The sequence below is a fragment of the Fodinibius salipaludis genome (assembly GCF_002287075.1).
In the GTDB taxonomy this organism is placed as follows: Bacteria; Bacteroidota; Rhodothermia; order Balneolales; family Balneolaceae; genus Fodinibius; species Fodinibius salipaludis.
This window is the reverse complement of record NZ_NSKE01000014.1, coordinates 1-56,617: the sequence shown is the minus strand read 5'-3', so window position 1 is coordinate 56,617 and position 56,617 is coordinate 1. Positions and strand designations below refer to the sequence as shown.

Genomic DNA, 56,617 nt, shown 5'->3' with positions numbered 1-56,617 from the left:
TGTGGAACCGCCATTGTCTACATTACGTTTAAGTTCCCGACTGATTGTAGAGCGATGTACACCGATAGTTCGGGCAATTTCACTCTGATTATGGCCTGCTTTAAGCAGAGCCTTGATCTGATGACGATTTTCTAGGCTGAGTTGGGTGTATTTTTGCATGACAACATGAATATAACCCGCTTGGCGGAAGACCTCAGGGGTTTTTCCCTGAGGTCTTGCTTCATGTTGCACTTACTACTTGAACTCACATTTCAGTTTAAACAGAAGAATATAGCCGAAATTCTCTGTCCGCTGTATTTAAATAATTTCAAGACGATATATAACCGCTAAACTTATTTTGCGCTACACTCCATAACGTAGTTATCTGTCTTCGACACGGTAGCTGTATTCGTCGAAAAATTGTCGGCCAAACATGTCGGTAACACGAATGGTAATAGTGTGTTTGCCCTCGGGAAGGTCTTTAGGCACACGTGTTTTCCACAAATGTGTTGAAGCAACAGCGTTATTGGGACGTTTCCCTTCAATGAGTTCTTCTGATTTGTCCCATTTATTACGCAGAGAGGTGATATAGGGATCGCCAAGTTCAACTTTGTTCATCTGCCGCCACTTTTCTTTCCCCTGAACCCGGTATTCAACGGTAGTGGAATCACTGCCCAGAAAGTAATTTACGTACATATCTGCATTGAACCACTCGCGCTGCGGAACGACTTTAGGTCCCCATATATTCATTTTCTTTTCCTCATCAACACCGGCCACCTTATAGTTAAGCTTAAAATCATTGCCTTCAAACTGAATACTCGCATAGCCGTTGGGCGTTCCATCTCTCATAATTGTTGGCGGGATACCATCTTCACCAGGTTCGCCTGACCACCAGTCTCCGTTGGTCGTACCTACGTTGTAATGCAGATGGGGATTTTCTCCCTTCCATCCCTGCTCCTCATCTAAAAATTGCAGTCGTTGCACATGAGTATGAGCAGAAAGAGAGAGGGTATGCGGATAATCCGAAAGCAGATCAAAAAGCTTTTGGCGATCTTCCATTCTAAAGTATTTATCTCCCTCTCTCCAACGAGGTAGCGTTATCGGGATATGCAAAGCAAGAACAATTAAGTGATCTGAGGGGACATGTTTGAGATCGTTTTCAATAAATGTAAGCTGCTTATCAGTTAATCCCCCTATATAGCCAGACTCCCCATCTTTTCGGGGATATACTACATCGTCGAGCATAATAAAGTGTACGTCACCCTTATTGAACGCATAAGTCGGCGGACCGAAAGTTGCTTCAAAAGTCTCATCAGCAAGCGAGTCATGCTCCACATCAAAGTTCATATCGTGATTACCATATACGTTGAACCATGGCAGACCGATGCGGGCAACCGACTTGGAATAAGGCTCAAAGAGATCCAGATCGTTACCGACAATATCACCGAGCGTAATACCAAATTCATAACCCTCAACATCTGCAAGTTCATCTACAATATCCCTGTCAAAATAATCCAACTCCTCCATGCTATAGGGTTGGGGATCTCCAAAGACAAGCATCTCAAAATTATTGGTCTTATCGCCTTCAATTAGCCCGAAGTTCACCGAATTGGGAAGCGGTCCGGTAGGGGATACGCCACTGTATTTCAGGTCTGGGGAACCCTCTGGTTTATGGATATAGTAAAATTCTGGACGCTGTTTATCATCAACCGGCAGTTTATAACCATCTGGTTTTATGACAAAGATGATCGTATCGTCACCAGTGGAGAGTTTATAGCGTCCCTGCTTGTCGGTCAACACAACATCCTCTCCGTTAGATACAGCGACATCCTCCAGCCTTTGTTCTGAGGAATCGAGTTTTCCGTTTCCGTTTGCATCATGATAAACGATACCAGTAGCGGTGTTTTGCGCCAGGGCCAAACTAACCCAAAACAGTAACATTGCAGTAACTAATGTTGAAAATCTTATATACACTTTCATATGGATGTTATTCTAATAATTTCTTATTGCAGATTTTGATAAACCCCGTGCCATGCTGAACCTTATACAATCCACATGACACAGAATTGAATTCATTTTTACCAGCCAGGGTTCTGTTCTAAATTATCGTTCAATTCTAAATCTTCACGAGGTATTGGGTAATAATAATCCCTGCGCTCATCAAATGAACCTCCGTCGAACAATTGCAAGTTTCCGGATGTGCCATTTGTCAGGGGCCGCTCATTAGTATTTATGGTTGAGGTTACTTCTTCAGGTGCTCCAGAGGCATCGCCATCATGCACATATACATCGGCATCACCATCGTTATTAAAATCATGCGCACCCAATCCTGAGAAATATATCCCGTTTATAGGGTCCTCAAATATTTGCCCTTCTTTCCATCTCATGATGTCATCCCAGCGGAACCCTTCATTTACCAGCTCAATTCTTCGTTCACGACGAATCTCCAGAATGACCCCTTTATTTGCACCTTGTACATTTTCGTACATAGCTTCCTGATAGGAATCAGGATTAGCATTGGCCTCTGCCATATTCAAGTGCGGCATACCAACGCGATCACGCAATTTATTAATCGACATATCCAAATCTCCCTGGCTAAGCGTTCCCAATTCTGCTTTTGCTTCAGCATATATCAAAAGAGCCTCAGCATAACGGAAAAGGATAACATCGTTATATGATCCTCCCGAACCCCATTGGGGCCCTTTGGGAGGCAGTCCTTTTATTATTCTGTATCCTGTTCGGGTTATATCTAAGTTTACGGGCTCACGTTGATCTGAACCATAGGTCGTAAAATCAGGTCCGGCGGTGGTTTGAGTCAATCTGGGATCGCGATTTTGCATTTCCTCATAGAAACCCATCGTTTTATATCCATTCTGTTCAGTAAATGGAGTTCCATCTTCCATGAGGTAACTATTGACAAGATCTTTGGCAAGGCCCCATCTCCCCAGTGTTGGAGCCGTCATCCGATAGGCTAAATCATGCGTTCTTTTTCCAAATTCATAATCCACCGCTAAAATGGTCTCCGTCATATCTTGATTGTTTCTCGCAAAAAGATCCAGATAAGCTTGGTCTGGCCCTCCATCGGTATATAAGGCATAAACTCCGGAATTTATTAATTCCCCAGAAGCAGCAACCGCCTCTTCCAAGAATTTCTCATGACCCTCTATATCGTGATATTTTCTAAAGGTCCCTTCATGCAAACTAATGCGAGCCTTTAAAATAAGTGCCGTATACTTTGTAATCCGGTTTAGTTGCTTTTCGGCTGGAATATTGTCGATGGCATAATTTATATCAGCAAGAACCGAATCCATTACTAATGTTCGTGGATCCCGCTCTTTGTTTAACAACTCTTCATCATTCGCATCCAACACTTCATTATACCAGGGCACATCCCCAAACCGTTTCACTTTCTCAAAATAGAAATAAGCTCTGAAAAATCTTGCTATCCCAGAATATTTGGCCTTAGCATCCGCATCATCAACCCTGTTATAGTTTTCGAGGAAGTAATTTATTTTTCGGAGATTCTCCCAAGACCATCCCCCACTCCCCCTATCTGTTGGTACAGTCCGTGTCCCTTTTAGTCTGTCAGAAGCACTTACCCCCAAAATATTATCGGAACTGGCGTCGTCTATGTAGACCGATTTCGCAGGTAAGACATCATATAAATCATTGGTATAAACTTCTAAATCGTTACCCGTGTTGAAGAACTCCTCTGAGGTCACCGCATCATCAGGGGGCTGATTCAGTAAATCCTGACAACTTGTAAATGTTAGTGTCAACAGTATTATTGTTCCTACTTTTATTATCCTACTCATTGTTATAGATATTTTTTTTCATTGTTGATTAAAGACTATGCCGGTGAATCTTCCCCAAAGCTCAAAAGAAGATTACAGGCTAATTTCCACCCCTACTGAATACGTCTTGCCCATGGGATACAATTGCGTATCTCGGGGAGCTTTTGCACGAACACCGTTGGGATTTGAAAAACTTACATGTGCACCTACCTCTTCCGGATCCAGGTATTCCGTTAACCCTCCAAATCTCCATGTAAATAAATTCTCCCCGCTAACAAATACTCTTAAGTTCTTGAGGTTAACTTTTTGCGTAAGGCTTGAAGGCAGGGTATAGCCAACCGTCAGATTTTTTATTCTAAGATATCCTATATTGGTTAAATGATAGTCATTTACGTTAGCCGACATCCGTCCTTCACTTAGGGCATTATACGCTCGTTGTCGCTGCGGATAGACTCTATCAGGATCATTCGGATGGTCTGGATGCCATACCTTATCTAACATATCTTTTCTGAGAAACGATACATATGGCCGGTGAAACGTTCCCCAGTACAATGGACCTGATGGGTACCAATGCTGCTTTGCAACGCCCTGTCCAACAACAGAAAGATCAATATTTTTCCATCCGACATTGATGTTAAAACCAAAGGGAAACTGTGGCATCGCATTTCCGATTCGTTGCAAATCTCCGGGATCTTCCAAGGTGTTATTCCCATTGTTAATTTCACCATCGCCATCCACATCTACGTATTTAAGATCTCCTCCTCTCAGGTAATTCCAGTCACTATTTGATCCCCAATCAAGAATTCCTCGGTAAACTTCAACCAAATTTTCTCGACCAAATTTTTCCTGGAACGCAGCCGCTTCTTCATCTGATTGAAATTGCCCGTCAATGCGATATCCCCAAATTTCACCAAGTTCCTGTCCTTCAAAGAACGTACTTAACAACCCATTTGGGTTATCAAATTTCGTAATTTCACCTTTATTTTGCGATACATTAGCTTGGATATTTAATGAAAGCTTATCACCCATGACCTCAAATTGGTCATTATAACCAACGGTTAATTCCAAACCTCTGTTTCGCATTTCAGCATAATTTCTTCTTGGCTCCGAAGCACCAAATACTGCAGGAAGAGGTCTTCCGGGCAGATACATGTCATTGGTATTGCGTTCATACAGATCAAGCGAAGTCGTCAACCGATCATCAAGAAAGCCCATTTCAACGCCGATGTTCGTGGACGTGATGGTTTCCCATCCAATATTTGCCGGAAGAGGTTCGGGCGCTCGGGCATAGTTAACTTCTGATCCATCAACTAACCAGGATTTCTTACCCATTCCTATAAGTTGCCGGAAGGTATTCACGCCCACCTCTTGATTTCCCAGCTTTCCGTATGAAACCCTCAGCTTTAATGAGGACATTATATCCTCGACAGAAGGAGTCCAGAAGTTTTCATTGCTTACTTGCCAGCCAACCCCTACTGACGGAAATAATCCCCATCGATTATCTTCTGGAAAACGAGAAGAGGCATCGTACCTGGTATTGATCTCCAATAGATACTTGCCATTATAATCGTAATTAAAACGACCGAAATAACCTTGAAGAGCCCACTCTAAGGTAGAACCTGACATATCTAACATCTCAGTTCCAAATGCGAGATTTGCCTTATCTTTTGTAAGCAGCTCCTCAATGCGGGCTCCTACTCGGTCACGATCAAACACTTCCTGGTTAAAACCAAGCATTAACTTGAAGTTATGCTTATCTGCGATATCCTCAGTAAGCGTTCCATAAATGTTCAACGCCTTATAATAATCTTTCCAACGGTACTCATTATGGCGATTAAGACCTGCATCCTCTACCAACTCAAGTTCATTGCCCGACAGATAGGAAAATGGAGTGTAATTAAAGGTACGATCCGTTCGATCAATGCTATAGCTATAATCCACATTAAGTACTAACTGATCAATCGGAGTTACCTCAGCTTTAAGCGTATTCGTCTGTTTTTCATATTGCCATTGGCGATGAGCGGCTCCTTCTTTTAGGGCGCCCAAACGGCCTACATAACCATTTCTGGTTCGTCCAACACTTACGCCCTCCCCATCTATAAAAGCGGGATAGTTGGGAAAAAGATCTCGCCATTTACTAACTCCAAAGGCACCACCCCATCCGTTTTTCGTGCCCGCATACTGTTCGTCATACCTACTGCTAAACTTACTAATCCCAGATAATTGCAACCATTCATAAGGAGTAGCCGTCAAGTTAACCTGGAGATTATATCGTCGCATCTCTGCATCCTGAATATTTTGAATTTTTTCCCGTTCATATATCCTCCCCGATATATATCCTTGTAATTTGTCAGATCCTCCAGAAACAGAAATATTATGCGTCTGATGCACGCGCCGATCTTTAAACAGGATGTCGTAATAGTCATTATTTTCATAGAATTTATAGGTCCCGTCCGGCTGTTGCTCATAAAAAGGTTCTCTCTCTCCATTAGCTACTTGCTCTGCAATCTCATAATCTTCCTCATCATAACATACATAACAACCACTGTGATAGTTGCCAATAGCACCATCGGCCCACCTGGCATAGGTGGCGGGATTGGTTACAAAATCAGTTCGAGCTGTATTTGTCGTAAAACCAACATTGTTAGAATATTCAACCTCAAACTCCCCTTCTTTACCTGTTTTTGTAGTCACTAAAACTACACCAAAGGAGCCTCGGGCACCATAAATAGCGGCAGCCTGCGCATCTTTTAAGACGGTTACACTTTCAATGTCATTGGGATTAACGTTCGCAAGATCTTCCTCTATTCCATCAACTAACACAAGAGGTTCTCCACCGTTAATCGAGTTAAAACCACGAATATTAATTTCAGGGGTTTCCGATGGGTCTCCACCAGCGGCATTCCGAATATTTAACCCGGGTACAGCACCCTGCAAAGAACTTCCGATATCAGCAGACGGCCGGGCTGAAATACCTTCAACATTCGCTTTATCAACTGAGCCAACAAGGTTTTTTTCTTGTTGGGTACCATATCCAACAACCACAACCTCTTCGCCAGTTACCGTGTCCAACTGCAGCTGGACATCAATTTCCGACCTTCCATTGATGGGAACTTGTTGGGTTTCATATCCGATAAATGAGAATACCAGCGTATCCTGCATACTTGGGGCCGTCAAACTGTATTCCCCTTCTGTATTCGTTGATGTCCCCACATCTCTCCCTTTTACCATTATATTGACTCCAGGAAGTACGGAACCTGTTTCATCCGTTACTACGCCGCTAACATCTTGTGCATATAATTGAGACGTTAATCCCATTAACATTATTATTACCGATATAGCTGGTTTTCGAAATTCTGCCCATATTCCTTCCATTATATTCCAATTCATCATTCCTAAAAGATTAGCTTTTTTGATTTTGACTTAGACTATTGCCGTCCGTTCATTGGTTGGAGATAATAATTTTCAGCTTTGACCATACTTGAAACTTACTGTTATCAAACTATTACCAACTCAAGCCTGGCTTATATTCACACAGCTATATTGGATGGGTGAGAAATTGTATAACAGATAAGTATAGTTGGCCCCAGTTATCTTCCTCTCATTTTTTTGTCCGGTCTTAATTTATTTGCCGGTCCGAGCAATACATTTATTCAGTCCAACCACACTTGTCAGTCACTGCGCTCTTAGTTTTTTATAGTAGTTTGGATAATCAGAGATAATTCCATCCACACCTACATTTACAAGCTCAACCATATCTTCGTACGTATTTACTGTCCACGCATAAAGCTGCATATCCTTATTGTGAATCTGTTCAACAAGGCTGGAATCCACGATTTCATAATTAGTAGCGTAAATATCAGGCAAGCTGTTTAAGGCTGATAGGTTTTTGCCAACATCCGTTTTGCTTTTAGGGATGAGAAATACCCTTGGAATAGAGGAGTCAATTTCTTCGAATTTGTCCAGTATCCGAGGATTAAACGCAAAAATATCGACCCGATCTATTATACCTTTTTCTACCAACACCTCATGTACCAGTTCTGCAGCCTGCTCCGGGGTAGGCTGTATTTCATTGTCCTCATACCATGCAGACTTACTTTTTATTTCTACCTTGTACCCAATCCGTTTTAAATTATTTTCGTCAATATGGTCTTCTACTTCTCGGATAACCTCTGTCAAAAGCGGCTTTGCCAGCGGCTGATTCTCCTGATCGGGATATCCTTTTCTTTGTACAGATCCGCAATCATATTCAGCAATTTGATCATACTCCATTTTATATATCAGATGATCTTTCTGGGAATCCGCAGATATGGAATCTCCCTCCGGCGTCAAACAAATATCATGTCGAAACCAAGGCTCATGAGAAACAACTACCCGATCATCGCCAGAAATCACCACATCCAACTCAATAGCATCAACATTATAATCCAGCGCTTTCTTAAATCCGGAAATAGTATTTTCCGGTGCTAATCCCGTAGCGCCCCGATGCCCGATAAGCTCAGGTGTTGTTTCTACTTCAGACTGCCCGCAACCAGCAGTTGCAATAAGCGCAATTAATACTGCATACTTTAATACCTTCATAAATACCCTTTCATTAATTAGGTTCTTGCTGTTCTTTTACCCGCTATTTCTTGCCAGCTTTGAATAACATTCAAGCTGATCCTCAGTACAATCGCCACCGTTAAAATCATTTCATTATGGACAGCGCAAATCTTTATCAGAGGAATTCGGATGAAACCTCCTGCCCTTATTTGAGAAAGTAGAATATAGTTGATGAGCTATACCTTGTCGTTATGGCAATGTTAAAGGACTGTTATGAAGAAGTTATTTGAACATCACTTAATATTGATACTTAGAGTGGCTTTCTCCTCATATTCCTTGCAAGGAGATGGTAAAGCGCAGCGGATATACTTTAAACAATATCAGCAACCGTTTAAAGTAGGCACCATCATCCACGGCATTTTTCTCACCGTTGTCTTATCATTCTAAAACTAATCCCCCTTTAAATAATTTGGACAAATTCCATTTGTGTTTTATAATTATATTAAAGGATTTTAAGATTTGTTAACAAGGTTGGAGCTTCTAAAGGGGCATTTAGTATGAGCGGGAGATACCAAATCTTACTTATTACCGATGATGAGAGCAAGGCTGACCTCATCCAGTTGCAACTCGACAAAATCGATATTCCTGTACAGCTGGATATTATTAGCAAAGAGCATCAGCTTATTGACCGACTCGAAAATAATCCGCCAGACCTTATTGTCAGTAATTATGATCTACCCACCTTTCCCGGGGCCAAAGCACTCGATATCGTTCGGGACATTCATCCCCATACTCCCTTTATTTTTGTATTCGGACCTCCCGGCGAAGAGGAAGCCATAGATGCTATACGTAGAGGAGGGTCAGACTATATAACGAAGCAAAATTTAGATCGGCTGGGGCCTGCCGTACTTCGCGAAATAGCAACCTATAAGCAAAACCAGAAACAAAGCACTCAACTCAAGGAGACGAATAATCGGTATAAATCTTTAATACAATCGGTTAACGGTATCGTATGGGAGGCCGATGCAGATACCTTTAAATTTCAATATATAAGCTCGAAGATAAAAGAATTGCTGGGATATACTCCCAAAGAATGGCTCAGCAAACCCAACTTCTGGCAAGAGCATATCCATCCCGCCGATCGAAAAGAAGCTATTGAATATTGCCACCATAAATCACAGCAAGGGAAAGATCACTCCTTTGAATACCGTATTCTTGATGCCGATGATGAGGTCGTCTGGCTTCGTGATTATGTAACTGTTGTTACAAAAAATGGTGATCCTGATCAACTGCATGGGCTCATGGTGGACATAACTAAAGAAAAAGAAGCCGAACGGGAGAAAATCGAAATACTGCAGCGCATTGGTGATGCCTTTTTTGCCGTAGATGAAGACTGGACAGTAACCTATTGGAATAAACGCGCCGAACAGGTTTTGGATACGTCCAGTGATGATATTATCGGTAAGAATTTATGGAATGTTTATGATGATGCTGTTGAACTCGATTTTTATACCCAATATCACAAAGCGGTTGACAAGCAGGTAACCGTCAACTTTGAAGAATTTTATCCCGGGGTAGAAAAATGGTTTGAGGTAAGTGCTTATCCCTCAGAAACGGGATTATCGGTATATTTTCGAGATATCACTGAGCGAAAAGAAAATCATGAACAGCTTAAACGGTTAAACCAAGAGTTAGAAGAGCGAGCCAAGGAATTGGCCGCTACCAATGAAGAACTGGAGCAGTTTGCCTACGTAGCATCACACGATTTGCAGGAACCCCTTCGCATGGTTTCAAGCTTCCTTGATCGCTTGGAGCAAAAATACAGCAATCAACTCGATGACAAAGCACAACAGTATATTAATTTCGCTGTTGATGGAGCCCATCGCATGCGGCGTATTATCCTGGATCTACTTAATTACTCAAGGATGGATCAAAATAATTTTGCTCGGGAGCAAGTAAATGTAAATGATCTGTTACAAGAAATATTAAAACTGGAACATACTACTATTAAGGAAAATAATGCGAACATCGTATTTGATAACCTCCCGGTTATTGAGGCCTCTAAAACTCCAATGCAACAGGTTTTTCAAAACTTAATTAACAACGCTATTAAATATCACAAGCCTGGTACTAAGCCTATAGTTAAGATTGAGTCAAAAGAGGCCGATAACTACTGGGAGTTCTCCGTTACTGATAACGGTATTGGCATAAGGGATGAGTTTCAGGATACTATATTTACTATTTTTCAGCGTCTTCATACCCAAAATGAATATCCCGGAACAGGAATTGGATTATCGGTATCAAAGAAAATTATAGAAAAACACGGGGGCAAAATTTGGGTAAAGTCAGAAATAGGGGAAGGGAGTACGTTTTATTTTACAGTCCGCAAATCTGATTAGGAACTCATCATTTATAACAAATTCTAATCCTTCAGTTTAGGTTAAGGCTTCCATTATTAATGTAGCAATTTCAGGTTTACACCTGCCATTTTTTAACCATACAGCCGTTGAAAAATCTCTGGAATACATATAAAACCACTATCTACCGTAATTGTACTGTACTTTCTATTTCGCAAAACTCGGTGTATTACTGGAAAAATCAGCTTTTTGCAGCTACGGTTACTTTTTTAATACCGATGAGTATAATTGTGCTGGTCCCTGGTATATATATGGCCTACAAGTTTTCCGTAACCGGGATGATACTCTCCGATTTTATTACCCTTGCTACCATTTTAGCTGTGGCTTTTGTACCCGGCATTTCGGTCTTTCTTCGTAAGCTTCTATTTAATGGGGCATTATATACAACATCTGTAGTAATGTTACACTATCTCGGCTCAAACGGTCCCGGGCTACTGTATATGTTTGCAATTACTATTTTTGTTTTAGTAAGTCTCGATCAGCAATATGGTTATCTAACATTAATGCTAAATACCCTTATCTGTATCTACTTTGGTCTTGCCCTTTATTATGGATTTGCCAGCTCTATTTTACTTAACGAATACCAACTGGATTCATGGATTGCGGTTTCTTCAAATCTCGTGTTTTTAAGTGGTATTGCCGTTTTTCTAATACCAAAATTATTTAACGGATTACAATCTGCCTTTGAAGAGCAAGAACAGTTAAAAGATAAATTGGAAGATTCGGTAGAAAACCTAAATACCAAAAACGAGGAACTGGAACAGTTTGCCTATACCATCTCACACGACCTCAAAGAACCGCTACGCATGGTACGTAGTTTTATGGAACTGCTCAAAAAGAAATATGAAGGAAAACTTGACCGGAAAGCTCATGAATATATCCATTATGCGGTAGATGGTGCCCAAAGAATGGGTAATAACATTGATGATTTGTTGGAATATTCACGTATCGGCCGAAAATATACTACCGTAGAACTAACGGATTTAAACTCGCTGGTTGGTGGGATCCTCAAAAATTTGAAACCTGATATTGAGGAATCAAAAGCAGAAATTTCTATCGGTAATCTACCCACACTGCATGTAGTACCCGTTACCATGAAAATATTTTTCCAAAACCTACTGGCAAATGCACTTAAATATCAGCCGGATGGGCAACAGCCTGTAATTAGTATTGAGGCTGAAGAAAAAGACCATTGCTGGCAATTTTCAATAACAGATAATGGCATTGGCATAGATCCTACATACCACGATCAAGTATTTGCCATCTTTAAACGATTGCATACTCGTGATGAATTTTCCGGTAGTGGTATGGGACTGGCTATCTGTAAAAAGATTGTAGAACAGCATCTCGGCGATATCTGGGTGGAGTCGAACAAAGATAAGGGAAGTATTTTTAGTTTTACTATCACCAAACAGTATCTTCAAAACAAAAGGGTTAGCGCGAGACACTAATTTAGGTACTAACTTTTATGGATCCTATACATATTTTATTGGTTGAAGACAACGAGGGAGACATAGTATTAACTACCGAGGCTCTCGAGGAGGGGAAAATCACCAACTCTTTATCAATCGTCAGAGATGGATGGCAAGCAATCCAATATCTTGACCAAAATGAGACTGAAGGATTTGGCAATGCAACAACGCCCGACTTGGTACTGTTGGATATAAACCTTCCGAAAATTAATGGTCACGAAGTTCTTAAGCATATCAAGAGCACCCAAAAGCTTAAGCATATTCCCGTCATTATGCTTACTACTTCTTCTGATGAAGTTGATATCAACAAATCCTACAAAAACCATGTTAATTGCTACATTACCAAGCCGGTTGAGGTTGACAACTTTATACGGGCTATTTCAGCCATTGAGTATTTCTGGATTTCCATCGTTCAGCTGCCTACTAAATTGAATTAGCGTTATTACATTATGAGTACGTTGCTTAAAGAAATTAATATATTAGTCATCGAGGATAATCACGGTGATTTTGTCCTCATCCAAGAGTATGTACATGAAGAGGCTGTACATCTGGAAATTACACACGTTTCAACATTTTCTGAAGCCAAAGATATTCTTGAAGGATCTGATTTATTCGATATTATATTACTGGACTTGACGTTGCCCGATGCCAGCGGAGAATCATTAGTAAACGATATTGTAAAATTATCCGGTGACATTCCTGTAATTGTTCTAACTGGGTATAAAAACAAGGATTTTGGCATTAAAACGCTGGGTTTAGGTGTTGCCGACTACCTGCTCAAAGATGAGCTCACCCCATTTATACTTTCAAAAAGTATTTCATATAGCATTGAACGTAATCGTATTAATCACTCTCTTCGTCAATCAGAAAGACAGTATCGAGAGCTTTTTGATTTGAGCCCCCTTCCCAAGTGGATATATGATATACAAACGCTGCAATATATTGATGTAAATCAGAATGCCATTGACCATTATGGATATAGCAGGGAAGAATTTCTCTCTATGACAATTAAGGATATTCGTCCAAAAAATGAAATACCCCATTTGGAACATACGCTGGAAAATTCATTATCAGCCGAGGGAATCCATGAAAGCGGCATACATACCCATCAAAAAAAGGATGGTACAAAAATCCAGGTAAACATCCGTAGCACCCATGTTACCTTTAACGGCCAAAAAGCCAAAATGGTTGTGGCCAATGATATTACCGACCGTCTTGAAACAGAAAAGAAACTTGCACTAAGCGAAAAGCGGTTCCGGTCATTAGTACAAGAAGGATCAGACTTAATTGCTATACTTGATCCTGAAGGCAACTATAAATATGTGGCCCCTACCTCAAATGCTATACTTGGAATACCACCTGAGGAGTTCATTGGGACAAATGTTCTCGATTATATTCATGAAAATGATCAACAGCGAGTTGCAAACGCTCTGGAAAGCCTAGAGCAGCAAAAAAGAGTAGAACTTGCCCCTTTTCAATTCAAAAATTCAGCTGGGAAATGGCGATGGATTGAAAGTATTGTAACAAATATGCTCGACAATCCAGCTGTAAATGGATTTGTAGCAAACTCGCGCGATGTTACAGAACGCATTGAACGAGAGAAAAAAATGCGCGAAAACCTGGAACTGTATGAATATGTAACCAAGGCCACTGACGATGTTGTCTACGACTGGGATCTAAAAGAAGATATTCTCTACTGGGATGACAGTTATCATGACAAGTTTATCTATGATATTGAAGAAGGCACCTATTCCATTGATTACTGGGCTCAAAATGTACACCCCGAAGATCTCCCGGACGCAAAAAAAAGTTTAAGTGACATACTCCATTCTTCCAAGTCAAAATGGGAGCAGGAATACCGTTTCAAAAAACAGGATGGCTCCTATGCCACCGTTTTTGAACGGGGCTTTATTATTCGTGACGAAAACGGTGATGCCATTCGTATGATAGGATCGCTGCAAGATATTACCGAGCGTAAAGAGTATGAAGAAAAACTTGAAGAGCTTGCCTTGGTAGCATCCAAAACCACTGATGTGATTTTCATGACCGATCCCAATGAACGACTCACCTGGGTTAATAGTGCTTTTGAGGAAATGCTTGGCTATCAGTTTGATGAAGTAATTGGTAAGTCTCCTGGAAATATTGTCAGGGGTCCAGATAATAATCCGCAAAAGATGAAGCGCATATCAGAAGCTTTTAAAAAGCAAAAGGCTCTCCAAGAGATTGTACTCAATTACTCAAAAAGTGGCGACAAGTATTGGTTTGATTTAACCCTTGATCCCATTTTTGATAATAATGGGCATTGCGACGGTTTTATTGGTATACAAAAAGATGTTACTGATCAAATTGAACATCAGCAAGAACTCCGCAAAAGCGTTGAACGCTACGAAATTGTATCAAAAGCTACAAGCGATACCATTTGGGATCTCGATTTGGAAAGCGATACTATAGAATACAACCAGAATATCTACAGCATGTTTGGGTATGAGAAAATTGGAGTTCAAGATATTGCTGAGTGGTGGCGTAATAAGTTACATCCCGATGACCGACAGGATATCCTTGATAAACTTGATAAAGCCATACATAACAATACTGATCGCCTGCAGTTAGAGTATCGGTTTGAGGCCGCAGATGGCTCTTATAAATACATTTATGATCGCGCTTTTGTAGTCACTGATGACGACGGCAATGCCACCCGTATAATCGGTGCTATGCAGGACATTACCCGGCAACGTGAAGAACGCAAATGGCTACAGCTTTTTGAATCTGCCATTGCCAGCACCAAAGAGTCGGTTGCTATTATTGAAGGACAATCCAGCAATCCTCCCGGCCGTAAAATACTTTATGTTAATGATGCTTTTTCTGAGATGACCGGCTACTCCAAAAATGAAGCCGAAGGCAAAACATTGCATATGCTAAATGGTCCAAAAACGGATCTAAAAGAACGTCAAAAGCTGGGAGAACATATGGATAGATGGGAATCCTGTGATGCTGAATTTATCAACTACAAAAAAAATGGAGAGGAATTCTGGATTCGAGTCTCTATGACGCCTGTCGAGGGTCCTGAAAATTCTCTTTATTGGGTTTGCGTGGGTAGAGACATTACTGAACGTAAGAAGGATGAAAAACAACTTCGGGAATCACTCAAAGAAAAAGAAACACTACTACTCGAAATTCATCATCGGGTGAAAAATAACCTGGCCGTTGTTGCCGGAATGATGCAACTACAGGCATTTGATGAAGAAAACAGACAATTCAGAGAAAAGCTATTCGACAGTGTCGCACGCATTCAAACGATGGGTTCTATTCATGAACTTTTGTATCAGTCCGAAAGTTTTTCAAATCTTGATTTCGGTGATAACCTGAGAAAATTAGTGAAAAATATTTCAGATACATTCCAAACTGATTTTGAGCTGGATGTGCACTTTGAGGTTGATTCTATAACTCTAAATATCAATCAAGCTATTCCCTCTTCACTTATCGTAAACGAGGTGATTACCAACATATTAAAACATGCTTTTGAGGATGATACCCAGAAAGGTAAGATTACCGTTTCGGCCAAAGAAGATGACGATGCAATAATGCTATCTGTCAAGGATAATGGCAAAGGATTGCCCCCTGATTTTAATAAAGTTATGGACAATAAAACGTTGGGCCTGCAGCTCATCAATACTCTTTCCCAACAACTTAGTGCCGATTACTCATATGAACCTATAAAAGAAGGGACTAAGTTTAAACTATCTTTCCAAAAGGCTGATCTTAAAGGCATTGGCAGCACCCATATTATGTAGTAGCGTTTACTAAGAAGACGACCCTAATTTTTCACAAGGCTTGTCTCTTCGGATGAAACCACACGAGTATATTTATTCTGCTTTACGGTATTAGCAGCTCCCATCTTGGCATATTTTTCTCCGGCACACGTGTAATTTATTGAAATATTACCGCTTAAATCTACCTCTATTTCATTAGTATCTTCAGGATCGGTATCACCCACCAATACGGAACCATTTATCGTAGGGGTCCCACTTCCATCGAAAAGCTGAGCATTCTCAAATATTACCAAGCCGTTAAATTCAAAATTACCCCTGATGCTAACGGTATTTCCATCTTGATCCTCATAATCCATATGGGCGCTATCTTTAATAACCATAATCCCATATCCTTCACTTTGCTGACCTGTCAAACTTACCTGTCCATCAATGAAAAAGACTCCGGGTTTTTCAGCGGTTCCCAAGTTTTCACTATAATCAGAGGTGACTGTAGTTGCATTTTCCGAATTTTCAAGTCGCGCAATGAGTTCATCGGTAGGTTCATAATCTAACTGATTATCCACTGCAATATCACCATCCAGATTCAAGTCATGGCTTTGCAACCCATCTTTTGTTTGCGAATTATTTACTGCAATTGGTGGCCTCGATTCACTACAATCAGGGTCTGTACCATTAATATCATGTGCATTACCATCCACGGATAAGGAACCATAGCCGGTAGGCAACTGAAGTGCCCCAGCAAAGTCGGGCACCAGATTACTAAATGGGGCTACTACGTATACACTTTTCACATTAGCCTCATACTTATTATCAATCGTTGCTTTAGAAATTACTCGCAACTTATCTTCTTCGAAATAAGGATTCGTATCCCAATCACTATTTAAAAACTCTATTGATAGCACAATATCAGCACTATTAACTGTCGAAGGAGTCCACGAATTGCTGCTGTTTCTATCATCAACATACTGCTGATCCATGTTTTCGATGCCTTTTTTATTGATCTCCTGCGTCACAATTTGAATAGCGGTATGTGCCGCATTCAGTGCCTGTGTTTTTTGGGCATACTCAACTGTTTTTTCCGTCATCAGTTTGCCCTGACTTGACGTTCCCATTGCTACAATGCCGAGCGCAACCAACATGCCGGCACATATTATTAACATTGCTCGTCCCATAATAACACCTCTTAATTATTATTTAATCTCTTCTAAATTCGGCGGGGAAAAACGCTTTTCCCAAATAGTACGTACAAATCGCCCATCTCCGCCTGAATTTTGATATACTTTTGCGGCACTTTGTAATTCCAGAGTAATATATAGCTGTCGTATATCATCTAATAAATCAGAACCTACAACCGGTGTTGACATATGGTTACTAACCGGTTCACCATATTCGTCCAGATACTTAATATTAAAATTCGTTACTCCCAATCGTATAGGGGTTTCACTTATTATATTCTTGGTATCGGCATCCCTAACTGTTCTTTTTAACACATATGCATTAGGATTTCCGTTGCCAACTAACGTACTTGTAAATTCCCAGGTTATCAATTCAACCGAGTTATCAGTACTGTTATCGATGTTACTGCGAAATATAATCTTGTAACTATCTGCTTCTACCAAAATAGGATTGGTTTTACCTTCCCGATTATATCCCATCTTTTGGATATCATGCGTTATGAACTCCTGTACCCCCTTTGCCTTCTCACGAGTCGTTTGTGTAAGCGTTAACTCTGTTGAACTATTGGACAAGGACATATTCATCGCAAGAATTCCTATTAAAAGGATTCCCCCGATAATATAGCTTGTCATTAAACCTAAATTCATAATACTATCCTCCGCTAATCAGCGTAGTAATTTCTTACAAATTCCAAACTATATAACGTTAGATCACCCGAATTTTGCCCATTCAAGTATTTACTGGTTATATAGACTCGTAATTTCTTAAACGTCGTTTGTGTATTCGTTGAGTCGTAATTTGTCTCATCCACATAAAATACCTCTGCACGGATATTAAACTCTCCATGCTCCGTTTCTATCACATCATCCCAATCATGATAGTCGTCAAAATCATCAAACTCATGGCGACTCACCTCTCCATCTCCATTTAGATCATCATTTTGAGTACCACTGGTTTCTGGTCCCAAAGTAGAAAGGGTTGCAAAATCACCCGGTATATCTGCAGGTGGTGCCGCCGCATCGACGGAAACTTCGTCAAATTCTTTCGTCCGGCCCTCTTCAATGATATCTTGTGCCAAAGCAACAACTTCCTGCTCCAATTCTCCTTCTATCTGCATGTAGGTATTCCGCTGAATCATGCTGGTGGCGCTAAGTAATATCAGCGAAAAAATCACCATCGCCCCGATTGTTTGTAATACTTCCCCGTAACCAACCATAACTTTTCAATTTATGATAATGTTATTGCAACATTAGAAAGTTTTAACATTAAGTCAATACTAACTGCTTAATTCTAATATTTGGAGTTTTAAAGCAAAACCGCCGAGCAGATACTATCTCCTCGACGGACTTGCTTTATATATACAACAATTCCCGATTAATTCTCAGGAACAGTAATTGTTTCCAGTTCCGTGGTTTCTCCTACACTTACTTCAACATCATCTACATTCTCTGTTGCATAAGAATCATTGGTAGGATCAACTGAAACAGTATATGAGCCTTCTTCCAACCCAATAAGCTTAAATTTGCCATTCGACGTATCAGCTTTAGTGGAAGAAAGGGTATCTCCTCCGGCTATAGCATATACAAATGGATCAGAATCAACAGGCTCAACAGCTCCTGCAATATTTCCGGTCACAGCTTCATTTGTTGCTTTTATTACCGGTTTCAACAAATAGCTTTCTCCCGCTTGCTGATTTCCTCTTACCACAACCGAGCGCGCTGCATCAAAATCGAGCAGCATGGTATAGGTAAAGTCAGGTTCTATTTCAGCATTTACATTTAGCTTGATACCTGTTTGTTCCCCGCTTGGTACAAACATACTGTGTTCTTTTCCATCAACGACCACGCTGTGATTTTCACTGCTAAGAATAAGACGAACTTGCTCGTACGTTCCGACGGGTAATTCTGCTGAACCGAGAACTTCGGTAGCTCCATTGGTAAGCTCAAGAAGGTCATATGATTGCTGGGGACTATTAAGTTCTATCCAACCTTCGTCACTTTCACTATTATTAACCTCAACTCGTTCGACAAATACATTTACCTCATCATAATTGGCGGGGGCATCATGCATTAATACCTCCATTGTTCCAGTATCGCCATCAGCATTGATTCCGCTATCACAACCCGCAAATACAATGGAAGTAACTATTAACAATACAAATGGTATTTGTAGTAGTTTCTGTGTAGTCATACTTACCACCCTGTAGATTTATTAATATTAAATAAGGGGGTATGACGACCGGAATTTTGAAAGGTTACTAACTTTTTTGGGATAGGTTTACTATTTCTCTTGATAAAACAGCCTCAGCACGGAATCCAAATGACCGAGAAACCTTTAAAAAGCTTTTAGGAAGCTATTTATCCATTACCTGAATTGTTACCTCTATTCCCCTTCCCACGATTATTTTCCATTCCTTTGGGGATATCGCCCGGCGGGCCACCTCCGATATTTCCATCAAACAAATTTTGTAAAATATCTTGCGCCGGAACTCCTTTCTGCAACTGATTTCCAACCCCTTGAATAATATTTGATGCAGGAATTTGACTCCGTTTCTGTGCCATATTTAAAGCCATGGGCAGTTTCTGAAATTCCCCCGCCCTAAATCCACCTTTTAACGCCCGGGTAATAAATGACCGCGTAAGTTCGGGATGATCCTGCATGGGTAGGTCAGAAACAATATCCATTGCAGAAACAATGTCAGCTCCTGTAGTTTTTGAAAGTACTGATTTTTCGCCCACATCCGCCAGAAGCTGGCTAATATTTTCTGGCGAAACATTTTGTGTTATGGCCCGAGATGAGGACTCCACAAGCCTATTACGCATACTTTCTCCCGGTGATAACTCATTTTGCCGGTCCATTATTTGTCGCACTTCCGGCTTTTCCATCCACGGATCAACTACCTCTGCTGCCTGTCGAGTGGCACTGCTCATTCTATTTATATAAGGAACAATTCGCGCATCGGGCACTCCTTTTGATAATCCTTCGAGTGCTTTTTGCAACACATGATTTGCCGGCAAGTTATCTTCAGCAAGCTGTACAGCCGGCTCAATCATGTTTTCCAGTTGTTGATTACTTAAACCCCTTGCTTCCTTTCTTGCCTTCAAATCTTCAATTACAGATCGTTCTATTCCTGCATTATCTGCCCGCTCTACCAGTTTATCAAGTGCTTCCGTTTGACCAAGGGCATTATCAGGAATACCCAAACAAGCACAGGCAAAGACCAAAAGCGCAATTACCTTTATATGTAGATTAAAAACCTTCATCATATTCGTTTCATTTTAAATTTATTGAACTAATAGCAATGCATTACTTCCGCCAAATCCATCTTCGACGGTATACGTATCGCTGGAAAACTCGATCCAGCTTTCTTCTCCATCCTCAATTTTTAACACTTTATATTCATAAGAACCAGCATCCAGCTCCAGTTCGGCCCTGTACCGATTCTTCTTCACATTTACGAGTGGTTTGCCTGGACGCGACCAGTTATTAAAATCACCTACCAAATAAATACGTCCATCCCCCGAATAAGAAATCTCTACCTGTTGTATTTCTTTTCCGCTATTCCATTCCGGTGATATTTTTCTTTTTTCCTTTCTTGATTCAGGTTGCAGGGATAATCTAATTCCACCGGAAATCTTTACATCATTAATATTCTGATCAGTCGCTGTAGTGTTATAACGTAACCCCTCTGCACTCACAAAAGCCGTCAACCGTTGGCTAATGGGGACACTACCTTCAATTCCTAACCGAAATATTCGATTGGTTTCTTTTATAGTTTCTGTCGTCCCAGAGGGGCTGCCCCCAACAGGAGGAAAGCCGCCACCTCCACCACCGGTAGTTACCGTCTGTTCATTTTGATACTGTTCAAGACCAACTTTAAATCTGATTTTTGAACCTTTATTAAAAATCCGGCTCGCAGCTACAAATGAGCTAAATCCCTCCTGTATATCTGGGAAAGAATCGAAATTTCCATACAAGCCTGTAGATAATTGCCAGTTAAAGCTGGGCCACGTTTCATACTCAAGAGCATATAAATCAGATCGATCATAAATCGAGGTCTCCACGCTGTCAACCATATAATCTCGATAAGAACGAAAGTTTGAACCCGCTTTTATTTTTAACTGGCTAAAGGGCGTAGGTGACCACGAAAATGTGGGTTGAACCCAAACCATGCTCCGACTAAAAGTGGAACTAAAATAACTACCTCCCATTTCTATTCCTCCACTTACCGAACGACTAAATTGATGCTGATATCTTGCCAGAGCCAAGCCACCTTTCCATGTATCTAACCCAGAAAAGAAGGGTTCCAGAATACCAACCCCCGTTAATTGGACCATATCTTGGTCCCCAAACCAAGTGCTTTGACCAACTCCCGAGAACACTCCAAAAGACGTATTTTCAGCTTGCCCCCACTCTCCATAATAGGGATTAAGATAGGTATTTGTTGAATATCCTATCCGGGAATCAACAGAGAATACTGTCTGCCAATCCTGAGCTAACATTTCAGCTGATATAGAAGTTAATAATATCACAATAATGAGACCTATTCTCATAAGTAGATAACTGCATTTTTATTCCCAAAACCGTCTTCACGCTGCATGGGAGCCATTGGATCGGTCACCCATTTCTCTCCATCCTTCACAAACATATACCGGTGCTCCCCTCTACTCATGGAAACCAATCCAGTCCAAACCTGTTCTCCATTCACTTCCTGTTTGTCAAGCGGAACAGGCTCCCAGCCGTTAAAATCACCGGCAAGTTCGATTGATTGCGCATTTTCATCTATATAAACAAAGCGTACCCACACCTGATCCTTGCTATGGGTAACTTGTTGTATTGTTTCTTGCGTGTTATTTCGCTGCGGTACCTCTTGAGAGGTATCAAAATAAAATGGTGTTAATATTACTATCATTAAAATCATTGTTGCCATAACACCATACACCGGCCTAAGCCGGATCTCTTTTGGCCTCCACAAACTTTGTATCCAACTTTTAATTTCCTCTATTACTGAGATATTTGGCTCTGGCTGTTCAGCTTGTTCAATACTATACATCACCTGATCTGTAAAACCATCAGGTACTTCCGGCTGGTCATATACATTCGTCTCATTAATAGTGCTCCGCACTGACCTTTCAAAAGATAGCATCTCCCGCATTTCCGGATCGTCAGCTATCATATGGAGGGCTTCCCGCTCCTCTTCACCGGATAGTTCGCCATCCAGATATTTTTGCAGTATTTCTTCCTTATTCATACCCACGATGTCCTAATTATATTGGTTGATATAATCTTTCAACTCTTTACGCGCTCTGTGTACGCGCACTTTCAGCGCTCCTTCATTTGCATCCAATCGCTTTGCCATAGCTTTATATGTCATGTTATCACGATACTTCATCAAAAAAGCTTCCGCATGAATAGGCGTTATTACAGACAAAGCCTTATTCAATATTGCCTTTTCTTCCTCTTTCTCAATATCATCATCCGGTAGATCTTCTACTTTCATGTTGGCTACAAGCTCTTCGGATTCCATTTCCCCAAACTCCTTATTTAATCGTCTAATATTCTTGGCGTAATCCAAACAATGATTTCTTGCCAACGTATAAAGCCAAGAAGAGAACTTTGATTGTTTTTTGAAAGAATCCAGTCGCTCATAAGCTTTAACAAAAATCTGTTGAGCCAACTCTTCCCTCTCAGCTTGTCTATTCGCAAATTTGCCAACGATGCTAAATACCATTGATGCATACCTGTCAACAAGTATCCTGTAACGATCTTGTTGCCCGTCCAGAATATCCTGTATTAGTTTAAATTCTTTTTCCTTCGATTCTTCCATTTAGCACAAACATGTATCAACGCAGAATCGGACTCTTCAACACCTGCTCAATTATGTGACGACTGACTTTTACAATAGTTACTAAAAAAGTGTAATCCGATAAACAACCTTTCAGATTTATAATTTCATAAAAGTATAACATTAATGGAACTGAATCCTATATCACTTTTAAAGTGGCTCATATTTGAGAAATCAAAACACAAAATTAGATTAATAATTCAATTTTCTGACCGATAAACTATTATGTTCTTATGTAAAATATAAAAGACTATTAATTATGCGCTTTTATAGAGTCTTGCTAAGCAGCAAGGCAATTGCCGTAATACTTCTGCTATTTGGATATGGTTGGATTATAGGATCTGATTTTCTTATTGCAAATATCAGTAACAATACCTTCAGTTTTATTGATATACGTATCTTTAAAGGCCTCATCTTCGTTACCATTGCATCAACGGGTTTATACGTCTTGCTCTACCTTAAAGACAGAGAACTGAAGCAAAGCCGCCAGTATACTGATTCTATTTTAGAAACAATCGATGTCGCCATCCTTGTCATTACCGAAGATGGTATTCTCGATAGCGTTAATAGTGCCTTTGTTAATATCTTCGGTTATCCTAAAAAAGAGATTGTTGGTCAACATTTTACCGAGTTGCTTAGTGAAGAAAATTTAGAAATAGGCAACCATGTTTTTCAACAAATGATGAAAGGAAAGCCCCTACCAAATGAGGAATGGAATATTTTCGATAAATCCGGGACTCCTATTACCTTACTTATTAATGGCCACATTCTACAAAATGAGGAGAAAAAACTTCTTATTGTAAGCGCCACAGAAATTACTGGACAAAAAGAAACGCAGGCAAAACTCGAACACTCCTTGGTAGAAAAACAAGTTCTTCTATCTGAAGTCCACCACCGGGTGAAAAACAATTTAGCTATTGTCACGGGACTAATGCAGCTTCAGGTTTATGAGGAGTCTGATTCCAACCTAAAAGAAAAACTGGTTTCCTGTATTACCCGTATCCAAGCAATTGGATCTATCCATGAGTTGTTATATCAATCAAATAGCCTTGCTCAATTACGCTTTGATAAATGTATACAACAAATGATTAAAAATTTACGTGAGATATATGATCAGCTTCAAACGGTGGATTTTGATCTCAACCTATCCCCCATTACTATTAATATTAACCAAGGGGTTCCTGCATGCCTAATCATTAATGAAGTTGTTACGAATGCCTTACAGCATGCGTTTCCTGCTAACGAATCGGGTTTTATTTCTATATGTTTATCCAGAAATAAAGGAAAAAAGCTTACCCTAATTATTTCTGATAATGGGAAAGGACTACCTGATCATTTCACGTCAATTTCTCAGAATGGCTCCCTTGGCTTTCAACTTATTGATACACTTTTGAAGCAGCTTGAAGCAAATCACCAGGTCGACTCTACAAAGCAAGGCACTAAATTTACGATCTCATTTAATAAAACATCCAGACAGGGAAGTAGCTGTGGCTTTACCAGCTAACTTAAATCCTGATCTTTTTAATTAACGTTGTACCCTTTTCAATTTTCTGTATTTTAGAGCAGTAAATATTCAAGAAACAAAAATACTATTATGACCCAAGAAGAAATTAACAAGGGCAACCGCCTGATCGAAGATCTGATGGGATCAACCATTACAATAGACCAAGATGATGTTAAAGACATACCACTGGCTTTTCTTCAACTCGAAGATATGAAGTTTCACCAGGCCTGGAAATGGCTCATGCCGGTTGTTATCAAGATCGAAGATGATCTGGGATATTCCGTACTTATCAAAGATAAGGCCTGTATGGTTGTAGTTGATGATGATACCACTTTTGAATCTGAGGCTGAAACAAAAATGGAATCTGTCTGGAAGGCTATTGTTACGTTTTTAGATTGGCATAAGGATCAATAAAGTTGCTATCTATTTCATATTAGCCCTAAACTCTTACCCCAGTTTAGGGCTTTTTATTTTAGGTTTCCCTGCATCTGAGCCATTTTCTAAATATTTCACAAACTGCTTGAATCTTAACATGCTATATTCCTCATCACCCTTATGACAAAGAATGCGTTTGTTACAGGCGGAACCGGTTTTATTGGTATCAACTTGGTCAAACAACTTGTTGAGCAAGGTTGGGATGTTACTGCACTGCATCGATCCACATCTGATTTGTCAACCCTAAAACAGCTCCCGGTAAATTTAGCTGAAGGATCTATTACTGATCTGACTTCCCTGCAAGAGGTGATGTCAAGCGATATAGAGGTAGTTTTTCACCTGGCCGGTGATACGAACATGTGGTCTCAAAACAATGCTCGTCAAACCGAGGTTAATGTGACCGGCACTAAAAATATGGTTCGGGTTTCATCACAAAAGAATGTTGAAACCTTCATCCACACATCAAGCGTTTCGGCCTGGGGAGCCATGGATGGTAAGGTTACCGAAGAGAGTCCACAACAAGGCGGGGAATCGTGGGTTAACTATGAACGTACCAAATGGCTTTCCGAACGCGAAGCATTAAAAGCTCGCAATCACGATACTAAAGTCGTAATCATGAATCCGGCGATGGTTGTTGGTCCACATGATGCCAACAATTGGGGACGCCTGTTTTTTGCTTTGCGGGATGATGATCTGCCCGGCGTTACACACGGTAATATGAGCGTGGCTCATGTTGAAGAGGTTGCAAAAGCTCATATTTCCGCTGTTGATCAAGGGAACGATGGAGAACGATATATTTTGGGAGGCCGAAAATGTACCTTTGCAGAATTTGTCTCTATTATTACTGAAGTATCTAATATTTCTGCAGAACCCAAAATAATTCCCGCGTCCATTTTAAAAATAGTCGCTTACTTTCAAGCTGGTATTTCCTATCTCACCGAAAATAAACCCGATCTCACTCCGGAACTTGCAAAGCTAATGACCCGAAATGTTGTCTATTCAAGTGATAAAGCCAAAAAGGAATTAGGGTATAGCATTCCGCCTGTCAAAAAATCTGTAAAAGACTGCTATGAGTGGTTAGTTAAAGAAGAGCTGTTATAAATCATTTTATTGAGATTGTATAAACGCCCTTAATGCTTTAAAGTATCCCCCAAAATTGCCCGTATCATGACGTGTTAACCCATCGGCCAACGGATATCCCAGCACCAAATCTCCACTTTTAATCATCTTACGAATAGCAGGAGTAAGCTGTAGTTCACTACTATTATCAAGCTTTGCTTCTTTAAGAATTTCAAAAACTTTATTGTCTAATACATATCGGCACGCCGTTGCCCATGGGTGATCAGGAATTGCCGACGGCTTCTCTATAATATCTGTCAATCGGACTCTTCCATTGTTTCTGTATTTATCAATATTAAATTTAACTACTCCTCTTGACGACACCTCTTCTTTTCGTATAGGATAGATTGCCAATGCTCCCATAATACCTCCCTCTTTTAGAGATATAAGATCTTTTAAATATGTCGCTCTTCTCGCCCCTTTTAGCGGGGCATCAGAAAACACCACTACAAAATCATCGTTTTTTACAAAAGATTCGGTTTTTAAGATTGCACCACCCGGACCTGAAAAAGAATCATCTAAAATAAACTGTACGGAGGCGTCGTCCTCGAAATAACTCATCATCTTTTTATCATTGCTTTTGGCAACTACCGCAATCTCTTGTATTCCTGCTTCTTTCAGTTCTTCGATGATATGCTCCAGCACCGGTCTTTTGCCCAGTGGTAACATCGGCTTTGATATATAATTGGTCAGCGGACGCATTCGGGTTCCTTTTCCCGCAGCCGGAATTACTGCTTTTGTAATTTTTGACATCTTTTCTTCGTTATTTTATTGAATGGAAATTCTACCAATACGATAAACTAACAGAATATTAACTCTTCCATGGAAGGTTAAATATTTTGCTTAAAAACCCTTATTTTTGGAGACTCTCAAGATTATCGCTGTTACGGCAAAGGATTGAGACAACAGTAATCATTTCCACAAAATTTAAACATATAAGTGTAATATAAACATACACTTAGAACATTATGGATTCTCTTTTCCCAAAGTACGACGTCATTGTAGTTGGAGCCGGTCACGCAGGCAGTGAAGCCGCAGGTGCTGCTGCAGAAATTGGTGCCAATACATTACTTATAACTATGAACCTTGATGCCATTGCAAAAATGTCTTGCAATCCGGCCATTGGAGGTGTTGCTAAAGGGCAGTTAGTCCGTGAGATTGATGCACTGGGCGGACTTATGGGTAAAGTCGCTGATAAATCCGGCGTTCAATTTCGCATTCTTAATACCAGCAAAGGTCCCGCAATGTGGAGTCCGCGCTGCCAAAGTGATCGTGCTCTTTACAGCAAAACTATGCGTGAAGAACTTGAAAAAAAAGAGAATCTTCACTTCCGCCAGGATAATGTAGTAGATGTTTTAACTACAGATGATGGTAAAAGAGCCACCGGTGTAAAAACCTCAACCGGACAAGTCTTTGAAGCGGATGCTGTTATCCTTACCACCGGAACCTTCGGCAATGGGTTGATGCATATTGGCGAAACCAATTTTGGAGGTGGTCGCTCAGGCGAACGTGCTTCCATTGGAATTTCTGCGGCTCTTGAAGATTTAGGCTTTGAAGTTGGACGTCTTAAAACCGGAACGCCTCCCCGCATCGACGGACGTTCTATCAATTATGATAAGCTTGAAATTCAGTACGGAGATGAAGATCCCAATGCCTTTTCCTTTATGACCGAATCCCTTCCATCCAGAGAAGAACAACTTACCTGCTGGATTGGCAATACCAATGAGGAAGTGCATGACATGCTCCGCTCCGGATTTGATCGAAGCCCCATGTTTAATGGCACTATTGACTCCACCGGGCCACGGTACTGTCCATCTATTGAAGATAAAATTAACCGCTTTTCTGATAAAGATAGTCACCAGCTATTTCTTGAGCCCGAAGGATGGAATACCTACGAGATGTACCTTAATGGATTTTCCACCTCACTTCCCGAAGATGTGCAGTACAAAGCATTGCGCACTATTCCCGGCTTTGAGGATGCGGTGATGCTTCGTCCGGGCTATGCTATAGAATATGATTACTTCCCTCCGTATCAAATTCGGAGAAGTATGGAGACCAAAATTACAGAAGGACTCTTTTTTGCCGGACAAATTAACGGCACCACCGGATACGAAGAGGCTGGCTGCCAAGGACTTATGGCCGGTATTAATGCGGCCCGAAAAGTTCAAGGCAAAGAAGAATTTATCCTTAAAAGATCGGAAGCATATATCGGTGTTCTTATTGATGATCTTATAACCAAAGGCACCGAAGAACCTTATAGGATGTTTACCTCTCGAGCCGAGCATCGCATTTTGCTTCGCCAAGACAATGCTGATCTACGTCTTACCGAACTGGGTCACAAAATTGGACTGGCTTCTGATGATCGCTTTGAAAAATTCAAGACAAAGAAAGAAGCCATTGATAAGATCCATGATCTTTTTGCAGACTATACGGTCTATCCAGAAAAAATGGACCCTATGCTCAAAGAGCAAGATACCTCTACCCTATCCCAACCGGTAAAAGCAAAAACGCTTATTCCTCGTCCCGAGCTTTCCATCTTTAATTTGATGAATGCCGATCCGGAACTCAAAGAAAAGGCTCAAGAGATCACTACTGATGAACTTGTTTACGAGCAAGTTGAAATTCAGATTAAATACGCCGGATACATCGAAAAAGAATTCGAGATGGTTGAGGAAATGAAAAAGCAGGAAGACACCCTCATTCCTGATGAACTCAATTACGACAAAATTAGCAGTCTTTCATCTGAAGGACAACAAAAGATGGAGCGCATCAAACCCGAAACACTCGGTCAAGCCAGCAGAATAAGCGGAGTAACGCCCAGTGATATATCCGTTCTGATGGTATATCTGAACAACTAACTGATTGTATTCCTATAACAAGCCCCTAAACCCAAATAGTTTCACGTGGAACAACATAACATTATCAGAAAAACTGTTCCACGTGAAACGTTTGCTCAAGTTGATGGGCTTATCGATAATTTCCAGGATAAGCACAACCTATACTTAGATAAATTACTCTGGTGGAATAAACGCGTAAATCTTGTAAGCCGAGACGTTCCACGTGAAACTATTTGGGAGCACATCCGACACTCTTTGATACTTTCAGAATTAGAAGACTTTCAAAAAAATAAACTCTTCATAGATGCCGGAACCGGTGGTGGTCTTCCAGGCATTCCTCTGGCCATTGCACATCCCAATAAACATTTCGTGCTCAATGATTTAGTTACCAAAAAGTGTCTGGCGATGAAGCAAATCGCACAACAAATTGATCTCGAAAATATTGGGATTATAGATGGATCTATTGAGGACTTGCACCATGAGGAAGAATGTATTCTTATCTCAAAGCACGCCTTTAAAATTGAAGGTCTTATTAAAATGACCGGGCATCTACCCTGGAAAAAGATGGTCCTTTACAAAGGATTAGAGTTTGAAAATGAACTCCAGAGATTTTCGGAAGCGCTCAACATCACCTGTTTTGATCTCTCCAATGGTTCTGATTTCTATAACGGTAAAGCGATTATCATCATAGATAAACCTTAACATCTCCCTTCTTTTATTCGCTGAGAAACTCTGCGGTTTCACTTATATTGGGACATTCATCCACTGCAAACAAATCTATCCCAACAATCAATGAACAGTTCCGAACGCAGAATGAAGCTCATCCTCATGCTTCAACAATCCAACAGTCGTATTACTGTAGATAAAATCGCTGAAAAATTTAACGTGAGCAGGAGAACGGTTTTTCGGGATTTTAATGCCCTTTCGGAAATGAACGTGCCAGTGACCCACGATAAATACCATGGCTACGGTATTATGCAGGGATACAAAATTCCACCACTGATGTTCACCAATAAGGAATTAGCTACTATTATGGTGGGATTAAATTTTGTCAAATCACAAGTAGATCAAAAACTTATTGAAGATGCCAAGGGCGTGGAGCTAAAAATAAAAGAAGTGGTTCCGGATGAATTACGCGATTTTATGGAATCGCTGGAAGAGCGAACCGTGGTTGACCCCTATCTGAATTTTGGAGCTGAAAAAATGGAAGGCGGCGATTGGTATGTTATCAGTAATGCTATTGCCGAAAACAAAACCATCCGGTTTAATTACCGTGCGAAATCAACAGAAGAAATTAGTAGTCGAAAAGTCGACCCCTATATAATCGTTTTTTATCGCGACCACTGGAATGTAATTGGCCACTCCCACAAAAGAGACGATACCCGAAATTTTGTGCTCGATCGCATGTCGGATATCAAAATTTTAGATAAAGAATTCGTCCCATATGGCAAAATCGACGTAGAGAGTCTTATTTTTCGTTCTGACGAGAGTTCGGAAAAAATAATAGTAGATGTATATGAAAAGGCTTTAAAGCGATTTCAGGCCAATCTGCCGACGAAAATAATTAAGAAAAACAAAATTAAACCTAATTTTTTTAGGATAGAGTTTCATTTTGATAACTTGGACTTCATCAATAAATGGTTACTTCAATTTCCAAAAGATGTAAAATTGATTTCTCCAGATTCTTTGTTAGAAAAAAGGCAGAAATTATTAAAAGAAATGATAGATAATTAAATTATATAATGAATATTGTAAATAAAATAATATGATACAACGAAGAACAGTGGGAATTATAGGAACCGGAAATGTAGGAGTGGCCGCTGCCTATGCCCTCTTTAATCAGCGGATTGCAAGTGAAATCATCTTGGTCGATCAAAACAAAGAAAAAGCTGAAGGTGAGGCCATGGATCTAATGCATGGTCAGCTTTTGGTTGGAAACGTGAAGGTACGTTCCGGTAGTTATGAAGATCTTAAACATACCCAAGTCATTATTATTACTGCCGGAGTAGGACAAAAGTCACCAGATGAATCGCGTCTTGAACTCCTTAATAGAAATGCATCGGTATTCAAGGATATCATTTCAAAGCTGGACAAACATGCTCCCAATGCAATTCTTATTATTGCTACCAACCCTGTTGATATCCTCACCTATGTTTCTCAAAAACTAAGCACCCGGGAACCGCATCGTATTATCGGGACCGGAACTCTTTTGGATACAGCCCGCTTCCGTGCCCTCCTTGGCGAATACTATGGCGTTGATCCCCGATCGGTACATGCTTATATCCTTGGAGAACATGGCGACTCGGAAGTACCCATCTGGAGTCAAGCCAATATAGGAGGTAAACCTATTGAACATAATACCATTATGGACAAACCTTATAACAGAGAGGCGCTCGACACACTCTTCCAAAAAGCTAAGAATGCCGCCTACGAAATTATTGAACGCAAAGGATTTACCAATACGGCCATTGGCGTCGTTATCGCGCGTATCGTTGAGGGTATTTTAGAAGACGAAAAAAGTGTGATTCCAGTTAGCGTGTATTGGGATAACGAATACGGAATCACCGATGTATGCATGAGCCTCCAAAGTGTTATCGGCCTTGATGGGGTTAAAGATCGGATTACCCCAGATATTACCGACGAAGAAATAGAAGGGCTTTCTAAATCGGCAAATGTTCTAAAAGAAAGTTTGGCAGGAATTAAAGAGTTAGATTAAAATAAAAACCCTGTCAGAATTCTCACTCTGACAGGGTTCAATTTAAAAGTTTATAAAGAGAGGTTAGTTGCTACACCGTTTCGTCTTCCTCTTCGTTAACGACTCGGGTTACGGCAGCAATTTTTCCTTCCGTGTCGAGACGCATAACACGGACCCCTTGGGTATTTCTGCCCATGGTCCGAATACCATCACAACTCATCCGGATTACTTTACCACCTTCGGTAATAACCATCAGGTCATCCTTATCCGAGACATCTTTAAGCGCGATAAGATCACCAGTCTTTTTCGTGACTTTAAGCGTGATCACTCCTTTTCCACCACGGCTCTGCTCGCGATAATCTTCTACCAGCGAACGCTTGCCATAGCCATTTTCTGATAAAGCCAGAACGGTAGCTCCGTGCGTATTTTTGATAACGACCATATCAACGAGTTCATTATCTTTCCCCAAATCCATTCCTTTAACCCCGGAAGTATTTCGGCCCATATCCCGGACTTCATCTTCGTGGAATCGAATAGCTCGTCCTTTTTTGTTGGCAAGAATAATATTGCTTTCACCATTCGTAAGAGCAGCTTCAAGTAATGAATCATCGTCATTTATATTAATGGCAATAATTCCGTCTCGGCGCGGACGACTATACGCTTCGAGGGTGGTTTTCTTAACCTTGCCCTCTTTCGTAGCCATGATAATGTAATTGTTGTTGATGTATTCCTCATCGTCCAAGGTCTTCACCGGAACAAATGTTTTAATGGAATCATCCTTATCAATATCGATAAGATTTACAATAGCACGACCGCGAGCAGTTCTCGAACCCTCGGGAATCTCATACACTTTTAACCAGTAACATTGCCCTTTCTCTGTAAAGAACAGGATGTAATTGTGGTTGGTAGCTACAAAAAGATGCTCTACATATTCGTCATCTTTAGTAGTCGTTCCTTTCATTCCCTTTCCACCACGTTTCTGTCGGCGATATCCGCTGACCGGCATACGCTTGATGAAACCTTTGTTGGAAATAGTCACAACTACATCTTCATCAGCAATCATATCTTCAACGCTGAAGTCATCGGCAGAATGCACGATTTGTGTACGGCGTTCATCACCGTATCGATCCTTGATCTCAAGAAGCTCATCTTTGATAATGGCCTTCTGACGATCACGGTTGGAGAGAATCTCACGAAAGTCCGCAATTTTCTCTGCAATATCGTTGTATTCAAGCTCAATCTTATCGCGCTCGAGTCCGGTAAGCTTTTGCAAACGCATATCCAAAATAGCTTTCGCCTGCAGATCGGTAAGCGCAAATTGAGAGCGTAGTGCTTCGTTTGCTTCCTGTGGACTGTCGGAGGCTCGAATAGTTTTAATCACCTCGTCCAGATCATCCAGCGCAATCTTAAGACCTTCAAGTATATGCGCTCGTGATTCCGCCTGATCCAGATCATAAAGCGTACGTCGAATAATAACTTCAATACGATGCTCTACATAATGATAGATAAGCTCTTTCAGTGGCATCACCTTTGGACGCCCTTTTACAAGAGCCAGGCTAATAACCCCAAAGGTCGTCTGCATCTGTGTATACTTATACAGCTGATTGAGCACAATACCAGTATTGGCATTTCTTTTAAGTATCACCACAATGCGCATTCCGTCACGATCCGATTCATCACGGATCTCAGAAATTTCATCGATCTTTTCGTTTTGTGCCAGCTTGGCAATCTTCTGAACCAAGGTGGTTTTATTGACCTGGTAAGGAATCTCAGTAATAACAATTTGTTCACGTCCGTGGCGAAGCTCTTCTGTTGTGCAACGAGCACGAAGGGTGATTTTACCACGACCGGTTTCATAGGCTTCCTTTACTCCTTCATAACCGTATATAATGCCACCTGTAGGGAAATCCGGAGCCGGAATATGTTCCATAAGCTCCTTGCATTCGATGTCGGGATTTTCCAAATAGGCAACAATACCGTCAATGGTTTCCGTCAAGTTGTGAGGTGCCATATTCGTGGCCATCCCCACCGCAATACCCGAAGCTCCGTTTAGCAGCATATTTGGCAACATGCCCGGGAGGACCGTAGGCTCTTGCAGGGTATCATCAAAGTTATCATTAAAATCAACGGTTTCTTTGTTGATATCCGTAAGCATTTCTTCGGCGATACGTTCCATACGAACTTCCGTATAACGCATAGCCGCTGCAGAGTCCCCGTCAATAGAACCGAAGTTCCCCTGCCCGTCCACTAATGGATAGCGCAATGAGAAATCCTGGACCATCCGAACAATAGAATCGTAAACGGCCGAGTCACCATGCGGGTGATACTTACCAAGCACCTCACCTACAATACGAGCACTCTTTTTATAATTTCTGTTGTGAAGCATGCCCAACTCACTCATCCCATATAAAATACGTCGGTGAACTGGCTTTAAGCCATCCCGAACATCGGGCAGGGCACGAGATACAATAACCGACATCGAGTAATCGATATAGGCCGACTGCATCTCTTCTTCTATCGCAATAGGTATAATTTTATCTCTTGCCATGGATAATATTTAGTACAGTGTTAAAAATTAGATTCCTTAAAGCGGCTAAGTTTAAAAGTACTTGAGTGTTAACGTTCAAAGCTGAACATCAACACCTTTGGCACCCCAACACTTAGATTTAAATATCAAGCGTTGCGTATTTTGCATTACGCTCAATGAATTCCCGTCGTGGTTGTACATCCGACCCCATCAATCTGGAGAACAACTTATCTGCAGCTGCTGCATTATCTACCGTTACCTGCTGCAGGGTTCGTGTTTCGGGATCCATTGTGGTTTCCCAAAGCTGTTCGGGATTCATCTCACCAAGTCCCTTATAACGGGAAACATCAAATTTATATCGGGATTTTCTGTGCTCTTTTACCAACTTACGACGTGTTTCTTCATCCCAGGCGTAGTCAATATTACCTTGACTGTCCGTAATCTTATATAGCGGTGGCATTGCAATATATACATGCCCTCCTTCTACAAGAGGCTTCATATATCGATAGAAAAACGTAAGTAACAATGTCCTGATGTGGGAGCCGTCCACATCGGCATCTGTCATAATAATGATTTTGTGATACCGCAGCTCTTCGAGATCAAAATCTTCTTCAGAATGGCCCACTCCAGCTCCTAAAGCCGTAATCATGGCCTGAATTTCATTATTCTCCAAGATTCTGTTAATCTTTGCTTTTTCGGTATTCAAGATCTTACCTCGAAGCGGAAGTATCGCCTGGAAGCTTCGGTTTCGACCCATCTTGGCAGAACCGCCGGCCGAGTCCCCCTCTACCAGGTAAATCTCACTTTGTTTGGGATCTTTAATAGAACAGTCGGCCAGTTTACCCGGAAGTCCGCCTCCACTCATCGCACTTTTGCGCTGAATAAGCTTACGAGCTTTCTTCGCGGCCTCACGCGCCTCAGCTGCAAGAATAACCTTCTCGAGAATCTTCTTGGCAACCTTGGGATTACGTTCAAGATATTCGTTCATCTGTTCATAAACGATAACCTCAACGGCACTTTGAACCTCAGAGTTACCAAGCTTCGTTTTAGTCTGTCCTTCAAATTGAGGTTCTGGAACTTTCACACTTAACACGGCCGTCATTCCTTCACGGAAATCACTCCCTGAAACGCTGACATCACTTTTAATAAGATTATTATCCTTAGCATACTTCTTCAGCGAACGAGTAAGCGCACGACGAAAACCGGAAATATGTGTGCCGCCTTCGCGCGTGTTAATATTATTAACGTACGAATGTACATTTTGTGAGTAGCTACCATTATACTGAATAGCCAACTCAACCGGGACCATATCAACTTCCCCTTCAATCAGCATGGGTTCTTGCATCATGGTTTCCCGATCCTCATCCAAATATCGAACAAAGTCTTTTACACCACCTTCATAGTGAAACGTTTCGGAAAGATCATCCTCACGCTTATCCTCAAGATTAATCGTGATCTGAGGATTCAAAAACGCTAACTCACGCATCCGCTCAGCTATAATATCCCACTTAAATTCTGTCGTCTGATTGAAAATCTCCGGGTCAGGGGTAAATGTAATTGTCGTACCCGTTTTGTCAGTCTTTCCTTTTACCTTAAGCGGCTGAACTGTTGCCCCATGCTCGAACTCCATTACATAAATTTCACCGTCGCGATGAATTTCAGCATAAAAGTGAGACGAAAGCGCATTCACACAACTAACACCAACACCGTGTAATCCACCGGATACTTTGTAGGTGTTTTTATCAAACTTGCCGCCGGCATGTAGCTTTGTTAAAACAACCTCAACGGCAGGTAATTTGATTTTGGGATGCTCATCAACCGGAATTCCACGCCCATTATCAGTAATAGTCATGGATCCATCTTCATTAATAGTAACATCCATCACGTCGCAATGGCCTTCCATGGCCTCATCGATGGAGTTGTCGACAACCTCATTAATAAGGTGATGAAGTCCGCGCTGACCGGTATCCCCGATATACATCGCCGGACGTTTGCGAACGGCCTCCAGACCTTCTAAAACCTGAATATTTTCCGCCTTATAATCTGATCCTTTCTTTTTCGCCATAAATGTGGGTATGAATGGGGTTTAAAATAATGATGAAGACGCCTGAAAATAGGGCATAAATAGGCAAAATCAAAGTAAGCGATGGGGTTTATTGACAAAAGCCGAGATATGCTCGTAAATCAAATTTATCCCCTGTTAGAAGTCTTCCTAAAGTTCCTGTTTTTGTTCTCCCCAGAACGGCTTAATATGTAAAAAAAATATCTCTAAAAGAAACATTGATCTTTTTGGGGAATAAGCCTATTTTTCCAGTCTATCTGAGAAATGTAAAATAACGTTTTATTCGTACTATGGCACGTAAAGATGATATTACTGGAAAAGGAGCACAGAATGGATATCGCTCCTCAAATGCAAATAATAAAACGAAGCATAAGTTTCAGCAGAATCTGCAAAAAAAGAAGTTTTATATCCCCGAGGAAGATAAGTGGGTTACACTGAAAGTTTCTGCCAAAACGCTTCGCACAATCAATAAGAAAGGCATCCACGCCGTACTGAAAGAAGCACGGAAAAAAGGAACTCTCATTAAAGACGTATAAGTTCGTTAACAGTTAGGTTTATTGGTTGTTGAATTCCATTCATCATAAATAACAACTAACTGATAACCAGAAACAAAAGAATTATGGCAAAAGGAAACAGAGTACAAGTAATTTTAGAATGCACCGAAGCACCGGGTACGTCTCGGTATCACACTACAAAAAACCGGCGAAATTCTCCCGACCGACTGGAGTTAAAAAAGTACAATCCGGTTCTTCGCAAGCATACCGTTCACAAAGAAATTAAATAAGTAATACTTAAGAACCAGCATCATGGCTAAGAAGAAAACTTTCGGAACCAAAGAAGAGCAAAAGACGGACGACCGGCGAATGGCCAAAGTTATTGTAGCTCAAAAAACAGCTAACAATAAGTATGGTTACAAGGAAGCCATTATCGATGAAGAAAACGTGCGGGACTTTATCAACGAGAATAAAGACTAAACATTTTTTCTTTATTTGATAAAAAGGTTGCATCCGCATGCGTGGGTGGAGCCTTTTTTTATGAGTTTATTTGACCTTCAACAATTATAAAACCGTTTTTTATGGCTATCAAAGACAAAATCATGGCCGACCTAAAACAGGCGATGAAAGATAAGGAGCAGGATAAACTGCGTGTTCTCCGATCCCTAAAGTCGAAACTATTGGAGCGGGAAATTAGCGAACGCAAAGGTGGTGAAGGAGAACTCTCTGACGAGCAAACTATTGAAGTGCTCATGAAAGCCGTCAAACAAAGAAAGGAATCTATAGAGCAGTTTGAGAAAGGCGATCGTAATGATCTGGCCGATGCCGAAAAAGATGAGGTGGAGATCATAAACTCCTATCTCCCGGAAATGCTTTCTGAGGAGGAAGTACGCGATATAGCTAAAGAAAAGATTGAAGAGCTTGGCGCCGAAGATATATCTGATATGGGACAAGTTATGGGCGTATTGATGCAAGAACTGAAAGGAAAGGCCGAAGGATCTGTAGTAAGCAAGGTTGTTAAAGAAGAACTTTCCTAAATTCCGCTCCTATGAATCTGATTGATTTCCTAATCCTGATTCCTATTGTTTATTTCGCTTACAGTGGATTTGCAAACGGAATCATCAAGGAAGTGCTCAGCATTGTAGGTATTATCTTAGGCGTTTTTCTCACCTTCCAATATATGGATCCTCTTGCTACAGCAATCAATCCGCTTTTTGAAGAAGGAGCTTCTTTTGTCCCTTTTATTTCGGCCATCATCATTTTTGTTGGCACACTATCACTGGTACACCTTGCGGCATTTTTAAGCAAAAAGTTTTTAGAAACCATTAAGCTGAATTTTATTAATCGCATTGCAGGGGCTGCATTCGGCTTTTTAAAAAGCGGTATCGTAATCAGTGCTATTCTATTAATCCTTGCTGGTTTTAGTATCCCTTCTGAAGAATCCCGACAAAATTCAGCAACCTATCCTTATATTATCTATCTGGCACCTTGGGCTTATGATGCGGTAGCTACTGTATATCCCGGTGCCGAAGATTTTTCCACGACCGTCCAGAAGACACTCGAGCAATATAATCCAATTGAAAACTTTCCCTTTTTAGAACAGAGCAATTCTTAACTTTTATGAATTTTTTACCAGTTGACGAACAATTAGATGTTATTAGAAGAGGTACGGTTGAAATTGTACCTGAAGAAGAGCTTGTCGAAAAGCTCAAAAAATCTAAAAAAGAAGAAAAACCTCTTAAGATTAAGCTGGGTTGCGATCCCACCCGTCCCGATCTTCACCTGGGACATTCAGTAATTCTGCGCAAACTGCGGCAGTTTCAGGATCTCGGTCATGAAGCCATTCTTATTATCGGAGATTTTACAGCGTTAATTGGTGATCCCACCGGGCAAAATGAAACGCGTCCGGCGCTATCTCCAGAAGAAATCAAAGAAAATGCCAAAACATATCTCGATCAGGCGACAAAGATTTTAGATGAAGATAAAACCACTATCGTTTATAACTCGGAGTGGTTGGGAGAAATGAACTTCCAGGATGTTATTAAATTAACCTCTAAACTGACGGTTGCACGAATGATTGAGCGTGACGATTTCTCCAAGCGCTACGAAAATAATGAGCCGATTTCGCTGCACGAATTTCTTTATCCGCTGGCCCAGGGGCAGGATTCCGTCCACCTGCAATCAGATGTGGAACTCGGCGGCACCGATCAAAAGTTTAATCTACTCGTAGGGCGCGAACTTCAAAAAGATGACGGGCAGGAGCCCCAAATTGCCTTAATGATGCCTTTGTTGGTAGGCACCGACGGTACCAAAAAAATGTCTAAGTCTTACGACAACTACATCGGCATTACCGAAGATGCTAATGATATGTATGGAAAGGTGCTATCAATTCCCGATGATCTGATCTACTCATGGTTTGAACTCCTTTCGGATATTGATGTAGATAAGCTGCCTAAGTACCAAGAGAAAGCAGAAAAAGATCCGCGTAATACCAAGCACGAATTAGCGCTGGTGATTACCCGCATGTATCACGGTGAGGAAGCTGCCAAAGCCGCTCGTGAACACTTCGAAAAAACAGTTGTTGGTGATGAAATTCCCGACGATGCCCCTACCCTGGAATATGAGCCGGGTACCGAAGTTCGCCTGCTGGATATTGTTTCGGATGCCGGTTTTACAGACAGTAACGGACAAACAAAGCGCCTGATCAAACAAGGCGGTATTTCTATTGATGATGAGAAGATTTCCGACAAGGGATACAGCGTGACTTTTGCAGATGATACTGAATTTACGTTGAAGGTAGGGAAGCGTAATTATGCAATTGTGAAGTCTAAGTAAGAAGTGAAAAGCAAGAAGAAACAAACTATCTACTTGTTTTAAGTTTTGATAGCATTGCAAAACACTCATTTAACAAGTCTGAAAGTTCTTTTATATCATCTTTTTTAATAAAACCAAGCTCAAGTGATATTTCAATTTGGGCATCAACTTCAACTAAAGAGGCACAAGCAATTTCGTAGAATCTTCGTTTCTCTTTGCTTGTCTTTCGGGCTTCTCCTTCTGAAATATTAGAAATAACGGAGACAGCAGCTCTCCTGAGCTGACTTACAAGACCAAATTTCTCTTCGTTGGGAAAATTTTCCGTAACCTGATAAATCGTTTTTATTAACGCTATTCCCTTTTTCCAGATAATCATCTTTTTGTGACTTAAATCTAACATAAGCTAAAGTTTAGTTCCCATTTATTAAGTAGGACCTCTTGATACACAAATCCTTACATAACTTCTTGCTTCTCGCTTTTCACTCCGGTAATACAATTATATTTCATAAAAAGACTGCTAATCTTAAATAAGTAACTGCCTTTATTCCATGCTTAAAATCTCATCTCTAAACGTTAATGGAATTCGTGCGGCACATCGCCACGGCTTTACCGATTGGATAGATCAAACCGATCCCGATATTATCTGCCTGCAAGAATTACGGGCTATGGAACATCAGGTTCCGGGACCGATTCAAAAGTTGAATTATCATGAGGCTTATCATACCGCAGAGAAAAAAGGGTATTCAGGCGTGGGTATTTTATCAAAGCAGAAACCCATCCGCATAGAAAAAGGAATGGGGATAAATTGGGTTGACAGCGAGGGACGTGTAATGATGGCAGAGTTTGAGGATCTCTACGTATTCTCTATTTATGCTCCCAGTGGCACCACCGGCGATGAACGTCAGGAACTAAAGATGGAGTTTCTGGATTACTTTCTCCCCTTTGCACAAAAATTTCTATCCGAAGACAAACCGGTCGTAATGTGTGGAGATTACAACATCTGTCATAAAGCCATCGATATTCATAACCCGAAGCGTAATAAAAACACCTCCGGATTTTTACCTGAAGAACGAGAATGGGTAACACGACTGTTGCAAACTGGTTTTGAGGATGTGTATCGAAGTCTGCACGAAGACGAAGAAGATCTATACAGCTGGTGGAGCTATCGGGCAGCATCCAAAGAGCGGAACAAAGGCTGGCGCATTGATTATCACATGAGCTGTCCAAATATGCTGGATGCCGCAGAAGAAGCGGTTATTGAAATGAAATGGGATTTATCGGACCACGCCCCCGTTACAATAAGTTATAACCTTTAATGGCTTTCCCATTCTCTAACCCATATATTTATCACTGCATGTCATTCAATATTCAATAATTTAGGATTAAAATTATGGGTACGCACTACCAAGGCAGTGATCGAGAAGAGAAAACCCTGAACGCATTTATCAAGTTAATGCGTGCCACCGACTCCATAAATAATCGGTTGAACCGACAGCTCAGTGATGTTGGATTAACCATCAGCCAGTTTGGGGTGTTAGAAGCACTGCTACACCTGGGCCCGTTAAATCAAAAAGCACTGGGAAAAAAACTTCTTAAAAGCGGCGGTAATATTACCCTTGTCATCGATAACCTCGAAAAGAGCGGCTGGGTTGAACGTCACCAAGATCCTAAGGATCGGCGCTCAATGTTAATTCATCTTACCGATGAGGGAGAAAAGTTTATATCTGATTACTTTCCTAAACATCTGGCACGCATAAAAAAAGAGTTTGAGGTACTTTCCGACGAAGAACTGGAACAACTCAGCAGTATCTGCAAAAAGTTAGGCTTACAAGAGTAAATCAGTCAAACCGGATAGCATCGGCCGGATCTACCTGCGCAGCTCTTTTTGCGGGATACCAACTGGCCAGCAGACAAAGCGCTAAGCTTCCCGCCAGCACAATACTGACATCCAGATAACTAATACTTACCGGATAAGCATCAATAATAAAAGCCGATGAAAGTTTTATGAGGCCGTATTGCTGCTGCATCCAGCTGAGCAACAACCCTATTCCCCCGCCAATAACACAACCTATAATTCCGATATAAAATCCCTGCCGGACAAATATATTTTTGATATCCGAGGGGGTAAAACCCATTGTCAGTAATATCCCAATATCTCGGTTTTTCTGGATGACAATCATCGTCAGCGACCCAATAATATTAAGTACGGCTACCAGCACGATAATCATTAAAATGATATAGGAGCTCCATTTTTCAAGATACATCACATCGTAGAGCGGCTTCTGTAAATCATACCATGTAGATATCTCAAACTCTGATCCCAGTGAAGCCTGTATTTTCTCTTTTACGGATTCTGCCTCATCAGTATTTGTTATCCGTAAATCAATACCCGAAACGGCATTCCGCATTTCAAAAAGGCGCTGTGCTGCTTCTTTATCAATAAAAACCCCGGCCCCTTCCGTAATTTGAACCTGTGAATAACTACCTCGAACTTGAAATCGGAAACTACGTGGAAGTGAAAATTGGGTAAGCGATTTGCGCATCCCGGCAGCACTTAGCAAAACTACTTCATCATCAATGCTCAGGTTTAACTCATTCATGAGCTGCCGGTTAATCAACATCCCCGGCCTTTGATTTCGAACAGATAAATCAAGCATCCCTTCATTAAGGTTTTCATTAAAATCATTTACTTCAAAATATTCATCGGGATCTATTCCTTGTACCTGTACCACTTTATCATCACTATGCTTGAATGCCAGCAGCGCCTTCCCTTCTGCATATGAAGCCATAGCTTGGACTTCTGGAATATCAGACAGCTTTTTCTCCATATCACCTGTAAAAAGAAAAGAATTAGAAGCAGTGGACTCTATTCGTAGATCGGGATCATTCTGAAGGAGAAGTCCTTGAATTACATCAAAAAAACCGTTGAACACCGAAAGAACAACAATGAGCAGCGCCGTTCCAATAGTTACCCCAATAATACTGATAATAGTAAGCGTGGAAATAAGCGAGATGTGCTTACGCGAAAATAAATATCGTCTGGCTATAAATCCGGTTGTTTTCATAAGCCCTGAAAATAATCATAAAAAAAGAAGGATTACACCTAACAATAAAAACAGTATCTGCCTTCGATTCACATTTTTTTACCTAACGACACTCGCATTTTTTATACATTGCTTTTTCTACGATTGGATCAACTAATTTCAACACAAACCAGGGATATATGTTAAGACGCAATAAAAAATATAAATGGGCTATGGCAACTATTGTTGCTCTGCTTTTTATGGGGTTTTCTTTCTCTGCCGAGGCGCAACGCTTTGGTGGAACAGCTCAGGCCGAGGGCGTTAATGAAGTTTCATTTGAGGAACCCTATCTGCAAAATTTAGAATATCGAAATATTGGCCCTTTTAGAGGAGGCCGTTCGGTGGCCGTTACCGGTCATCCTGATCAACTGGATACCTATTACACCGGATTTACCGGCGGTGGTGTGTATAAGACGACCGATGGCGGGAAAAACTGGATAAACGTATCAGACGGTGATTTTAAAACGGGATCCGTAGGGGCACTAACAGCGGCGCCCTCCAACAGCAATGTTATTTACGCGGGCATGGGAGAAACCTGTATTCGTGGAAATATGGCGGCCGGTGACGGTATGTACAAGACCACTAATGGCGGAAAAACGTGGGATCATATTGGTCTGCCAGAATCACATTTTATCGGTGAAATTGCCGTACATCCCAAAGACGAAGATATTGTCTGGGTAGCGGTAATGGGACACGCATTTGGCACAGAAGGTAATGAAGAACGCGGCGTCTATAAAACTACCGATGGCGGTGAAAATTGGGAAAAAGTACTGTATCACAATCAATTTACAGGTGCTGTGGATGTCGAAGTTGATCCCACCAATCCCAATATATTATACGCTTCTCTTTGGGAAGCCTATCGCAATCCGTGGGAGATGTCGAGCGGTGGCGAAGGCAGTGGCCTATATAAAAGCACCGACGGCGGTGAAACATGGAATAATATTTCCGAACGTCCGGGTATGCCCAAAGGGCTTATGGGCAAGATTGGCGTAGCCATTTCTCCCGTTAATCCTGATCGTGTCTGGACGATTATTGAAAGCGATAATGGTGGAGTCTTTCGCTCTGATGACAGTGGTGAAACCTGGAACCGTGTAAACAGTGAACGAAATCTACGTCAACGTGCCTGGTACTATACACACATTGTTGCCGATACCGAGGACGAAGATGAAGTGTATGTACTGAATGTTGGATTTTATAAATCTACCGACGGTGGCGAATCTTTTGAAAGCATTAATACCCCACACGGTGATCACCACGACCTGTGGATCGATCCAAATAACGGAGACCGAATGGTCGTTGCCGATGACGGGGGCGGGCAGGTTTCCTATAATGATGGTCAAAGCTGGTCCTCGTACCGCAAGTATGCTACGGCACAGTTTTACCAAGTTATTACCGATAATGAATTCCCCTATCGAATTTATGGAGCCCAACAGGATAATAGTACCGTAGGTATTAAAAGCCGAACAGCCGACTATGGCATTGAAACGCGCGACTGGCATCCTGTGGCCGGTGGAGAAAGCGGTTATATTGCACCCGATCCCGAAAATCCCAATGTAACCTACGGCGGTAGTTACGGAGGATATTTTAATAAATTTAATGACTTTACCGATCAGAGCGACCGTATTGATGTGTGGCCCGATAACCCCATGGGCGCGGGTGCCAAGGATCTAAAATATCGCTTCCAGTGGACCTTTCCTATCTACATTTCACCTCATGATCCCGACATCTTATATGCGACATCACAGTTTGTTCACCGATCGGATAATGAGGGAATGAGCTGGGATACCATCAGCGAAGATTTAACGCGCAACGATAAGTCCAAGCAGGGTGAATCGGGCGGACCCATTACCAAGGATGATACCAGCGTTGAGTATTATAACACCATCTTTACCTTCGCGGAATCACCGGTAGAGCCCGGCGTTCTGTGGACCGGCGCTGATGACGGACTCATTCATATTAGTCGCGATAATGGCGACAACTGGACTGAAGTTACGCCTGAAGGTATGCCCGAAGCGATGGCCAGCATCATCGATCCATCGCCCCACGATGCCGGAACGGCCTACCTTGCGGCTACGCGTTATAAGTTCGACGACTTTCAGCCGATGCTTTATAAAACGGATGACTACGGCCAAAGCTGGACTAAAATTACAACTGGTATTCCCAGCAAAGATTTTACGCGCGTGATTCGTGAAGATCCTATTAAAGAAGGTCTCCTTTATGCGGGGACGGAAACGGGTGTGTACGTTTCCTTTAATGACGGGGAACTCTGGCAACCGCTTCAACTTAACTTGCCCGCTGTACCTATTACCGATTTAGCGGTGCATGAGCGTGACAAAGATTTGGTAGTGGCCACACAGGGTCGTTCATTTTGGGTACTGGATGATTTATCCATACTCCATCAGCTTGGTGACGAAATCACTCAATCCGACTACTACCTCTATCAGCCGGAAACAACCTATCTGTTTGGAAGCCACACCGAACCGGACCCCGGACAAACACTGGGCGAAAATCCAAAAGACGGAGTAGTGGTACACTACAATCTTAACAGTGAAATTTCCGACCAAGAAGTACAGCTGCAGTTTGCCGAATCAGATGGCGATGTTATTCGCACCTTCTCCAACCAAGAAGATTTAGATGGTGAAGAAGTAAAAGAGTCGGAAGAATTTCATGAAAAAGAACATGAGGTTCCCTCCGATGTACTAACCACCAAGCAGGGACAAAATACCTTTGTTTGGAATATGGAATATCCCGGAGCAACCGATCTCGATGGGCAACAAATTTTATGGTCCGGTTCTACGGATGGTCCTTCAGCCGTACCCGGCACATACGAAGTGCGCTTAATTGTTGATGATCAAACGATCATGAGCCAAAGCTTTGAAATCACCAAAGACCCACGCATTGATGTCACACAAGATGATTTTGAGGAGCAATTTGAGCTACATCAAACAATCATTAGCAAACTGGATACTACCCATAAAACTATCAACCGCATTCGAGAAATACGTGAAGAGTTGGATGGTATAAAGTCCGACTACGCCGGTAATGAAGACGTTCAAGAACGTGTTGATGCCATGCTAACAACGCTTTCGGATGTGGAAGGAGAATTAATGCAGACTAAAGCTGAGTCGTTCCAGGATGTGCTGAATTATCCCATTAAGCTGAACAACAAACTGGCTTCGCTGGCCAATACCGTTGCAACAGGCGACGGACGTCCAACGGAACAGCAATATGAAGTTTATGAGGATCTCGCAGCACAAGTAGATGCTCAGTTTGAACGCATAGAGCCTATTTTAGAGGGCGATGCGTCGAGCTTAATTGAGGAAATGGATAAAGAAGCTATTCCCATCGAAAACTAATCACAGTAAAACTCTTTGGTCATTTTCAGGTAGCATCACGAGAACTCGTGGTGCTGCCTTTTTTATTTTTCTCTCCACTATCAATAGGCAATTTAACTGAACTGCGCATGTGCAAGTCCCGCTGCGGAAATGGAATCACGATATTATATTTTCGGAAGGTCCGTACGATCGCCTGGTTGAGCTCATTACGAATTTTGGGATAGTCTTTAACATTGGGAATCCAAGAGCGCAGCTGCATATTCCAAGAGGAATCACCAAACTCTATAAGGTGTACTTCGGGTTCAGGATTTCTCATCACGTTGCTATTATTGGCAGCCACTTCATTAAGTGCTTTTAGAACGGTATCCAAATCTGAGTCGTACGAAACTCCTACATCTACATCCAACCGATACGTAGGATCTCCGTGTGAATAATTTATTACATCTTTAGATACAAACTCCGAATTAGGCACCACAATAGAAATGTTATTTACCGTCCGTACCATCGTAGATCGTATATTGATCTCAATAACATCGCCTTCAATTTCATTCACAACTACGCGGTCGCCCACGCTAATGGGTCGTTCAAATAGGATAATAAGTCCTGAAATAAAATTTGAGGTCACATTCTGCAGCCCAAAACCAATACCGACCGAAAGAAGTCCAAATATAACGGTAAGGCTACTAAGGTTGATCCCAACAAAATTAAAAGAGATCAACACCCCAATGGTGATGATAATATATTGGGTGATACGAGAAAGCGTATAACTCGTCCCCTCATCAATATGAAAACGCCTAAATATTTTACGATTTATCGCTCGACGAGCAAAGATCCCTACAACAATAAAGAAAGTAAGAAGCAGAAAAAATAGCAGGATAGAAGCCGTTGTAACCGGGACATCACTAATTGCAAATAGCTGAAAGTTTAAAACTTCCCGGATATAACTAAAAAACTCTTCCCAACTCATAGCCAATAGTTTGATTGATAAATATATAAATAGGGAGGTTGTCTCTATTAAACAACTACCTTATTGCAATATATGGTGAAAATGAATCAAAGTTCAGCTTAACAGCTATTATTTATTTTTTAGATCGTTTTCTGTGATAGTATAATCCCACAGCTTTTCTCCATCTGATCCATAAGTCTCCAAAACCAACCGACGATTATCTTCATCCCCTTTAATATACATCATCCCAAAGTTCTGATCGTCATAAACCAACGTTCCGTCCACCCGCTGGGGATTATCATATTCTTCGGATTCTTGCAAGTTTCCATACGTCCCGCTACTTAGCGGCGATGACGTAAATTCATAAATAGGATAATTGTCTTCCCGATCGGTCTTAAGCAGTTCCGTAAAATGTCTATCGCCCGACAAAAACAGCACACCCGGAATATCATGCTCATCTAAAAACTCCATAAGCTCCTCTTGCTCATGCGGATACGCTGTAAACGATTCATGGGTATTCATTTTATTAGTTGCCTGATTGCCTACGACAACAATTTTAAACGTAGCATTGCTTCCCACCAGGCTATCCTTTAGCCACTGTAGCTGCGCTTCCCCGAAGAATGCTTTGCCTTCTTTTTTAAAATTATTGGGCGCCCGATGATAGCGATTATCCATCAGAAAAAACTCCACATCGCTGTATTTATATTTGGTAAAAACCCCATCAGTTTCACTGGTTCCGTATCCTGGGTTCGCCCAGTATCGTTTAAAAATATCCAGCGTTTCTTCGCGCAAACGATACGAACGATCCGAATTATTGGGACCGTAATCATGATCATCCCACGTAGCTATATTGATAGCATTGGCCAGAAGCGGCTGCATTTCCGGTGTATTGCGCGCATCCTTAAAACGATAGTCCAATCTTTTCTTGGAATAGAAATCGGGTTCGCGGTAATAGACATTATCTCCCAGCCACAGCATCATATCCGGATGCTGATTATTGATGTGTTTTAGAATTTCAGTACTCTTTCCATAGGGCGTACCCGGTCGATCAAATTCGGAATCATTAATATAGAGGCACGATCCCATCGCTACCGAAAAATCAGGTGCCGGTTTGCGCCACTCCCAAAGCTGCTGGGTTGTAAACTTCATATCATACGGCAAGTTTACTTTTTGTCCATCTATCGTAAGCTCATACTGATACGTCGTCCCATAATCCAGGTCCGTCAGTTTAACTTGTGCAGTATTCGATTCCAGCGCTAAAGTTGAACTCCTAAAAACATGTTTGGGAGCATCCTCCTCTCCTTTTTTCCAATAAGTCAATTCAAAAGAGACCGGTTTCGTGGTTTGTATCCACAGGTTAGCCTCTTGCATTTCCACATAACCCAACATAGGGCCTGCTTCCAACAATGATTCGTTTTCCTGCGCCTGTACAAATCCGGCGATCAAGAAAAAGATCAACAGTGTAAGATATCGCCGTAAGGTATAAATGCTCATGAGTTTGGTAGTTAATTATGAATCAAGTTGATTTTCCAATATCCTATTTTATCAATACAAAAATAAAGGTTTATTTTAGGTCGGTTTTCGTTGAATATACTTGTTGATTACGGTATTTTCACCATCACTTAATTTAGAGTACTTAACCTAACCACATATTATGCGCATCATCATTTTCGGACCACCCGGTGCCGGCAAAGGAACACAGGCTAATCTCATCAGTGAAGAATACGATATTCCCCATCTCTCTACCGGTGAAATTTTTAGATCTGCTATTAAAAATGAAACGTCCCTTGGCAAAGAAGTAAAAGCTATTCTGGATGCCGGTGATTTGGTCCCCGACGAAAAAGTGGTGGGCCTGGTTGAAGAGGAGCTCAAAGACGACAAATATAGTGACGGTTATATTTTGGATGGGTTTCCACGCACTGTTCCCCAAGCCGAAGCCTATGATGCTATTTTGGATAAAAAAGGCAAAACTCTGGACGCCTTTCTACAGCTGGTAGTTCCAGAAGAAGAGTTGATTGATCGGATTTTAAGCCGGGGTGAAGGCCGCTCGGATGACTCTCCCGAAAAAATTAAAAATCGCTTGGCCGTTTATAGAGAGGAAACAGCGCCCGTACTTAATCACTACAAAAAACAGGATGCGGTTGAAACCATTGACGGTGTCGGCTCTATTGAAGAAATATTCGAAATAATTAAAGAAACGCTAAACAGCAAGTAATACTTCATACCATTTAAGTACATTTTAAAATCCCCTTTTAAAAATATTAAAAGGGGATTTTTCCAATTACCTCCGGGAAAGCTACTATACTCCAATCTTTTCCTCTTTACTTAAACTTCTTTCAGCCATACTGAATAGTATAACACAAATATAAATAGGATTTTATCATTAACTAATTAATTAGTTTTTTTAAAAAAAACTTCTAAAATCCCGGGTGTTACATCCATAATACTATCTGAAGCAAAAAAATAATTTGCCCCAGGCCCATACACAAAAAGCGGTACTTTATTAAAAGTGTGTGTTTTTGTAGACAGGTCTTCAACATTACCGTGATCACTGCTTAACACAATTGTTGTATTGGATGACTTATTGCGGATTAAATGCCACAAAAACCTATCATAAGTATTTAAAAATCCTTCTGCTTTATTCAATTCTTGACTATGCCCTGCTTTATCTGTTAAATAGTATTCATGCAGTAGCAGGTCATAGTTCTCTGATTGTTCCAATAGCCGATCAGCAGCCTGCTCCGGAGAAATTTCAGGCACATCAATATTCAGTTGCTCTCTCCACGCCTGTTGTGTTAACTCAGAAGTTAGTGCCGTGCCATTTTTAACTTCCTGAGTCGTATTCAATGCAATATCAGCACTTTTGGTCATAAGTGTTGTACAGCTCCAGCGATTCCGTTTTCGCGCTTTCTGAAAATAAATATCTGGGTAAGCATTTATAAAATTACAGCTTATTCCCTGCTGCTTTGCTTTAATAAACAGGCTCTGTTCTTTCAAAAAAGGTTTTATCCCCGAATGCGGAAAGGGTCCAAAGTGCTTTTCAATTTCTTTTGGCGCATTTTTTCCAGTAAACAAGGCCGTCTGACCAGTTCCGCTTTGGGGCAATCCTTCTACCCCGAGACGAGCATCTATAAATTTAAATAGATGGTTAGTTTCTGAGAGTTCGGTTGCTTTTTCAGAAAACTCTTGATCACCGGCCATGGCAGAAAAGCCCCGGTAGATTGATTGAGTAAAAGGATTTGCTTCATTGGCTTTTCCCAACCCAACGCCGTCTATAAATAGAAATATTACGGACATATTAGTTAAACTAACCAAATATTTATGTCATGCTGAATTTATTTCAGCATCTATACATAACTTTAAAGAAGAGATCCTGAAACAAAGCCTGTCCCGACACATCGGGGTTCAGGATGACACTTTGACTATTCACCGTTCCATGACCAGTGTAACCGGACCATCGTTATGGAGCTGCACATCCATATAAGCGCCAAACTGGCCGGTTTCAATATCCAGATCCGAATTTTTTTTAATGTAAGCAATCATATCCTCATATAATTTCTCTGCTTTATCCGGTTCGGCAGCCTCGAAATAACTGGGCCTATTTCCCTGCTCATAATCCCCATACAGGGTAAACTGCGGCACAACCAGGATCTCTCCTTCTACATCCTGAACAGATAAATTCATTTTCCCTTCTTTATCATCAAACACACGCAATTTCAATATTTTCTCGGCCAGCCATTCCATCTGTTCCTCAGTATCTTCTTCATGGACACCAACCAGCAACATTAGGCCGTGACCAATCGCACCAATACGCTCATTTTGCACAAAAATACTCGCTTCGGATACCCTTTGTAGTACTATCTTCATATCTAAGTCTGTTAATAACCCTGTGGATAAGTATGTGTATAACTTCTTCTTAAAATAGATCAACCAAAACCAACAAAATTTCTCCACAGCTTTCAACAACTGAATATTATTTTCCACAAGTTATAAAGTAGAAAAATCGTGTAGATAACATTTTCTACTTGACACCCATTCTATTGTAAATTGTGGAAAACTTAAAAATAATTCTGCTAAACAGTTGTTTTTATTAGGATTTTTATCCACAAAATAATCCACAATAGAAATTTGCCAACTAAAAATTTGTGTGTTAAAAAGTTATCCACTTATCCACAGTAACTACTATGTACTACAAATATTATTTATCTAATATTATTAAGGGTTTCCGGTGGATAATGTGGAGAAATATTTCTTAAAAACGATAGGCAAGTTGGCTATATTTATTTGAGTCAAAAAAATGAACCCAAATTGAACACTTTTATGGAAGAGCTTAAATATCCCATTGGTCGAGAGCAGATAAACAGCTCTCCATCTGCAAAAGAGATAGTTCAATGGATTGATGATATTCGAAGTCTTCCTGAAAAATTATCTGCAGCTGTTGCTCACTTTTCAGATAAACAACTGGATACACCATATCGAAAAGATGGTTGGACGGTCCGGCAGGTTGTCCATCACATTGCAGACAGCCACATCAATGGTTATACCCGGATTAAATTAACACTCACAGAAAGTAAACCGACGATAAAACCCTACCAACAGGAATCTTGGGCAGCATTATTAGATTCCTCTCTTCCCATTGAATCTTCGTTAAAACTAATTGATGGACTTCATAAGCGATGGAGTTATTTACTTACATCATTGAATAAAAAGCAGTTAAACAGGGAGTTAAATCATCCAGAATCCGGGACCATTGTAGTCAAGCATTTAATTGGCCATTATGCGTGGCATGGAAATCATCACTTAGCACATATAACTTCTTTAAAAAAGCGAAAAAACTGGACGTAATGAGTAAAAAGAAATTTACCTACAAAGATGCAGGCGTTGATATAGAAGCCGGAGAAGAAATGGTTGAATCCATAAAAGGCCTCGTTAAAGAAACCCACAGTGATGCCGTATTACACAATATCGGCGGATTTGGCGGATTCTTCCGTCCCGATTTAAGCAGCTACAATGATCCCGTTTTTGTCAGCAGTGTTGATGGCGTAGGCACCAAGTTAATTGTAGCTTTTAAGTCCGGAAAGTACGATACCGTGGGACAAGACCTGGTAAATCATTGTATAAATGATATTGCCGTTTGTGGAGCTGATCCCCTCTTCTTTCTGGATTATTTTTCGACCGGAAAATTAGAGAAAGATGTTGGTTACCAGGTTGTTAAAGGATTTTCCAAAGCCTGTAAAGAAAACGGCGTAGCACTTATAGGCGGGGAGACGGCCGAAATGCCCGATATTTACAGCGAGGGAGAATTTGACCTGGCGGGAAACATTGTGGGGATGGTTGATCGCAAAAAAGTTATTGACGGCTCCGATATTGAAAAGGGAAATATTCTTCTGGGATTTCCCAGTACCGGTCTGCATACCAATGGTTACTCATTAGCTCGTAAAGTGTTATTTTCTGAATATGAGGTTACCGATCACGTGGATGAATTGGGTACAACCGTAGGTGAGGCAATGTTGGCCGTACATAAATCATATCTACCCATTATTCGTAAATTACGGAACCTGAACAGTGTAAACGGCTTTTCTCATATTACGGGTGGTGGTATTATGGGGAATACAAAACGGGTAGTTCCGGAAAAACTAACTATTAAGTTAGATTGGAATGCATGGCAACGTCCCCCAATATTTGAACTTATTCAAGATCTGGGTAATGTACCGGAAGATGATATGCGAGCAACGTTCAACCTGGGTATCGGACTAATAGCTATTGTTGATCCAAATACAGCAGGTAAAGTAAAAGAAATTTCCGCCGAGATGGATGAAGAAATTATTGAGATGGGCGTGGTAGACTAAAGCCGGTAGGTTCTTTTAGTATAAATAAAATATATTATGCATAGATATTATGTGTATTAGCTTCACTCTAATTGATACACATAATATTACTAAAACCCCTGAACTTGCTACATTTTGGTGGACACCCAGTTAAGCCATAGATTGTCGCCGCAATTTATGACAAAAAACCATTATGAGTAAAAGACAAACCTACAGCAAACAGTTTAAACTGGACGTGATCCAGCAAAGTTACCAACGAGACAATATCCGCGAGTTGGCTGATGAGCTCGGCATTGATCCAGGGCTTATCTACGCTTGGCGATCGAAATATAAACAACAACCTCAGCAGGCCTTTCCGGGCAAAGGCATTCCCAGCCAGACGCCCGAAGAGAAGGAGCTGGCCGAGTTAAAAAAAGAACTTGCTGACGTGCGGATCGAGCGGGATATCCTAAAAAAGGCGATGGGCATCTTTACGAAGAAAAACAGGTAATCTACCAATTTATGGCCGAACACAAGAGCATATTTCCCATTGTAAAGATGTCCGAGGTATTCAAGGTACCCAGAAGCGGTTATTATAGCTGGATGACCCGGCCGCCCTCTGATCGCGCCAAAGAGAACCAGCGTTTGACGAGACGAATTAAGCAGGTCTGGCTAGATTCCGGCAAGACGTATGGTAGTCCTCGCATTCACCAGCAACTGCTGCGGGACGGCGAAACAGCAAGTCGCCCGAGAGTAGCACGGCTAATGAAGAAGGAGGGCATACAAAGTCAGATTCGCCCGAAATGGGTCACGACCACCGATTCGAAACATTCCTTGCCGGTGGCCCCGAACCGATTAGATCAGGAGTTTTCCACCAGCCGATTAGGCCAGGTGTGGGTAAGCGACATCACCTATATTCCCAGCACCCAAGGTTGGTTATACCTAACGACGATCATGGATCTGGCTGATCGCCAGATTCTGGGATGGTCGCTCTCGGAAGGTATGAGTGCGGATGAGACCATTATTCCGGCCTGGAAAGCCGCCTGCCAAAAGCGGACTATCGAGAAGGAGCTGATCTTCCACTCCGACCGAGGTATTCAGTATTGCTGCCAAGAGTTTAGCAGCCGACTGGCCGCCCGGCCACTGGTCCGCCAAAGCATGAGCCGCAAAGGCAACTGCTGGGATAATGCTCCGGCCGAGAGCTTCTTTAAAACCTTTAAAGCAGAACTGCCGATAGAACCGAAGCACTATAATTATAACAAACTGCGGCAGGTAATATTCAACTTTATTGAGATCTGGTATAACCGCCAGCGCTTGCATTCTACGCTGGACTACTGCACGCCGGCGGAAATGCAGGATTATTTAACCCAACAACAAGAACTGGCTGCATGATCTGGCTTAACTCACTGTCCATTTTTTTGTAGCAATTCCACACCTCCTAAATCATCTAATCTGGCTTATTGCATATTATGTATACAATAGATAGTATTTGAGATGTATGTATAAGTATAGGTTAGTTTGCCCGCCGGCCTTCACGGTCTGTCAATAAAGGCTGTTTCGGCTGTAAAAATATCCATTTTTCAGCCGCTTCTGGGTTGCCTTTTCCACTATTCAATTTGCCTTAAAGCTATCTTCCTTTCCGAAAATCCTATTTCACATTTTGTTCTGGCCGGTCGGGGCTAAATCATCTTACGTCCGCTGTGTTCTTCCGTTGTTTTTATCAAAGCCGTTGCTGGTTCTACATCTTCAGCCCCAAACTAACCCGGCGCTATCAGCGGACAGGCCTCGCCCTTTCTTGCTCGCTTCCTATTTATTAGTTACTCTTTCATTTGTTAACTAATTCGATATTCCAGCGCCTGCAGCTGTAGCGCAATGTCGTTAGTTTGCCCGCCGGCCTTCGCGGTTTGTCAATAAAGGCTGTTTCGGCTGTAAAAATATCCATTTTTCAGCCTATTCTGGGTTGCCTTTTCCACAATGCAATCTGCCTCATCGTTCTTTTCCTTTCCGAAAATCCTATTTCCCGTTTTGTCCTGGCCGGTCGGGGCTAAATCATCTTGCTTCCGCTGTTTCCTTCCGTCGTTTTTATCACAAATCTTGCTGGCTCCACTCCTTTCGCCCCAAACTAACCCGCGCTATCAGCGGACAGGTCTCGCCATCTCCTTGCCTCCCTTCCATTTATTAGTTACTCTTTCTTTTGTAAATAAATTCAACATTCGGCGCCTGCAGCTGTAGCGCTAATCGTTAGCACAACTTTGTTTTCACTTCTTCTCATTGTATTCCAATCATTTTTAGCGTATCTTTATTGTACGTTTAAAAATAATTTAATAGTAACATTATGTCTGCTATACGTCTTGAATTAGACCAGGATATTCAACCTGTTTCTGAGTTCCGAAAAAATGCAGCCAGTTTTATCGATCGGATTCAGAAAGAGAAACGGTCGATTGTCCTTACCCAACATGGAAAAAGTGCAGCTGTTTTGGTTGATGTTTCAGAATACCAACGAATGGTTGATAAATTGGATAAAATGGAAGATTTGCTAGAAGCTGAGCGCCAAATTGCTCGTGGGGAGGTCTTTTCTCACGAAGAAGCAAAAGAGAAAATTAAGGAAAACTTGGCCAAATGGAAGTAATCTGGACCAAGCAAGCCATTCGAATGGTCAATGAATTTGTCGATTATATTGCCCAAGATGATTATGAGACTGCCGAGCAGTGGGCTTTAGAACTCATGAGGCAAACCGATAAACTGGCTGAACATCCAAGAATTGGTAGAGTCGTTCCAGAATACAACGAAGAGACGCTTCGAGAATTGATTGTGGGAAATTACCGACTGCCCTATCGAATAAAGGAAAAGGGTATTTATATTGAAGCGGTTTGGCATGTTCGTCAAATTCCTCCCCAAAAAGAGTAGAAGTTGTGCTAACCAGCGCATTAAACGGACACGCCTCGCCAAGTCTTTGCCGCTCTTGGTTTTAAGTCTCATCTTTCGTTAGTTGCTAATTCAACATTTTATCGCGTGCAGCTTATGCGCAATGGCGTTAGCCGTACAAAATCAATCAGTGTAAATCTGCAATGGTAGTTGAATTGCTATTTGGTCGAAATCTTTATCATTGTGTAGCAGCTCCACTTCATGTTCGATACACCAACTTCCGATGAGCATATCTACAGTTTTGCGAATGGTTACGCCTTTTGATCGAAGAAAACGAAAATTCGATGCCGCTTTTATTGCCAATGATTTTCCCCCAAGGTGAACACAGTCTAACGGCTCAAGAGCTTGTTTGGTTAATCTGAACTCTTTATCACTATCAAAACCTTGTAGAATTTCAGTGAGAATAATGTCTCCCAAGAGAACTGATTGCTCGGAAAGGATTCGGTCAAGGCTTTCGGTTTGTTTATTTTCTACGCCGTTGAAATAATCAATCCATACGCTGGTATCTACTAAAATCACTTCTCGTCAGTCCTCATATCCTCTAAATCACCTTTCCAGTGCAATTTCCCGCGCAAGTCTTTGATATTTTCTTGCTTTTTGCGCTGGACTAGCAATTTCAAGCCTTCTTCCACAGCATCTTTTTTCGTTTTTAATCGACTCACCTTCAAGGCTTCATCCATCAAGTCGTCATCGATCACTACATTCGTTCGCATAATTGTACTGATTTAGTTAATGTGTATTTTTTATTAATCTATACACATAACTGTTAAATTCCTAACTTTATTGTACACCTAACCCGCGCATTAACGCGTTTATGCATTAGAAAGTCAACTCACTCCGTACTTCTCCTTTGGTCCTATTTGAGCGATTGCTAGGACACCTGCTATTGGATAATTTCGTACTACTTTTGACTCCATTTCTCCATCCCCGATGTACGAGATTGCTTTTGTAAGAGGACATGAATCTTGTCCAGGCGTTTATCTGAGACTGTTTTCCTTCGCGTGGAAACGTCTAATGTCTTATCTGGCTTAGTATTCAA

The 56,617-nt window shown here is 41.2% G+C and carries 51 protein-coding genes; 27 read left to right on the top strand and 24 right to left on the bottom strand.

Annotation, left to right across the window (positions count from 1 at the left end):
• The 5 genes from CK503_RS16505 to CK503_RS15385 all read right to left on the bottom strand — a co-directional run.
• Window positions 1-159: helix-turn-helix domain-containing protein (locus tag CK503_RS16505; protein WP_141239953.1), on the bottom strand; the 159-nt coding region annotated here is incomplete at its 3' end.
• 201 nt (window positions 160-360) lie between these two features.
• Entirely contained in the window at window positions 361-1,959 is a 1,599-nt protein-coding gene (locus CK503_RS15400) for a calcineurin-like phosphoesterase C-terminal domain-containing protein (protein ID WP_095607730.1), read from the bottom strand.
• Between the two features lie 98 nt (window positions 1,960-2,057).
• Window positions 2,058-3,794 (bottom strand): RagB/SusD family nutrient uptake outer membrane protein, encoded by a 1,737-nt coding sequence (locus tag CK503_RS15395; RefSeq protein ID WP_095607729.1) that lies wholly within the window; start codon window positions 3,792-3,794, stop codon window positions 2,058-2,060.
• Window positions 3,795-3,866: 72 nt separating this feature from the next.
• Complete coding sequence (locus CK503_RS15390) at window positions 3,867-7,166, bottom strand: SusC/RagA family TonB-linked outer membrane protein (protein ID WP_095607728.1); 3,300 nt, start codon at window positions 7,164-7,166, stop codon at window positions 3,867-3,869.
• Window positions 7,167-7,448: 282 nt separating this feature from the next.
• Complete coding sequence (locus CK503_RS15385; protein ID WP_095607727.1) at window positions 7,449-8,354, bottom strand: glycerophosphodiester phosphodiesterase family protein; 906 nt, start codon at window positions 8,352-8,354, stop codon at window positions 7,449-7,451.
• Window positions 8,355-8,872: 518 nt separating this feature from the next.
• On the opposite strand from CK503_RS15385, the gene CK503_RS15380 reads away from it, so the two are divergent.
• The 4 genes from CK503_RS15380 (at window position 8,873) to CK503_RS15365 (ending at window position 15,995) form a co-directional block, all read left to right on the top strand.
• Complete coding sequence (locus CK503_RS15380) at window positions 8,873-10,714, top strand: ATP-binding protein (protein ID WP_095607726.1); 1,842 nt, start codon at window positions 8,873-8,875, stop codon at window positions 10,712-10,714.
• A gap of 107 nt (window positions 10,715-10,821) precedes the next feature.
• Entirely contained in the window at window positions 10,822-12,183 is a 1,362-nt protein-coding gene (locus CK503_RS15375; protein WP_095607725.1) for a sensor histidine kinase, read from the top strand.
• 17 nt (window positions 12,184-12,200) lie between these two features.
• Window positions 12,201-12,641: a response regulator gene (locus CK503_RS15370; protein ID WP_095607724.1), complete on the top strand. Its 441-nt coding sequence runs from the start codon at window positions 12,201-12,203 to the stop codon at window positions 12,639-12,641.
• A 12-nt stretch (window positions 12,642-12,653) separates the two neighbouring features.
• Window positions 12,654-15,995, top strand: coding sequence for a PAS domain S-box protein (locus CK503_RS15365; RefSeq protein ID WP_095607723.1), 3,342 nt, complete (start codon window positions 12,654-12,656; stop codon window positions 15,993-15,995).
• 23 nt (window positions 15,996-16,018) lie between these two features.
• Here CK503_RS15365 and CK503_RS15360 read toward each other — a convergent pair whose 3' ends face one another.
• The 8 genes from CK503_RS15360 to CK503_RS15325 form a co-directional block, all read right to left on the bottom strand.
• Complete coding sequence (locus CK503_RS15360) at window positions 16,019-17,146, bottom strand: hypothetical protein (RefSeq protein WP_141239956.1); 1,128 nt, start codon at window positions 17,144-17,146, stop codon at window positions 16,019-16,021.
• A gap of 18 nt (window positions 17,147-17,164) precedes the next feature.
• Window positions 17,165-17,797 (bottom strand): hypothetical protein, encoded by a 633-nt coding sequence (locus CK503_RS15355; protein ID WP_095607721.1) that lies wholly within the window; start codon window positions 17,795-17,797, stop codon window positions 17,165-17,167.
• 14 nt (window positions 17,798-17,811) lie between these two features.
• A complete protein-coding gene (locus CK503_RS15350) occupies window positions 17,812-18,366 on the bottom strand; it encodes a type IV pilus modification PilV family protein (protein WP_095607720.1) in 555 nt (184 codons plus the stop codon).
• 158 nt (window positions 18,367-18,524) lie between these two features.
• The gene (locus CK503_RS15345; protein WP_095607719.1) at window positions 18,525-19,340 is read right to left on the bottom strand and encodes a DUF4382 domain-containing protein; all 816 of its coding nucleotides are present in this window, start codon (window positions 19,338-19,340) and stop codon (window positions 18,525-18,527) included.
• Window positions 19,341-19,507: 167 nt separating this feature from the next.
• Window positions 19,508-20,416: a hypothetical protein gene (locus CK503_RS15340; protein WP_141239955.1), complete on the bottom strand. Its 909-nt coding sequence runs from the start codon at window positions 20,414-20,416 to the stop codon at window positions 19,508-19,510.
• Window positions 20,417-20,434: 18 nt separating this feature from the next.
• The gene (locus CK503_RS15335; RefSeq protein WP_095607717.1) at window positions 20,435-21,703 is read right to left on the bottom strand and encodes a glycogen-binding domain-containing protein; all 1,269 of its coding nucleotides are present in this window, start codon (window positions 21,701-21,703) and stop codon (window positions 20,435-20,437) included.
• Window positions 21,700-22,401 (bottom strand): isoamylase early set domain-containing protein, encoded by a 702-nt coding sequence (locus tag CK503_RS15330; RefSeq protein ID WP_095607716.1) that lies wholly within the window; start codon window positions 22,399-22,401, stop codon window positions 21,700-21,702. The genes CK503_RS15335 and CK503_RS15330 overlap by 4 nt, the downstream gene beginning before the upstream one ends.
• A gap of 12 nt (window positions 22,402-22,413) precedes the next feature.
• A complete protein-coding gene (locus CK503_RS15325; protein ID WP_095607715.1) occupies window positions 22,414-22,977 on the bottom strand; it encodes an RNA polymerase sigma factor in 564 nt (187 codons plus the stop codon).
• A gap of 277 nt (window positions 22,978-23,254) precedes the next feature.
• On the opposite strand from CK503_RS15325, the gene CK503_RS15320 reads away from it, so the two are divergent.
• From CK503_RS15320 to CK503_RS15310, 3 genes are all read left to right on the top strand, one after another.
• Window positions 23,255-24,499 (top strand): sensor histidine kinase, encoded by a 1,245-nt coding sequence (locus CK503_RS15320; protein WP_095607714.1) that lies wholly within the window; start codon window positions 23,255-23,257, stop codon window positions 24,497-24,499.
• A gap of 90 nt (window positions 24,500-24,589) precedes the next feature.
• Window positions 24,590-24,913 carry a hypothetical protein gene (locus tag CK503_RS15315; RefSeq protein ID WP_095607713.1) on the top strand — a complete coding sequence of 108 codons (324 nt, stop codon included), beginning with the start codon at window positions 24,590-24,592 and terminating at the stop codon, window positions 24,911-24,913.
• A gap of 141 nt (window positions 24,914-25,054) precedes the next feature.
• On the top strand, window positions 25,055-26,035 hold the full coding sequence (locus CK503_RS15310) for an NAD-dependent epimerase/dehydratase family protein (RefSeq protein ID WP_095607712.1): 981 nt from the start codon (window positions 25,055-25,057) through the stop codon (window positions 26,033-26,035).
• 6 nt (window positions 26,036-26,041) lie between these two features.
• Here the strand turns inward: CK503_RS15310 and CK503_RS15305 are convergent, their stop codons facing one another.
• On the bottom strand, window positions 26,042-26,806 hold the full coding sequence (locus CK503_RS15305) for a sugar phosphate nucleotidyltransferase (protein WP_095607711.1): 765 nt from the start codon (window positions 26,804-26,806) through the stop codon (window positions 26,042-26,044).
• Between the two features lie 215 nt (window positions 26,807-27,021).
• On the opposite strand from CK503_RS15305, the gene mnmG reads away from it, so the two are divergent.
• The 4 genes from mnmG to CK503_RS15285 all read left to right on the top strand — a co-directional run bounded on the left by mnmG (window position 27,022) and on the right by CK503_RS15285 (window position 31,606).
• Window positions 27,022-28,911, top strand: a complete 1,890-nt coding sequence (gene mnmG, locus CK503_RS15300; protein WP_095607710.1) for a tRNA uridine-5-carboxymethylaminomethyl(34) synthesis enzyme MnmG — start codon at window positions 27,022-27,024, stop codon at window positions 28,909-28,911.
• Between the two features lie 45 nt (window positions 28,912-28,956).
• A complete protein-coding gene (locus tag CK503_RS15295; RefSeq protein ID WP_095607709.1) occupies window positions 28,957-29,592 on the top strand; it encodes a 16S rRNA (guanine(527)-N(7))-methyltransferase RsmG in 636 nt (211 codons plus the stop codon).
• A gap of 90 nt (window positions 29,593-29,682) precedes the next feature.
• Window positions 29,683-30,624 carry a helix-turn-helix transcriptional regulator gene (locus tag CK503_RS15290; RefSeq protein WP_095607708.1) on the top strand — a complete coding sequence of 314 codons (942 nt, stop codon included), beginning with the start codon at window positions 29,683-29,685 and terminating at the stop codon, window positions 30,622-30,624.
• Window positions 30,625-30,655: 31 nt separating this feature from the next.
• Window positions 30,656-31,606 carry an L-lactate dehydrogenase gene (locus CK503_RS15285; protein ID WP_095607707.1) on the top strand — a complete coding sequence of 317 codons (951 nt, stop codon included), beginning with the start codon at window positions 30,656-30,658 and terminating at the stop codon, window positions 31,604-31,606.
• Between the two features lie 70 nt (window positions 31,607-31,676).
• On the opposite strand, the gene gyrA is transcribed toward CK503_RS15285, so the two are convergent.
• Both gyrA and gyrB read right to left on the bottom strand, forming a co-directional pair.
• A complete protein-coding gene (gene gyrA / locus CK503_RS15280) occupies window positions 31,677-34,133 on the bottom strand; it encodes a DNA gyrase subunit A (RefSeq protein WP_095607706.1) in 2,457 nt (818 codons plus the stop codon).
• A 118-nt stretch (window positions 34,134-34,251) separates the two neighbouring features.
• A complete protein-coding gene (gene gyrB, locus CK503_RS15275) occupies window positions 34,252-36,177 on the bottom strand; it encodes a DNA topoisomerase (ATP-hydrolyzing) subunit B (protein ID WP_095607705.1) in 1,926 nt (641 codons plus the stop codon).
• Between the two features lie 287 nt (window positions 36,178-36,464).
• Between gyrB and rpmB the strand changes: the two genes are divergently transcribed.
• The 6 genes from rpmB (at window position 36,465) to tyrS (ending at window position 39,503) form a co-directional block, all read left to right on the top strand.
• Window positions 36,465-36,710: a 50S ribosomal protein L28 gene (gene rpmB, locus CK503_RS15270; RefSeq protein ID WP_095607704.1), complete on the top strand. Its 246-nt coding sequence runs from the start codon at window positions 36,465-36,467 to the stop codon at window positions 36,708-36,710.
• 83 nt (window positions 36,711-36,793) lie between these two features.
• A complete protein-coding gene (gene rpmG / locus CK503_RS15265; RefSeq protein WP_095607703.1) occupies window positions 36,794-36,958 on the top strand; it encodes a 50S ribosomal protein L33 in 165 nt (54 codons plus the stop codon).
• 22 nt (window positions 36,959-36,980) lie between these two features.
• The gene (locus CK503_RS15260; protein WP_095607702.1) at window positions 36,981-37,148 is read left to right on the top strand and encodes a DUF4295 domain-containing protein; all 168 of its coding nucleotides are present in this window, start codon (window positions 36,981-36,983) and stop codon (window positions 37,146-37,148) included.
• A 101-nt stretch (window positions 37,149-37,249) separates the two neighbouring features.
• Window positions 37,250-37,705, top strand: coding sequence for a GatB/YqeY domain-containing protein (locus CK503_RS15255; protein ID WP_095607701.1), 456 nt, complete (start codon window positions 37,250-37,252; stop codon window positions 37,703-37,705).
• A gap of 11 nt (window positions 37,706-37,716) precedes the next feature.
• A complete protein-coding gene (locus CK503_RS15250; protein WP_095607700.1) occupies window positions 37,717-38,283 on the top strand; it encodes a CvpA family protein in 567 nt (188 codons plus the stop codon).
• 5 nt (window positions 38,284-38,288) lie between these two features.
• Window positions 38,289-39,503, top strand: coding sequence for a tyrosine--tRNA ligase (tyrS, locus tag CK503_RS15245; protein WP_095607699.1), 1,215 nt, complete (start codon window positions 38,289-38,291; stop codon window positions 39,501-39,503).
• Between the two features lie 25 nt (window positions 39,504-39,528).
• Here the strand turns inward: tyrS and CK503_RS15240 are convergent, their stop codons facing one another.
• The gene (locus tag CK503_RS15240) at window positions 39,529-39,882 is read right to left on the bottom strand and encodes a four helix bundle protein (RefSeq protein WP_095607698.1); all 354 of its coding nucleotides are present in this window, start codon (window positions 39,880-39,882) and stop codon (window positions 39,529-39,531) included.
• A gap of 148 nt (window positions 39,883-40,030) precedes the next feature.
• Here CK503_RS15240 and CK503_RS15235 point away from each other — a divergent pair, with 148 nt between their 5' ends.
• Together CK503_RS15235 and CK503_RS15230 are read left to right on the top strand one after the other, a co-directional pair.
• Window positions 40,031-40,798 carry an exodeoxyribonuclease III gene (locus CK503_RS15235; RefSeq protein ID WP_095607697.1) on the top strand — a complete coding sequence of 256 codons (768 nt, stop codon included), beginning with the start codon at window positions 40,031-40,033 and terminating at the stop codon, window positions 40,796-40,798.
• 74 nt (window positions 40,799-40,872) lie between these two features.
• Entirely contained in the window at window positions 40,873-41,319 is a 447-nt protein-coding gene (locus tag CK503_RS15230) for a MarR family winged helix-turn-helix transcriptional regulator (RefSeq protein WP_095607696.1), read from the top strand.
• A gap of 1 nt (window position 41,320) precedes the next feature.
• Here the strand turns inward: CK503_RS15230 and CK503_RS15225 are convergent, their stop codons facing one another.
• Window positions 41,321-42,547, bottom strand: a complete 1,227-nt coding sequence (locus CK503_RS15225) for an FtsX-like permease family protein (RefSeq protein WP_095607695.1) — start codon at window positions 42,545-42,547, stop codon at window positions 41,321-41,323.
• A 158-nt stretch (window positions 42,548-42,705) separates the two neighbouring features.
• Between CK503_RS15225 and CK503_RS15220 the strand changes: the two genes are divergently transcribed.
• On the top strand, window positions 42,706-45,921 hold the full coding sequence (locus CK503_RS15220; protein WP_217988432.1) for a WD40/YVTN/BNR-like repeat-containing protein: 3,216 nt from the start codon (window positions 42,706-42,708) through the stop codon (window positions 45,919-45,921).
• Window positions 45,922-45,946: 25 nt separating this feature from the next.
• Here CK503_RS15220 and CK503_RS15215 read toward each other — a convergent pair whose 3' ends face one another.
• Window positions 45,947-46,867, bottom strand: a complete 921-nt coding sequence (locus tag CK503_RS15215; protein ID WP_095607694.1) for a mechanosensitive ion channel family protein — start codon at window positions 46,865-46,867, stop codon at window positions 45,947-45,949.
• A gap of 108 nt (window positions 46,868-46,975) precedes the next feature.
• A complete protein-coding gene (locus CK503_RS15210) occupies window positions 46,976-48,340 on the bottom strand; it encodes an alkaline phosphatase D family protein (protein WP_095607693.1) in 1,365 nt (454 codons plus the stop codon).
• Window positions 48,341-48,500: 160 nt separating this feature from the next.
• Between CK503_RS15210 and CK503_RS15205 the strand changes: the two genes are divergently transcribed.
• Window positions 48,501-49,061, top strand: a complete 561-nt coding sequence (locus CK503_RS15205) for an adenylate kinase (RefSeq protein ID WP_095607692.1) — start codon at window positions 48,501-48,503, stop codon at window positions 49,059-49,061.
• 176 nt (window positions 49,062-49,237) lie between these two features.
• On the opposite strand, the gene CK503_RS15200 is transcribed toward CK503_RS15205, so the two are convergent.
• Entirely contained in the window at window positions 49,238-50,143 is a 906-nt protein-coding gene (locus CK503_RS15200; protein WP_095607691.1) for an alkaline phosphatase family protein, read from the bottom strand.
• A 129-nt stretch (window positions 50,144-50,272) separates the two neighbouring features.
• Window positions 50,273-50,713, bottom strand: a complete 441-nt coding sequence (dtd, locus tag CK503_RS15195) for a D-aminoacyl-tRNA deacylase (RefSeq protein ID WP_095607690.1) — start codon at window positions 50,711-50,713, stop codon at window positions 50,273-50,275.
• Between the two features lie 453 nt (window positions 50,714-51,166).
• Here dtd and CK503_RS15190 point away from each other — a divergent pair, with 453 nt between their 5' ends.
• The 6 genes from CK503_RS15190 (at window position 51,167) to CK503_RS15165 (ending at window position 55,560) form a co-directional block, all read left to right on the top strand.
• A complete protein-coding gene (locus CK503_RS15190; RefSeq protein ID WP_095607689.1) occupies window positions 51,167-51,691 on the top strand; it encodes a YfiT family bacillithiol transferase in 525 nt (174 codons plus the stop codon).
• Window positions 51,691-52,695: a phosphoribosylformylglycinamidine cyclo-ligase gene (gene purM / locus CK503_RS15185; RefSeq protein WP_095607688.1), complete on the top strand. Its 1,005-nt coding sequence runs from the start codon at window positions 51,691-51,693 to the stop codon at window positions 52,693-52,695. Before CK503_RS15190 ends, purM begins: the two co-directional genes overlap by 1 nt.
• A gap of 172 nt (window positions 52,696-52,867) precedes the next feature.
• Window positions 52,868-53,164: a transposase gene (locus CK503_RS15180; protein WP_095607687.1), complete on the top strand. Its 297-nt coding sequence runs from the start codon at window positions 52,868-52,870 to the stop codon at window positions 53,162-53,164.
• 11 nt (window positions 53,165-53,175) lie between these two features.
• Entirely contained in the window at window positions 53,176-54,045 is an 870-nt protein-coding gene (locus CK503_RS15175; RefSeq protein ID WP_095607686.1) for an IS3 family transposase, read from the top strand.
• A 943-nt stretch (window positions 54,046-54,988) separates the two neighbouring features.
• Complete coding sequence (locus CK503_RS15170) at window positions 54,989-55,282, top strand: type II toxin-antitoxin system Phd/YefM family antitoxin (RefSeq protein ID WP_095607685.1); 294 nt, start codon at window positions 54,989-54,991, stop codon at window positions 55,280-55,282.
• Window positions 55,273-55,560 (top strand): type II toxin-antitoxin system RelE/ParE family toxin, encoded by a 288-nt coding sequence (locus CK503_RS15165; RefSeq protein WP_095607684.1) that lies wholly within the window; start codon window positions 55,273-55,275, stop codon window positions 55,558-55,560. Before CK503_RS15170 ends, CK503_RS15165 begins: the two co-directional genes overlap by 10 nt.
• Window positions 55,561-55,701: 141 nt before the next feature.
• Here the strand turns inward: CK503_RS15165 and vapC are convergent, their stop codons facing one another.
• Window positions 55,702-56,097, bottom strand: coding sequence for a type II toxin-antitoxin system VapC family toxin (gene vapC / locus CK503_RS15160; RefSeq protein ID WP_095607683.1), 396 nt, complete (start codon window positions 56,095-56,097; stop codon window positions 55,702-55,704).
• Window positions 56,094-56,291, bottom strand: coding sequence for a type II toxin-antitoxin system VapB family antitoxin (locus CK503_RS15155; RefSeq protein WP_073067995.1), 198 nt, complete (start codon window positions 56,289-56,291; stop codon window positions 56,094-56,096). Before CK503_RS15155 ends, vapC begins: the two co-directional genes overlap by 4 nt.
• Window positions 56,292-56,617: the final 326 nt, after the last annotated feature.

Excerpts from the sequence above, each read along its gene's own strand:
- CK503_RS15350 (WP_095607720.1), bottom strand. The coding sequence starts at position 18,366 with ATGGTTGGTTACGGGGAAGTATTACAAACAATCGGGGCGATGGTGATT.
- CK503_RS15225 (WP_095607695.1), bottom strand. The coding sequence starts at position 42,547 with ATGAAAACAACCGGATTTATAGCCAGACGATATTTATTTTCGCGTAAG.
- CK503_RS15305 (WP_095607711.1), bottom strand. The coding sequence starts at position 26,806 with ATGTCAAAAATTACAAAAGCAGTAATTCCGGCTGCGGGAAAAGGAACC.
- rpmB (WP_095607704.1), top strand. The coding sequence starts at position 36,465 with ATGGCACGTAAAGATGATATTACTGGAAAAGGAGCACAGAATGGATAT.
- CK503_RS15155 (WP_073067995.1), bottom strand. The coding sequence starts at position 56,291 with ATGCGAACGAATGTAGTGATCGATGACGACTTGATGGATGAAGCCTTG.
- mnmG (WP_095607710.1), top strand. The coding sequence starts at position 27,022 with ATGGATTCTCTTTTCCCAAAGTACGACGTCATTGTAGTTGGAGCCGGT.
- CK503_RS15205 (WP_095607692.1), top strand. The coding sequence starts at position 48,501 with ATGCGCATCATCATTTTCGGACCACCCGGTGCCGGCAAAGGAACACAG.
- CK503_RS15285 (WP_095607707.1), top strand. The coding sequence starts at position 30,656 with ATGATACAACGAAGAACAGTGGGAATTATAGGAACCGGAAATGTAGGA.
- gyrA (WP_095607706.1), bottom strand. The coding sequence starts at position 34,133 with ATGGCAAGAGATAAAATTATACCTATTGCGATAGAAGAAGAGATGCAG.
- CK503_RS15365 (WP_095607723.1), top strand. The coding sequence starts at position 12,654 with ATGAGTACGTTGCTTAAAGAAATTAATATATTAGTCATCGAGGATAAT.
- CK503_RS15385 (WP_095607727.1), bottom strand. The coding sequence starts at position 8,354 with ATGAAGGTATTAAAGTATGCAGTATTAATTGCGCTTATTGCAACTGCT.
- CK503_RS15335 (WP_095607717.1), bottom strand. The coding sequence starts at position 21,703 with ATGAGAATAGGTCTCATTATTGTGATATTATTAACTTCTATATCAGCT.
- rpmG (WP_095607703.1), top strand. The coding sequence starts at position 36,794 with ATGGCAAAAGGAAACAGAGTACAAGTAATTTTAGAATGCACCGAAGCA.
- CK503_RS15175 (WP_095607686.1), top strand. The coding sequence starts at position 53,176 with ATGGCCGAACACAAGAGCATATTTCCCATTGTAAAGATGTCCGAGGTA.
- CK503_RS15180 (WP_095607687.1), top strand. The coding sequence starts at position 52,868 with ATGAGTAAAAGACAAACCTACAGCAAACAGTTTAAACTGGACGTGATC.
- CK503_RS15345 (WP_095607719.1), bottom strand. The coding sequence starts at position 19,340 with ATGACTACACAGAAACTACTACAAATACCATTTGTATTGTTAATAGTT.
- CK503_RS15215 (WP_095607694.1), bottom strand. The coding sequence starts at position 46,867 with ATGAGTTGGGAAGAGTTTTTTAGTTATATCCGGGAAGTTTTAAACTTT.
- CK503_RS15395 (WP_095607729.1), bottom strand. The coding sequence starts at position 3,794 with ATGAGTAGGATAATAAAAGTAGGAACAATAATACTGTTGACACTAACA.
- CK503_RS15210 (WP_095607693.1), bottom strand. The coding sequence starts at position 48,340 with ATGAGCATTTATACCTTACGGCGATATCTTACACTGTTGATCTTTTTC.
- CK503_RS15340 (WP_141239955.1), bottom strand. The coding sequence starts at position 20,416 with ATGATGAAGGTTTTTAATCTACATATAAAGGTAATTGCGCTTTTGGTC.
- dtd (WP_095607690.1), bottom strand. The coding sequence starts at position 50,713 with ATGAAGATAGTACTACAAAGGGTATCCGAAGCGAGTATTTTTGTGCAA.
- CK503_RS15230 (WP_095607696.1), top strand. The coding sequence starts at position 40,873 with ATGGGTACGCACTACCAAGGCAGTGATCGAGAAGAGAAAACCCTGAAC.
- CK503_RS15165 (WP_095607684.1), top strand. The coding sequence starts at position 55,273 with ATGGAAGTAATCTGGACCAAGCAAGCCATTCGAATGGTCAATGAATTT.
- CK503_RS15370 (WP_095607724.1), top strand. The coding sequence starts at position 12,201 with ATGGATCCTATACATATTTTATTGGTTGAAGACAACGAGGGAGACATA.
- CK503_RS15380 (WP_095607726.1), top strand. The coding sequence starts at position 8,873 with ATGAGCGGGAGATACCAAATCTTACTTATTACCGATGATGAGAGCAAG.
- CK503_RS15390 (WP_095607728.1), bottom strand. The coding sequence starts at position 7,166 with ATGATGAATTGGAATATAATGGAAGGAATATGGGCAGAATTTCGAAAA.
- CK503_RS15290 (WP_095607708.1), top strand. The coding sequence starts at position 29,683 with ATGAACAGTTCCGAACGCAGAATGAAGCTCATCCTCATGCTTCAACAA.
- CK503_RS15240 (WP_095607698.1), bottom strand. The coding sequence starts at position 39,882 with ATGTTAGATTTAAGTCACAAAAAGATGATTATCTGGAAAAAGGGAATA.
- CK503_RS15400 (WP_095607730.1), bottom strand. The coding sequence starts at position 1,959 with ATGAAAGTGTATATAAGATTTTCAACATTAGTTACTGCAATGTTACTG.
- CK503_RS15170 (WP_095607685.1), top strand. The coding sequence starts at position 54,989 with ATGTCTGCTATACGTCTTGAATTAGACCAGGATATTCAACCTGTTTCT.
- CK503_RS15220 (WP_217988432.1), top strand. The coding sequence starts at position 42,706 with ATGTTAAGACGCAATAAAAAATATAAATGGGCTATGGCAACTATTGTT.
- CK503_RS15255 (WP_095607701.1), top strand. The coding sequence starts at position 37,250 with ATGGCTATCAAAGACAAAATCATGGCCGACCTAAAACAGGCGATGAAA.
- CK503_RS15330 (WP_095607716.1), bottom strand. The coding sequence starts at position 22,401 with ATGAATAAGGAAGAAATACTGCAAAAATATCTGGATGGCGAACTATCC.
- CK503_RS15310 (WP_095607712.1), top strand. The coding sequence starts at position 25,055 with ATGACAAAGAATGCGTTTGTTACAGGCGGAACCGGTTTTATTGGTATC.
- CK503_RS15325 (WP_095607715.1), bottom strand. The coding sequence starts at position 22,977 with ATGGAAGAATCGAAGGAAAAAGAATTTAAACTAATACAGGATATTCTG.
- CK503_RS15260 (WP_095607702.1), top strand. The coding sequence starts at position 36,981 with ATGGCTAAGAAGAAAACTTTCGGAACCAAAGAAGAGCAAAAGACGGAC.
- CK503_RS15355 (WP_095607721.1), bottom strand. The coding sequence starts at position 17,797 with ATGAATTTAGGTTTAATGACAAGCTATATTATCGGGGGAATCCTTTTA.
- tyrS (WP_095607699.1), top strand. The coding sequence starts at position 38,289 with ATGAATTTTTTACCAGTTGACGAACAATTAGATGTTATTAGAAGAGGT.
- CK503_RS15320 (WP_095607714.1), top strand. The coding sequence starts at position 23,255 with ATGCGCTTTTATAGAGTCTTGCTAAGCAGCAAGGCAATTGCCGTAATA.
- CK503_RS15360 (WP_141239956.1), bottom strand. The coding sequence starts at position 17,146 with ATGGGACGAGCAATGTTAATAATATGTGCCGGCATGTTGGTTGCGCTC.
- CK503_RS15190 (WP_095607689.1), top strand. The coding sequence starts at position 51,167 with ATGGAAGAGCTTAAATATCCCATTGGTCGAGAGCAGATAAACAGCTCT.
- CK503_RS15315 (WP_095607713.1), top strand. The coding sequence starts at position 24,590 with ATGACCCAAGAAGAAATTAACAAGGGCAACCGCCTGATCGAAGATCTG.
- purM (WP_095607688.1), top strand. The coding sequence starts at position 51,691 with ATGAGTAAAAAGAAATTTACCTACAAAGATGCAGGCGTTGATATAGAA.
- CK503_RS15250 (WP_095607700.1), top strand. The coding sequence starts at position 37,717 with ATGAATCTGATTGATTTCCTAATCCTGATTCCTATTGTTTATTTCGCT.
- CK503_RS15200 (WP_095607691.1), bottom strand. The coding sequence starts at position 50,143 with ATGTCCGTAATATTTCTATTTATAGACGGCGTTGGGTTGGGAAAAGCC.
- CK503_RS15235 (WP_095607697.1), top strand. The coding sequence starts at position 40,031 with ATGCTTAAAATCTCATCTCTAAACGTTAATGGAATTCGTGCGGCACAT.
- gyrB (WP_095607705.1), bottom strand. The coding sequence starts at position 36,177 with ATGGCGAAAAAGAAAGGATCAGATTATAAGGCGGAAAATATTCAGGTT.